General features: G+C 67.2%; 54 protein-coding genes, 2 tRNA genes and 1 rRNA gene (1 of these 57 running past the window's edge). 25 read left to right on the top strand and 32 right to left on the bottom strand.

Annotated elements, in window-relative coordinates; genetic code table 11:
• The 24 genes from ACLJPD_RS18060 to argS all read right to left on the bottom strand — a co-directional run.
• Window positions 1-120: ribosomal RNA gene (locus ACLJPD_RS18060) — 16S ribosomal RNA — on the bottom strand; the annotation flags it as partial.
• A gap of 444 nt (window positions 121-564) precedes the next feature.
• Complete coding sequence (gene murA / locus ACLJPD_RS18065) at window positions 565-1845, bottom strand: UDP-N-acetylglucosamine 1-carboxyvinyltransferase (protein WP_410873443.1); 1281 nt, start codon at window positions 1843-1845, stop codon at window positions 565-567.
• 91 nt (window positions 1846-1936) lie between these two features.
• Window positions 1937-2515, bottom strand: coding sequence for a cob(I)yrinic acid a,c-diamide adenosyltransferase (locus tag ACLJPD_RS18070; protein ID WP_410873444.1), 579 nt, complete (start codon window positions 2513-2515; stop codon window positions 1937-1939).
• A complete protein-coding gene (locus ACLJPD_RS18075) occupies window positions 2512-2940 on the bottom strand; it encodes a DUF2550 domain-containing protein (RefSeq protein ID WP_410873445.1) in 429 nt (142 codons plus the stop codon). The genes ACLJPD_RS18070 and ACLJPD_RS18075 overlap by 4 nt, the downstream gene beginning before the upstream one ends.
• Window positions 2941-3126: 186 nt before the next feature.
• Window positions 3127-3504: a F0F1 ATP synthase subunit epsilon gene (locus ACLJPD_RS18080; RefSeq protein ID WP_410873446.1), complete on the bottom strand. Its 378-nt coding sequence runs from the start codon at window positions 3502-3504 to the stop codon at window positions 3127-3129.
• 6 nt (window positions 3505-3510) lie between these two features.
• Entirely contained in the window at window positions 3511-4959 is a 1449-nt protein-coding gene (gene atpD / locus ACLJPD_RS18085) for a F0F1 ATP synthase subunit beta (protein WP_056817894.1), read from the bottom strand.
• 25 nt (window positions 4960-4984) lie between these two features.
• On the bottom strand, window positions 4985-5956 hold the full coding sequence (locus ACLJPD_RS18090; RefSeq protein WP_410873447.1) for a F0F1 ATP synthase subunit gamma: 972 nt from the start codon (window positions 5954-5956) through the stop codon (window positions 4985-4987).
• Window positions 5957-6014: 58 nt separating this feature from the next.
• Complete coding sequence (gene atpA, locus ACLJPD_RS18095) at window positions 6015-7655, bottom strand: F0F1 ATP synthase subunit alpha (protein ID WP_410873448.1); 1641 nt, start codon at window positions 7653-7655, stop codon at window positions 6015-6017.
• Window positions 7656-7720: 65 nt separating this feature from the next.
• A complete protein-coding gene (locus ACLJPD_RS18100; protein ID WP_410873449.1) occupies window positions 7721-8533 on the bottom strand; it encodes a F0F1 ATP synthase subunit delta in 813 nt (270 codons plus the stop codon).
• Between the two features lie 19 nt (window positions 8534-8552).
• Window positions 8553-9110: a F0F1 ATP synthase subunit B gene (locus tag ACLJPD_RS18105; protein ID WP_410873450.1), complete on the bottom strand. Its 558-nt coding sequence runs from the start codon at window positions 9108-9110 to the stop codon at window positions 8553-8555.
• 5 nt (window positions 9111-9115) lie between these two features.
• The gene (locus ACLJPD_RS18110) at window positions 9116-9364 is read right to left on the bottom strand and encodes an ATP synthase F0 subunit C (RefSeq protein ID WP_056817903.1); all 249 of its coding nucleotides are present in this window, start codon (window positions 9362-9364) and stop codon (window positions 9116-9118) included.
• A gap of 72 nt (window positions 9365-9436) precedes the next feature.
• On the bottom strand, window positions 9437-10291 hold the full coding sequence (gene atpB / locus ACLJPD_RS18115) for a F0F1 ATP synthase subunit A (RefSeq protein ID WP_410873451.1): 855 nt from the start codon (window positions 10289-10291) through the stop codon (window positions 9437-9439).
• Window positions 10292-10578: 287 nt separating this feature from the next.
• Complete coding sequence (locus ACLJPD_RS18120) at window positions 10579-11037, bottom strand: hypothetical protein (RefSeq protein ID WP_410873452.1); 459 nt, start codon at window positions 11035-11037, stop codon at window positions 10579-10581.
• A 28-nt stretch (window positions 11038-11065) separates the two neighbouring features.
• Window positions 11066-12196 (bottom strand): MraY family glycosyltransferase, encoded by a 1131-nt coding sequence (locus tag ACLJPD_RS18125; RefSeq protein WP_410873453.1) that lies wholly within the window; start codon window positions 12194-12196, stop codon window positions 11066-11068.
• Window positions 12197-12209: 13 nt separating this feature from the next.
• The gene (locus ACLJPD_RS18130; protein ID WP_056817909.1) at window positions 12210-12875 is read right to left on the bottom strand and encodes an L-threonylcarbamoyladenylate synthase; all 666 of its coding nucleotides are present in this window, start codon (window positions 12873-12875) and stop codon (window positions 12210-12212) included.
• A gap of 270 nt (window positions 12876-13145) precedes the next feature.
• Window positions 13146-14066 carry a peptide chain release factor N(5)-glutamine methyltransferase gene (gene prmC / locus ACLJPD_RS18135; protein WP_410873454.1) on the bottom strand — a complete coding sequence of 307 codons (921 nt, stop codon included), beginning with the start codon at window positions 14064-14066 and terminating at the stop codon, window positions 13146-13148.
• 4 nt (window positions 14067-14070) lie between these two features.
• A complete protein-coding gene (gene prfA, locus ACLJPD_RS18140) occupies window positions 14071-15141 on the bottom strand; it encodes a peptide chain release factor 1 (protein WP_410873455.1) in 1071 nt (356 codons plus the stop codon).
• Window positions 15142-15237: 96 nt separating this feature from the next.
• Window positions 15238-15474: a 50S ribosomal protein L31 gene (rpmE, locus tag ACLJPD_RS18145; RefSeq protein WP_378909853.1), complete on the bottom strand. Its 237-nt coding sequence runs from the start codon at window positions 15472-15474 to the stop codon at window positions 15238-15240.
• A gap of 222 nt (window positions 15475-15696) precedes the next feature.
• Window positions 15697-17787: a transcription termination factor Rho gene (gene rho, locus ACLJPD_RS18150; RefSeq protein ID WP_410873456.1), complete on the bottom strand. Its 2091-nt coding sequence runs from the start codon at window positions 17785-17787 to the stop codon at window positions 15697-15699.
• A 363-nt stretch (window positions 17788-18150) separates the two neighbouring features.
• Complete coding sequence (gene thrB / locus ACLJPD_RS18155) at window positions 18151-19077, bottom strand: homoserine kinase (RefSeq protein ID WP_410873457.1); 927 nt, start codon at window positions 19075-19077, stop codon at window positions 18151-18153.
• A gap of 25 nt (window positions 19078-19102) precedes the next feature.
• Window positions 19103-20197 (bottom strand): threonine synthase, encoded by a 1095-nt coding sequence (gene thrC / locus ACLJPD_RS18160; protein ID WP_410873458.1) that lies wholly within the window; start codon window positions 20195-20197, stop codon window positions 19103-19105.
• On the bottom strand, window positions 20194-21534 hold the full coding sequence (locus ACLJPD_RS18165; protein ID WP_410873459.1) for a homoserine dehydrogenase: 1341 nt from the start codon (window positions 21532-21534) through the stop codon (window positions 20194-20196). Before ACLJPD_RS18165 ends, thrC begins: the two co-directional genes overlap by 4 nt.
• A complete protein-coding gene (lysA, locus tag ACLJPD_RS18170) occupies window positions 21531-22955 on the bottom strand; it encodes a diaminopimelate decarboxylase (RefSeq protein ID WP_410873460.1) in 1425 nt (474 codons plus the stop codon). Before lysA ends, ACLJPD_RS18165 begins: the two co-directional genes overlap by 4 nt.
• Before the next feature lie 34 nt (window positions 22956-22989).
• The gene (argS, locus tag ACLJPD_RS18175; RefSeq protein WP_410873461.1) at window positions 22990-24651 is read right to left on the bottom strand and encodes an arginine--tRNA ligase; all 1662 of its coding nucleotides are present in this window, start codon (window positions 24649-24651) and stop codon (window positions 22990-22992) included.
• 89 nt (window positions 24652-24740) lie between these two features.
• On the opposite strand from argS, the gene ACLJPD_RS18180 reads away from it, so the two are divergent.
• From ACLJPD_RS18180 to ACLJPD_RS18230, 11 genes are all read left to right on the top strand, one after another.
• Window positions 24741-25628, top strand: coding sequence for a DUF3105 domain-containing protein (locus ACLJPD_RS18180; protein WP_410873462.1), 888 nt, complete (start codon window positions 24741-24743; stop codon window positions 25626-25628).
• Entirely contained in the window at window positions 25628-26338 is a 711-nt protein-coding gene (locus ACLJPD_RS18185; protein WP_410873463.1) for a DUF305 domain-containing protein, read from the top strand. Before ACLJPD_RS18180 ends, ACLJPD_RS18185 begins: the two co-directional genes overlap by 1 nt.
• Window positions 26339-26449: 111 nt before the next feature.
• A tRNA-Arg gene (locus tag ACLJPD_RS18190) sits at window positions 26450-26522 on the top strand.
• Between the two features lie 393 nt (window positions 26523-26915).
• Window positions 26916-27389 carry a hypothetical protein gene (locus tag ACLJPD_RS18195; protein ID WP_410873464.1) on the top strand — a complete coding sequence of 158 codons (474 nt, stop codon included), beginning with the start codon at window positions 26916-26918 and terminating at the stop codon, window positions 27387-27389.
• A gap of 58 nt (window positions 27390-27447) precedes the next feature.
• Window positions 27448-28806: a phosphohydrolase gene (locus ACLJPD_RS18200; protein ID WP_410873465.1), complete on the top strand. Its 1359-nt coding sequence runs from the start codon at window positions 27448-27450 to the stop codon at window positions 28804-28806.
• Between the two features lie 93 nt (window positions 28807-28899).
• On the top strand, window positions 28900-29922 hold the full coding sequence (locus ACLJPD_RS18205) for an iron ABC transporter substrate-binding protein (protein ID WP_410873466.1): 1023 nt from the start codon (window positions 28900-28902) through the stop codon (window positions 29920-29922).
• Between the two features lie 48 nt (window positions 29923-29970).
• Entirely contained in the window at window positions 29971-31476 is a 1506-nt protein-coding gene (locus ACLJPD_RS18210) for an ABC transporter permease (RefSeq protein ID WP_410873467.1), read from the top strand.
• 43 nt (window positions 31477-31519) lie between these two features.
• Window positions 31520-32578, top strand: coding sequence for an ABC transporter ATP-binding protein (locus ACLJPD_RS18215; protein ID WP_410873468.1), 1059 nt, complete (start codon window positions 31520-31522; stop codon window positions 32576-32578).
• 65 nt (window positions 32579-32643) lie between these two features.
• Window positions 32644-32715, top strand: a tRNA-Cys gene (locus tag ACLJPD_RS18220).
• 39 nt (window positions 32716-32754) lie between these two features.
• Entirely contained in the window at window positions 32755-33342 is a 588-nt protein-coding gene (locus ACLJPD_RS18225; protein WP_410873469.1) for a MarR family winged helix-turn-helix transcriptional regulator, read from the top strand.
• A 25-nt stretch (window positions 33343-33367) separates the two neighbouring features.
• A complete protein-coding gene (locus ACLJPD_RS18230) occupies window positions 33368-34420 on the top strand; it encodes a hypothetical protein (protein ID WP_410873470.1) in 1053 nt (350 codons plus the stop codon).
• Window positions 34421-34428: 8 nt separating this feature from the next.
• Here ACLJPD_RS18230 and ACLJPD_RS18235 read toward each other — a convergent pair whose 3' ends face one another.
• Window positions 34429-35223 (bottom strand): enoyl-CoA hydratase, encoded by a 795-nt coding sequence (locus ACLJPD_RS18235; RefSeq protein WP_410873471.1) that lies wholly within the window; start codon window positions 35221-35223, stop codon window positions 34429-34431.
• Between the two features lie 93 nt (window positions 35224-35316).
• Here ACLJPD_RS18235 and ACLJPD_RS18240 point away from each other — a divergent pair, with 93 nt between their 5' ends.
• Complete coding sequence (locus tag ACLJPD_RS18240; RefSeq protein WP_410873472.1) at window positions 35317-35940, top strand: hypothetical protein; 624 nt, start codon at window positions 35317-35319, stop codon at window positions 35938-35940.
• A 12-nt stretch (window positions 35941-35952) separates the two neighbouring features.
• Here the strand turns inward: ACLJPD_RS18240 and ACLJPD_RS18245 are convergent, their stop codons facing one another.
• Window positions 35953-36900, bottom strand: a complete 948-nt coding sequence (locus tag ACLJPD_RS18245) for a hypothetical protein (protein ID WP_410873473.1) — start codon at window positions 36898-36900, stop codon at window positions 35953-35955.
• A 135-nt stretch (window positions 36901-37035) separates the two neighbouring features.
• Between ACLJPD_RS18245 and icmF the strand changes: the two genes are divergently transcribed.
• From icmF to ACLJPD_RS18260, 3 genes are all read left to right on the top strand, one after another.
• Window positions 37036-40245 (top strand): fused isobutyryl-CoA mutase/GTPase IcmF, encoded by a 3210-nt coding sequence (gene icmF, locus ACLJPD_RS18250; RefSeq protein WP_410873474.1) that lies wholly within the window; start codon window positions 37036-37038, stop codon window positions 40243-40245.
• A gap of 81 nt (window positions 40246-40326) precedes the next feature.
• Window positions 40327-41394, top strand: coding sequence for an amidohydrolase family protein (locus tag ACLJPD_RS18255; RefSeq protein ID WP_410873475.1), 1068 nt, complete (start codon window positions 40327-40329; stop codon window positions 41392-41394).
• Window positions 41395-41447: 53 nt separating this feature from the next.
• Entirely contained in the window at window positions 41448-41855 is a 408-nt protein-coding gene (locus ACLJPD_RS18260; RefSeq protein ID WP_410873476.1) for a DUF3224 domain-containing protein, read from the top strand.
• A gap of 35 nt (window positions 41856-41890) precedes the next feature.
• Here the strand turns inward: ACLJPD_RS18260 and ACLJPD_RS18265 are convergent, their stop codons facing one another.
• Together ACLJPD_RS18265 and ACLJPD_RS18270 are read right to left on the bottom strand one after the other, a co-directional pair.
• Window positions 41891-42640, bottom strand: a complete 750-nt coding sequence (locus ACLJPD_RS18265; protein WP_410873477.1) for an SWIM zinc finger family protein — start codon at window positions 42638-42640, stop codon at window positions 41891-41893.
• Window positions 42641-45472 (bottom strand): DEAD/DEAH box helicase, encoded by a 2832-nt coding sequence (locus tag ACLJPD_RS18270; RefSeq protein WP_410874477.1) that lies wholly within the window; start codon window positions 45470-45472, stop codon window positions 42641-42643. It lies immediately after the preceding gene.
• 189 nt (window positions 45473-45661) lie between these two features.
• Here ACLJPD_RS18270 and ACLJPD_RS18275 point away from each other — a divergent pair, with 189 nt between their 5' ends.
• Window positions 45662-46024, top strand: coding sequence for a hypothetical protein (locus tag ACLJPD_RS18275; RefSeq protein ID WP_410873478.1), 363 nt, complete (start codon window positions 45662-45664; stop codon window positions 46022-46024).
• 74 nt (window positions 46025-46098) lie between these two features.
• Window positions 46099-46788, top strand: a complete 690-nt coding sequence (locus ACLJPD_RS18280) for an HNH endonuclease family protein (RefSeq protein ID WP_410873479.1) — start codon at window positions 46099-46101, stop codon at window positions 46786-46788.
• Window positions 46789-46798: 10 nt separating this feature from the next.
• Here the strand turns inward: ACLJPD_RS18280 and ACLJPD_RS18285 are convergent, their stop codons facing one another.
• Window positions 46799-47617 (bottom strand): sulfurtransferase, encoded by an 819-nt coding sequence (locus ACLJPD_RS18285; protein ID WP_410873480.1) that lies wholly within the window; start codon window positions 47615-47617, stop codon window positions 46799-46801.
• Between the two features lie 287 nt (window positions 47618-47904).
• On the opposite strand from ACLJPD_RS18285, the gene ACLJPD_RS18290 reads away from it, so the two are divergent.
• A complete protein-coding gene (locus ACLJPD_RS18290; RefSeq protein WP_410873481.1) occupies window positions 47905-49107 on the top strand; it encodes a benzoate/H(+) symporter BenE family transporter in 1203 nt (400 codons plus the stop codon).
• Window positions 49108-49174: 67 nt separating this feature from the next.
• Here the strand turns inward: ACLJPD_RS18290 and ACLJPD_RS18295 are convergent, their stop codons facing one another.
• Window positions 49175-49669: an Lrp/AsnC family transcriptional regulator gene (locus ACLJPD_RS18295; protein ID WP_410873482.1), complete on the bottom strand. Its 495-nt coding sequence runs from the start codon at window positions 49667-49669 to the stop codon at window positions 49175-49177.
• A 172-nt stretch (window positions 49670-49841) separates the two neighbouring features.
• On the opposite strand from ACLJPD_RS18295, the gene pdhA reads away from it, so the two are divergent.
• From pdhA to ACLJPD_RS18325, 6 genes are all read left to right on the top strand, one after another.
• Window positions 49842-50924, top strand: a complete 1083-nt coding sequence (gene pdhA, locus ACLJPD_RS18300; RefSeq protein WP_410873483.1) for a pyruvate dehydrogenase (acetyl-transferring) E1 component subunit alpha — start codon at window positions 49842-49844, stop codon at window positions 50922-50924.
• Window positions 50921-51895 (top strand): alpha-ketoacid dehydrogenase subunit beta, encoded by a 975-nt coding sequence (locus tag ACLJPD_RS18305; protein WP_410873484.1) that lies wholly within the window; start codon window positions 50921-50923, stop codon window positions 51893-51895. The genes pdhA and ACLJPD_RS18305 overlap by 4 nt, the downstream gene beginning before the upstream one ends.
• Window positions 51895-53229, top strand: a complete 1335-nt coding sequence (locus tag ACLJPD_RS18310) for a dihydrolipoamide acetyltransferase family protein (RefSeq protein ID WP_410874478.1) — start codon at window positions 51895-51897, stop codon at window positions 53227-53229. Before ACLJPD_RS18305 ends, ACLJPD_RS18310 begins: the two co-directional genes overlap by 1 nt.
• Before the next feature lie 111 nt (window positions 53230-53340).
• On the top strand, window positions 53341-54714 hold the full coding sequence (locus ACLJPD_RS18315; protein WP_410873486.1) for a uracil-xanthine permease family protein: 1374 nt from the start codon (window positions 53341-53343) through the stop codon (window positions 54712-54714).
• A gap of 132 nt (window positions 54715-54846) precedes the next feature.
• Window positions 54847-55650 carry an SDR family oxidoreductase gene (locus tag ACLJPD_RS18320; protein WP_410873487.1) on the top strand — a complete coding sequence of 268 codons (804 nt, stop codon included), beginning with the start codon at window positions 54847-54849 and terminating at the stop codon, window positions 55648-55650.
• 126 nt (window positions 55651-55776) lie between these two features.
• Entirely contained in the window at window positions 55777-55995 is a 219-nt protein-coding gene (locus tag ACLJPD_RS18325; RefSeq protein WP_410873489.1) for a hypothetical protein, read from the top strand.
• A gap of 17 nt (window positions 55996-56012) precedes the next feature.
• Here ACLJPD_RS18325 and ACLJPD_RS18330 read toward each other — a convergent pair whose 3' ends face one another.
• Both ACLJPD_RS18330 and ACLJPD_RS18335 read right to left on the bottom strand, forming a co-directional pair.
• Window positions 56013-56429, bottom strand: coding sequence for an acyl-CoA thioesterase (locus ACLJPD_RS18330; RefSeq protein WP_410873490.1), 417 nt, complete (start codon window positions 56427-56429; stop codon window positions 56013-56015).
• A gap of 7 nt (window positions 56430-56436) precedes the next feature.
• On the bottom strand, window positions 56437-57369 hold the full coding sequence (locus ACLJPD_RS18335; RefSeq protein WP_410873492.1) for an AraC family transcriptional regulator: 933 nt from the start codon (window positions 57367-57369) through the stop codon (window positions 56437-56439).
• Window positions 57370-57461: 92 nt separating this feature from the next.
• Between ACLJPD_RS18335 and ACLJPD_RS18340 the strand changes: the two genes are divergently transcribed.
• Window positions 57462-57671 carry the beginning of an NmrA family NAD(P)-binding protein gene (locus tag ACLJPD_RS18340; protein WP_410873494.1) on the top strand. It continues 636 nt past the right edge of the window, so the window shows 210 of its 846 coding nt (coding positions 1-210); the start codon lies at window positions 57462-57464; its stop codon lies off the right edge, out of view.

A 57671-nucleotide genomic window follows, 5' to 3' on the forward strand; every position in this document is an offset into this window, starting at 1 on the left:
CACCCACGTGTTACTCACCCGTTCGCCGCTCGTGTACCCCGAAGGGCCTTACCGCTCGACTTGCATGTGTTAAGCACGCCGCTAGCGTTCGTCCTGAGCCAGAATCAAACTCTCCGTTGAAGACTCTTAACCAACCCTCGAAAGGGTCAATCAGAAATATCTAAACTAGAGTCCGAAAACCTAGCAAAACAAAACACCAGCAAAAAAGATTCGCTGTTGTTCAATGTCCAACCTTCCACGACCGGGGGGTACATGAAAGGCCGGAACCAATAATAATTATTGGCACTGACATTCATCGACACACTATTGAGTTCTCAAAGAACACACGCACACACTTCCACCCACAACTTCTCGTAGGGGTTTCGGTGAGGCAAGGGTTCAAACTTTAGCTCAGGAGGTTCATCGGAAGCAAGTTCCGAAGAGGTAACCCTGAACACATGATCAGTCAGGCGCTCAACGTCCTACCTCGTGCCCCAGCCAGTGGCTGAGTCGGTGTCCGTGTCGCTCTGACTCGAATAAAGTTACGTGCTGACCAACGTGAAGTCAAATCGGCTGGTCAGGAGCCTATTTCGGCGCACTGACCCGTTCGACCTGTCCCCCGAGCGCCTGCATCTGCTCGACGAACCGAGGGTAGCCGCGGTCGATGTGATAGACGTCGTGCACTTCGGTGACGCCATCGGCGACCAGCCCGGCCAGCACCAGGCCGGCGCCCGCGCGAATGTCGGAAGACCAGACCGGCGCACTCGACAACCGCGGAATCCCGCGGACCACCGCATGGTGACCGTCGGTCCGGGCGTCGGAGCCGAGCCGGATCATCTCCTCCACGAATCGGAACCGCGCCTCGAAGACGTTCTCGGTGATCATCGAGGTGCCGTCGGCGATGGCGGCCAGGCCGATGGCCATCGGCTGCAGATCGGTCGGGAACCCGGGGAACGGCAGCGTCGCGAAGTTCACCGCGCGCGGACGCTCGGCCTGCACAACCCGGAACCCGTTGGGCTCGTAGGAGATTCGCGCACCAGCCGAACGTAGCTTGTCCAGCACCAAGGCCAGGTGCTTGGGGTTGACGCCGGTGACCCGGATATCGCCGGTAGTCATCGCCGCGGCGATTCCCCAGGTGGCGGCGACGATGCGGTCGCCGATCACCCGGTGCGTGGTGGGCGAGAGGCTCTTCACGCCCTGCACCGTGAGCACCGAGGAACCGGCACCCTCGATCCGCGCACCCATCTGGATGAGCATGGTGCACAGGTCGACGATGTCGGGCTCGCGTGCCGCGTTGTCGATGACCGTCTCCCCCTCGGCCAGGACCGCGGCCATCAGAATGTTCTCGGTCGCGCCGACCGACGGGAAGTCGAGGCGGATCCGGGCGCCCCTCAGCTCGTCGGCGCGGGCGACGACGCACCCGTGCTCGATCTCGCTGGTCGCGCCGAGCAGGCGAAGGCCCGCCTGGTGCATGTCCAGCGGTCGCGAACCGATCGCGTCACCGCCGGGAAGTGCCACCACGGCACGTTTGCAGCGCGCCATCAGCGGCCCGAGCACACACACCGAGGCGCGGAACTGGGTCACCGCGGGGAAATCCGCGTGGTACTTGGGCTCGGCGGGGGTATCGATCGTCACCACCGAGTTGTCGCCGCTGACGTCGTCGGAGATCGTCACGTCGCAGCCGAGACCGCGCAACACCTCCGCCATCAGCGGGACATCGAGGATGTCAGGGCAGTTGGTGATGGTGGTCGTGCCCTCGGCCAGCAACGAGGCAGCCATCAGCTTCAGCACGCTGTTCTTCGCGCCGCCGACCGCGACCTCGCCGACGAGTCGATTGCCGCCGGAGACCAGAAACCGTTCGCTCACCACGTCAGCTTATCGACCGCCGCGCGACGACACGCCCCCCTGTCACGAAAGAACAAGAAACCGACCGATTTCCCGCCTCGGAGAGTCGCTTTCAGCGCGGCAGGCCGCCGCCGGGCTGCCACAAGACATCGCCGGCGGGATTGGTGGCCCGGCTGAGGATGAACAGCAGGTCCGAGAGCCGATTCAGATATTTCGCGGGCAACACGCTGGTGTCGTCGGGGTGGTTTTCGACGGCCGCCCAGGCAGAACGCTCGGCCCGGCGCACCACGGTGCGGGCTGTGTGCAACAACGCAGCCAACGGCGTGCCGCCGGGCAGGATGAACGAATTCAGCGGCGCCAGACCGTCATTGAACTCGTCGCACCACTTCTCGAGCCGATCGATGTAGGGCTCGGTGATGCGCAGCGGCGGGTACTTCGGTTCGTCGACAACCGGGGTGGACAAATCGGCGCCCGCGTCGAAGAGATCGTTCTGGATCTGGCGCAACACCGTCAGCACAGCGGGGTCGGGCGCGCCGAGGGCGACGGCGACACCGAGAGCCGCGTTCGCCTCGTCGCAGTCGGCGTAGGCGATCAGCCGCGGATCGTTCTTGGCCACACGGGAGAAATCACTGAGGCCGGTCGTACCGTCATCACCCGTGCGGGTATAGATCCGGGTCAGGTGCACACTCACGACGGGCCTCCACGAGTACGGCGGGCGCGATCGGACGGTCGCGACTCCACCCAGGACAAAAAGGCCGCCATCGAACCGCGGTCGAGCGCAAGCTCGAAATTGCTCTGCGGATCGGTGACGGCTACCACCACGATGTCTTCGGTCATGATGTCGAATTCGTCGCCCTGTGGCCCTCGGCGCTCGACTATTTCCAGGCCCTGCCGATGCACCGTGGAGTCGGGCCCGAATTTCAGGCTGGTCAGTTTGAAGAAGACGAGGCGATCCTCGTCGTAGCGAATGAGCCCGTGGCGCCAGCCTTGGCCGCCGCGCGCGGGCAGTGCGCGAAGCAATGCGGCCGTGCCCCCACGGCGCAACATCACCAGGCGATAGGTCGATGCCCCGGCTACGAACACGAGCGTCAGCACCAGAATGATCAGGAGAACCATCCCGGTTTGCAATGCCGCACGCCCTTTCGCTCTTGCCGGTGTCCAAGACACCCCCGCTCCCCCATTCAATCACGCTCGCTCGGACACAAACCGGGCGGACCGCTTTTCCCCCTGAAAAGGCTTGCTAAACAACTCTGCCGACGAGGAACCGAAGTTCCTCGCCGGCAGAGAGCCGTACTACTGCGATCAGTCGGTGACGGTCGCTTCGACCGCACGCACCTGGCCCTTGGCCGCGCGCTGCTCCACCTCGGTGGCGCTCGCGTCGCTCAGCACCTTGCGCGCCGCGTCGACGTCGACCTCGCCCGCGAGATCCGCGGACTCGGCCAGCACCCGCACGGTGTCGGCGGTGACCGAGAAGAAGCCGCCGTGCACCGCAGCGACGATCCGCTCGCCGTCGGTCGACACGATGGAGACCGTGCCGCCCTCGACGAGCTGACCGAGCAGCGGCTCGTGGCCTGCCATGATGCCGATCTGACCTTCGGTGGTCTGCGCGCTGACGAACGAAGCCTGGCCGGACCAGATCTTGCGCTCGACAGCTACGAGATCAACTGTCATCTCCGCCATAGTGGACTACTTCCCGAGGATCTTCTTCGCGGCTGCCTCGACGTCGTCGAGACCACCGCAGGAGTTGAACGCCTGCTCCGGGTAGTGGTCGAACTCGCCCTTGCAGACACGGTCGAAGTCGTCGATGGTCTGTTCCAGCGGAACGACCGAGCCGACCTGACCGGTGAACTTCTCGGCGACGATGAAGTTCTGACCCAGGAACTTCTCCAGGCGACGGGCGCGACCGACGAGGACCTTGTCCTCTTCGGAGAGCTCGTCCATGCCGAGGATGGCGATGATGTCCTGCAGTTCCTTGTACTTCTGCAGGATCCGCTTGACCTCGTTGGCAACCCGGAAGTGGCGCTCGCCGACGATCGAAGCCTCAAGGATACGAGAGGTCGAGGTCAGCGGGTCGACGGCCGGGTAGATGCCCTTCTGCGAGATCGGGCGGGAAAGCTCGGTCGTCGCATCCAGGTGGGCGAAGGTGGTCGCCGGCGCCGGGTCGGTGTAGTCGTCGGCGGGGACGTAGATCGCCTGCAGCGAGGTGATCGAGCGACCCTTGGTCGAGGTGATGCGCTCCTGGAGCTGACCCATCTCGTCCGCCAGCGTCGGCTGGTAACCCACGGCCGAAGGCATGCGACCCAGCAGGGTCGAGACCTCGGAACCGGCCTGGGTGAAACGGAAGATGTTGTCGATGAAGAGCAGCACGTCCTGGTGCTGGACATCGCGGAAGTACTCCGCCATGGTCAGCGCCGACAGGGCAACGCGCATACGCGTGCCCGGCGGCTCGTCCATCTGGCCGAAGACGAGGGCGGTGTCCGGAAGGACGCCCATCTCTTCCATTTCCAGACGGAGGTCGGTGCCCTCACGAGTACGCTCACCGACGCCCGCGAACACCGAGGTGCCCGAGAACTCGCGAGCGATACGGGTGATCATCTCCTGGATCAGCACGGTCTTGCCGACACCGGCACCACCGAACAGACCGATCTTGCCGCCCTTGACATACGGGGTCAGCAGGTCGATGACCTTGACACCGGTCTCGAGGATCTCGGTCTTGCCCTCGAGCTGGTCGAAGCTCGGCGGCTGACGGTGGATGCCCCACTGCTCGCCGTCCCGGCCGAGGCCGGGAGTGTCGAGGCAGTCACCGAGGGCGTTGAACACGTGGCCCTTGACGATGTCGCCGACGGGCACCGAGATCGGCTTGCCGGTGTCGGTGACAGTCGCACCACGGACCAGGCCGTCGGTCGGCTGCATCGAGATGGTGCGCACGATGTTGTCGCCGAGGTGCTGAGCGACCTCGAGGGTGAGGGTCTTGGCTACCGACGGGAGTTCGATGTCGGAGTTCAGAGCATTGAAGAGCTCGGGGATGGCGCCACGCGGGAACTCGACGTCCACGACGGGGCCGATGACACGGACGACGCGTCCAGCGGTTTCGCCCGCCTTCTTCGCGTTGTCCTGAGTGACAGCTGCGGTCATTAGATTGGTTCTCTTCCTGCGCTTCTTAGTCGCGGTCCGAGCTCGACGCCAGCGCATTGACGCCGCCGACGATTTCGCTGATTTCCTGCGTGATCTGGGCCTGACGCACCGAGTTCGCCTCGCGCTGGAGCACATTGGCCAGCTCGTTGGCGTTATCGGTCGCCGCCTTCATTGCGGTGCGCCGAGCCGCGGACTCGGATGCCGCTGCCTCGAGCAACGATGCGTAGATACGCGTGTTGATGTACTTGGGCAGCAGAGCCCCGAGCAGCACATCGGCGTCCGGCTCGAACTCGTACTGTGCCGTGGCCACCACGTTCGGCGAGTCCGACATGATGTCGTCGCCGAGCTCGTAGTTCTCGTCGACGTAGCTGACCTGGATCGGCGCCAAGCGGCGCACCTCCGGGTTCTGGGTCAGCATCGACACGAACTTGGTGTACACGATGTGCAGCTCGTCGACACCTTCGATGGTTCCGGTTTCGTCCAGCGAGGGGACCTCGCCGTCGGAGCCGGCCATGAAGGCCTCGACCAGGTGCTTGCACGCGGCCGACGCGTCGGTGTACTTGGGCTGCTGAGAGAAGCCGAACCACGACGCCTGGTACGGGCGGTTGCGGAACCTGTAATACGTGATGCCCTTACTGCCCATCACGTACAGAACGGGTTCCTTGCCTTCGCCACGCAGCGAGGTCATGAGCTCCTCGGCACGCTTGAGCACGTTCGAGTTGTAGCCACCGCACATACCGCTGTCACTGGTGATCACCAGGACAGCGGCCCGACGAGCGTTGGGACGCTCGGTCAGCAGCGGGTGCGACAGGTTCTTCGACGCGCTCGCCAGTTCGCCGAGGACCTTGGTGATCTCCTCGGCGTACGGCTTGGCAGCCGCAACCCTGGCCTGGGCCTTGGAAATTCGCGAGGTCGCGATCAGTTCCTGAGCCTTGGTGATCTTCTTGATCGAATTCACACCACGAATGCGGGAGCGCAATTCGCGCAAACTTGCCACTAGCGGTTCACACTCCCTTCATTCGCCAGATCGGAAATTGCCGACATCATGACCCGGCTTACTTATCGACGTGCTTGCGGGTGACCGACAGCGACTCGACCTCTTCGTGGTCCAGCTCGCCCGCGCCGGCCTCGTTCACGATGCGATTGCCGTCCGAATCGAGGAAGCCCTGCTTGAACTTGTCGGTTTCGGCCTTGATCGCGTCGGCGGCCTCGCCCGCGAGCGGCTTCTTGCCACCCTCGAGCGCGTCGAACGAGCTCTGGGTGGCACCGTGCAGGTACTCCAGCAGCTCATTGGTGAAGCGACGCACGTCGGCGACGGGCACCGACTCGTAGTAGCCGGCGTCGACCAGGAAGATCGAGACGACCTGATCCTCGACCGAGACCGGGGAGTACTGGTCCTGCTTGAGCAGCTCGACCCAGCGGGCACCGCGCTCGAGCTGCGCCAGCGACGCGGCATCGAGGTCGGAGGCGAAGGCGGAGAACGCCTCCAGCTCGCGGTACTGCGCCATTTCCAGACGCAGCGAACCGGCGACCTTCTTCATGGCCTTGGTCTGCGCGGCGCCACCGACACGGGAGACCGAGGTACCGACGTTGATCGCCGGACGGACGCCCTTGTTGAACAGGTCGGATTCGAGGAAGACCTGGCCGTCGGTGATGGAGATGACGTTGGTCGGGATGAACGCCGAGACGTCGTTGGCCTTGGTCTCGATGATCGGCAGACCGGTCATCGAGCCCGCGCCCATCTCGTCGGACAGCTTCGCGCAACGCTCCAGCAGACGGGAGTGCAGGTAGAAGACGTCACCGGGGTACGCCTCGCGGCCCGGCGGACGACGCAGCAGCAGCGAGATGGCGCGGTACGCCTCGGCCTGCTTGGTCAGGTCGTCGAACACGATGAGGACGTGCTTGCCCTGGTACATCCAGTGCTGGCCGATGGCCGAACCGGTGTACGGAGCCAGCCACTTGAAGCCGGCGGAATCGGAGGCCGGGGCCGCCACGATGGTGGTGTACTCCATCGCGCCGTGCTCCTCGAGCGCGGTCTTGACGCCCGCGATGGTGGAGCCCTTCTGGCCGATCGCCACGTAGATGCAGCGAACCTGCTTGTCGGCGTCGCCGGTCTCCCAGTTCGCCTTCTGGTTCAGGATCGCGTCGATCGCGACGGCGGTCTTGCCCGTCTTGCGGTCGCCGATGATCAGCTGACGCTGGCCGCGGCCGATGGCCGTCAGCGCGTCGATCGCGGTGATACCGGTAGCGAGGGGCTCTTCGACCGGCTGACGCTCCAGCACGGACGCTGCCTGCAGCTCCAGCACGCGGCGCTCGTCGGAGTCGATCTCGCCCAGGCCGTCGATCGGCTGGCCGAGCGGGTTGACGACGCGACCGAGGAACTTGTCACCCACGGGAACGGAGAGCACGTCGCCGGTGCGACGGACCTGCTGGCCCTCTTCCAGCGAGGCGTACTCGCCGAGGATGACGGCACCGATGTTGGTGTCCTCGAGGTTCAGCGCGACGCCGAGCACCCCGCCGGGGAACTCGAGCAGCTCGTTGGCCATCGCCGAAGGCAGACCGCTGACGTGCGCGATACCGTCGCCGGTATCGATCACGACGCCGACTTCTTCGATGGAGGTTTCCGGGGTGTAGCTCTGGGTGTAGCTCTCGATCGCGCTACGGATCTCGTCGGAGGAGATCGTCAGCTCCGCCATGTTGTTCCTGCTCTCGCTGTGGTCTCGAATGTCGGGGGTCGGAAAATACTGCGTTGAGCGCCCTTTCAGGACAGTGCCCGACGCAGCTTCTCCAGTCGGCCGGTGGCGCTGCCGTCGATCACGTCGTCTCCGACGCGGACGACGACGCCGCTCAGCAGCGTCGGGTCGACCTGCACGTGCACGGTGACCGCCTTGCCGTAGATCCGCCGCAGGGAAGCCGACAGCTTCGCCTTCTGCTGATCGTTCAGCTCGACCGCCGAGTTCACGTGGGCGACGATCTGGTCACGACGGGCCGCCGCCAGATCGGACAGGGCGTCGAAGGCGACGCCGATGTTGTTGGTCCGCAGGCGGGTCACCGCCTGCTCGGCCAGCGCCAGCGTGACCGGCTCGACCTTGCCGTTGAGCAGCCGCTCGACCAGTTCTCGCCGCGCCGAGGCGGGCTTTCCGTGGTCGGACAGTGCCTGCTCCAGCTTCGGGTTGTCGGCGACGATGCGTCCGAGCCGGAACAGCTCGTCCTCCACCGCGTCCTGCCGACTGCCGACGGCGGCAGACTCCAGCAGAGCCTCCTGCCCGAGCAGCACCAGGGTGTCGACCAGGTCGCGGGTGCGTGACCAGTCCTGCGCCACCGCGGTGGTCAGCACTGCCTGCGTGGCAGCGCTGACCTTGCCGCCGAAGACCCGCTCACTGAGTTCAGCGCGCGCCGAACCCGGCACCGAGGCGTCCGCGAGCGCCACACGCAGCGAACGCTGGTCGTCCAGCACGGCGACAACGGCGAACAGTTCCGACCCCGTTGTGGCCGCAACGGTTTCGCTTCCGGTCAGAGCGACCCGAAGCGCCTCGCGAGACCGGGTACTGGCCTCGCGGCTCGCTGCGTACATGCTTCTCACTTTCGCGTCGCTACCTTCCGACCCCGATGGCGGCGGTGTCGTCGAGTTCGCTGAGGAACTTGTCGATCGACGCCGCCTGCTTGGCTTCGTCCGAAACAGACTGACCGATGATCTTCTCGGCCAGGTCGACGGCCGTACGGCCGACCTCGGAACGCAGCTCCGTCAGGATCTGCTGGCGCTGGGCTTCCAGCTGGGAGTGACCGGCGGCGACGATGCGGTCGCTTTCGGCCTGGGCATCCGTGCGCATCTGCGCGAGGATCTGCTGACCCTGGGTGCGTGCTTCCTCACGGATGCGCGCGGCCTCGAGCCGGGCGTCGGCCAGCTGCTGCTGATACTGCTGCAGCGTCTGCTGGGCTTCGACCTGGGCTGCTTCGGCCCTGGCGATACCGCCTTCGATCTTGTCCGTGCGCTCTTCGAGTGTCTTGGTCACACGTGGGATCACGTATTTCCAGAAGAGCACGCCGATGATGACGACGCAGACGATCGACCAGACGATGTCGTACGTTGCGGGAACGAGAGGATTCACATCCTCTCCACCCTCAGCTGCGAGCGTGATGAGTTCGCGCATCGGAATCAGAAGATGAAGCCGGCGACGAGGCCGATCAGCGCCAGGGCCTCGGTGAACGCGATACCGAGGAACATGGTGGTACGGATCTGGCCGGACAGCTCGGGCTGACGAGCGATGCCCTCGATGGCCTTACCGACGACGATACCCACGCCGATGCCGGGGCCGATCGCGGCCAGACCGTAGCCGATGGCGCCGAAGCCCTTGAAGGTGCTCTCGGTGGTCGCGGCTTCCTGGGCCAGGTAAGCGAGGCTCATGAATCTTTCCCTTTCTGTTGCTCACCCGCCGGTCGGCGTGTGTAGCAGGTTTCCGATCGTTGGTCAGTCAGGTCAGTGGTCGGCAGCGTGCTGCGACTGGCCGATGTACACGGCGGTCAGCAGCGCGAAAACGTAGGCCTGCAGGAAGATCACCAGCAGCTCGAAGAGCGTGAAGCCGATGCCGGCCAGCAGCGAGAACGGCGAGAAGATCTTCATCCACGCGGCGGCGTCGAACAGGAAGAACCAGGTCGCGCTGAAGAACAGCACCAGCATGATGTGGCCGGCCAGCATGTTGGCCAACAGACGCACGGTGAGCGTGAACGGCCGCAGGATGAAGGTCGAGATGAACTCGATCGGGATCAGCAGCAGGTGCAGCGCGACCGGCACGTCGGGTACGACGATGCTGTGGCGGATGTAGGAGAAGAACCCGTACTTCCTGATGCCGACGTAGTTGTAGGCGATGTAGACGATCGCGGCCAGGACCAGCGGCATGCCGATGCGCGCATTGGACGAGATGTTCAACCCGGGAATCACACCGGAGAAGTTCAGGAACAGAACCGTGAAGAAGATCGTCGCGATCAGCGGAAGGAACTTCTTGCCGGTTTCCTTACCGAGCACCTCGTCGGCGATCTGCTCCTTGACGAAAACCACAGCGGCTTCCATCACGTTCTGCAGACCGCGGGGCACGATCTTCGGCGACCGGAAAGCCAGCACGAAGACGGCCACCAGAACGGCGGTCATCAATAGGCGGACCAGCATCAGGCGATCGAGTTCGAACGGCGTCCCCGCGAACAGCACTGCTGGTGGGTAGAAGTCGGACAGCGATGGCGCGTGAAACTCGCCCGCCGCCAAAGTGATGACGCTCAGCGTTCTCTCCCGTGTTCGGGCCGCGGGTACGACGGTCATTCCCGCGGTTCGATCGGACATTGACGATCAATTGGGGGTCGACTCTGGTCGGCTCGAAATTCGACAGCCGCTCGTACGGTGTAACCCGTACAGCTACTGATCGGGCGTCGGCGACATCGTCGACATGCTTCAACCGGATACATTCCACCCGGATCGGCAGTAAGCATAGCGGCACCGGGTGGGATCTCGATGATCCCCCCTGGTAACTCGAGGCAATGCCCCGAGTTTGTCGGGCCTAGCCTCTAGCTTGGGTGCTTGCTTACCAACACTTTACCAAGCTATCTACGACAGTGTGTAGCTGGGTGGGATTATTCCTGCTCGGAGGCCGTTTCGTCGTCTCCCGCGCGTGTCGTGACGTACGGAACCTTCTGGCTCACAACGCCGTACGTCTCGGCACCGAGAACGATCAGCAGGGCTCCTACCACCGTAAAGAACAGCGCGGGCCTGCTGTAGAAGTCGAACTGGTTCAACACGAGGATCACCAGCAGCACCACCAGCATCTTGCCGACCCAACTGACCAGCATCACCGCGCCCGCCATCGTCGGCGGCAGCTTGGCACCGAGCAGTACCGCGACGACCGTGGTGAGGATGAACCCCCCACCGATCGCGGCGCCGAGCAGCGCGCCCCACAGCCCGGGCATCCCGGCCACCGCGGTGGCGATCGCCACCGAGACGACGACGAGCACGCCGAGGCCGATCAGGCCGTAGCGCAGCGCGGCGCGCAGAGGGGCGTCGGGGCCTGGCACGGTTTCGGGTGTAAAGCTCACGGCCCGGACTTTACCTTGCGCGCCGAACTCAGTGCTGCGTCGACTCCGACCTGCGCACAGACGGGATCGCGGTCACTACCAGCGCGAACACCAATCCGCCTGCCACCAGCAGGACAACAAGGCGTCTATCCATCAGGGAAGTTCCCACCGCGCCGAACGCGAGTACACCGACCCATAAATAGATCAGCAGGACCACGCGTCGGTGCGAATGTCCGATCTGGAGCAATCGGTGGTGCAGATGCATTTTGTCCGGTGTGGAAAAACTCACGCCGGCGCGCACCCGGCGCACGATCGCCAGCAACAGATCGAGCACCGGAATGAACATCACCGCGCCGACCAGCAACAACGGCGACAGCAAACCGACAATGTCGCGCGGGCCGTAACCCTGGAGCGGAATTCGGCCGGAGGCGCCCGTTGATACCGCGGCCAGGATCAAACCGATCATCATCGAGCCGGTATCGCCCATGAATATTCGGGCGGGCGAGAAATTGTGCGGCAGAAATCCGAGGCAGGCGCCTGCCAGCGCCGCCGCCAGCAACGCGGGCGGATAGGTGTCGACCGAACCGCCCTGGTCGTAGAGCAAACCGATGGAGAACACGAAAACAGCGGTCGCGCAGATCAATCCGAGACCGGCGGCCAGGCCGTCCAATCCGTCGACGAAGTTCATCGCGTTCACCAGGGTGACGGTGATGCCGACGGTGACCAGACCGCCCTGCAACGCGTCGAGCACCACGGTGGTGTCGTTGAACGGGTTGTAGATCACGTACCAGCTCAGGCCCATCACGGCCATGACGCCCGCCGCGGTGATCTGGCCGACGAACTTGGTGAGCGCGTCCAGTCCCCACCGGTCGTCGACGATGCCGACCAGCACGATGATCGTCGCGGCGACCAGCACCGCCGGGATATCCGGGGCGTAATCGAAACCTCTTCGCAGCGCGGGCAATTGGTGCGCGAACAAAACCGCGGCGACGACGCCGACATACATGCCGACACCGCCCATCCGCGGCACCGGCTTCACGTGCACGTCGCGCTCACGTGGCACCGCCACCGCGCCGAACGCGATGGCGAGCACCCGCACACCACCGGTGGCCAGGAACGTCACCGTGGCCGAGACGAGCAGCACGAGCAGTAGCTCGCGCAGGGGAACGACTGAGCTCATCAGCGGCGTGCGATCACCGCTGCGCGGAGCTGATCAGGGCTTCCGGCACCATCCCGAGCACCTCCGCGATATCGGCCACCGACACAGCACCCTCCCGCAACACCCGCGGCTGATCCGCGGTGAGATCGACGATCGTCGAGGCCACGGCGTGCTCGGCCGGACCACCGTCGAGATACACACTCGCCAGCGACCCCAGCTGCTCACGCGCCTGCGCGGCGGTGGTCGCGGGCGGCTGCCCCGACACATTGGCGCTGGACACCGCCAGCGGGCCGACCTCACGCAACAATTCGAGTGCCACCGGATGCAACGGCATCCGCAACATCACCGTGCCACGGGTGTCACCGAGATCCCACGCGAGCGAAGGCGCCGCCTGCACAACCAGACTCAGCGCGCCGGGCCAGAACGCGCGAATCAAATCCCGCGCCTGCGGCCGCACCGAGAAAACCAGCCCATCGATGGTGTGCCACGACCCGACGAGCACCGGGACCGGCATATCGCGCCCACGCCGCTTGGCGGCCAGCAGATCGCTCACCGCGGCGGAATCGAACGCGTCGGCGGCGAGGCCGTAGAGCGTGTCTGTCGGCATGACGACCAATCGCCCGGACTTCAACGCGCTCGTCGCGGCGGTGATGCCCGCCGCCCGCGAATCAGCTTCAGCACAGTCATAGACGGTACTCACCCTGTTCCGCCTCTCTGGTCCGCCTCCCCGCGACTCCTAGCCGGTCTTGGGTGCGGCAAGAGTCTAGTCCCCGGGCCTGCGGTCAGGTGACGGGGGACTTTGGACGTCCCCGGCGAGTTACCCATGTGCGTGCGAGCTCAGCTGATGCGTCAGATGCTCGGAGTGTGCTGGACCGCACGAGTGCTCGCTCGACCATGCAATTCGCCTAGGACGAGTGTTTGCCGGGTACATGCCGGCCGCAACGAACTCGGCCGACCGATTCGTTCCCGGTCACGACGGGAGCAGTCGGCCGTCGTCGCCGCAGGGCTCGGTCGCAGTCAGCGGGCGGCGCGCGACGACGAAGCGGGGCTTGTCGGTGAGATCGGTGTGTTCGACGATCTCGATGAAATCGGCAGCCGCCAACAGAGTTGCTACTCCCCCGCCGTTGGTGTCGTCGTGTTCGATAGCGGCGGCACCGCCGAGGCGCAGGAGACGGCCGATGGTGGGGATCATCGCTCGAATGACATCGAGGCCGTCTGGTCCGCCGAAGAGGGCGCGATGGGGGTCGTGGTCGGCCACCTCGGGATCGAGGATCGCGGCTTCGGGGATGTAGGGCGGGTTGGTGACGACCAGGTCGACGCGACCCGTCAGCGGGGTGAGCAGGGTCGGGTCGGTGGCGTCGTCGGCGTACAGGGTGATCGGGGTGTCGCCCTCGGCTGCGCGGGTCTCGGCGTTGCGGCGGGCCCAGGTGAGGGCATCGGGGTCGAGTTCGACGGCGTGGACCTCGGCGTCGGGGCGGGCGTGGGCGATGGCCAGCGCCAGTGCGCCCGAGCCCGTGCACAGGTCGACGACGATCGGCGCGTGGTCGTGCGGGAGGGTCGCGAGGTAGGCCAGCGCCCACGCGAACAGCAGTTCGGTCTCCGGGCGCGGGACGAAGACACCCGGGCCGACGGCGAGGTCGATCTCGCCCATCGCGGCCGTTCCGGTCAAGTGCTGCAAGGGAATTCGCGTAGCCCGCTGTTCGATCAGCGCGCGGTACCGGTCGGCGATCTCGGGCTCGACCATCGGGATCAGCGCCAGCCGCATGCGCTCGGTGCCAAGCACATGGGCGGCCAGGTTCTCCGCGTCGGGCATCGGCGAACCGACACCCGCCTCGGCCAGCCGCGCGGCGGCTTCGACGATCAGCGGACGCAACCGGAGCCGTTCGGTCACCGAATTACTCGGCGGCCATGCGCGCGTCGCGGTCTGCCTTGCCGAGCGCGTCGAGCAGCGGGTCGAGATCGCCATCGAGGACGGCGTCGAGGTTGTGCGATTTGAAGCCGATGCGGTGGTCGGCGATCCGGTTCTCCGGGAAGTTGTAGGTGCGGATCCGCTCGGAACGGTCGACCGTGCGGATCTGGCTGGCGCGACCGGCGGAGGCTTCCTGGTCGGCCTGCTCCTCGGCGAGTGCTTGCAGCCGGGCGGCGAGCACCTGCATGGCGCGCGCCTTGTTCTGCAGCTGGGAGCGTTCGTTCTGGCAGGTCACCACGATGCCAGAGGGCAGGTGGGTGATGCGAACCGCGGAGTCGGTGGTGTTCACGCCCTGGCCGCCCTTGCCGGAGGACCGGTAGACGTCGATGCGCAGGTCGGTCTCGTCGATCTGCACCTGCTCGACCTCGTCGGGCTCGGGATAGATGAGCACGCCCGCGGCGGAAGTATGGATGCGGCCCTGCGATTCGGTCACCGGCACGCGCTGCACCCGGTGCACCCCGCCCTCGAACTTGAATCGCGACCACACGCCGTCGCGCGCGGCGTCCTTGCTCTTGATCGACAGCGTCGCGTCCTTGTATCCGCCCAGGTCGGAGTAGGTGACGTCGAGCGTCTCCACCTTCCACCCGTGCCGCTCCGCGTAGCGGATGTACATGCGCGCCAGATCCGCCGCGAACAGCGCGGATTCCTCGCCGCCTTCGCCGGACTTCACCTCGAGCACCACGTCGTCGCCGTCGTGCGGGTCGCGCGGGGCGAGCAGGTCGGCGAGCGCCTGCTCGAGTTCCACGAGCTGCGTCTGCAGCCCTGGCACCTCCGCGGCGAACGACGCGTCGTCGGAGGCCAGCTCACGGGCGGCCTCGAGGTCGTCGCGCACGGTCTCCAGCTTGCGATAGGTGTTCATCACCGGCGCCAACTCGGCGAACCGCTTCCCCACTCGTCGCGCCGCACCCGTGTCGTTGTGCAACGCCGGATCGGCGAGCTGCATCTCCAAGCCCGCGTACTCGGCCAAGATGTCGTCGATAGCGGACGGCTGCGTCACAGAAGGTTCCTTATGGTGTGGAAAAGCGATTACCTCGGGCAGAGAAACCACCGACGCCCGGCCTGCTGATGCAGTACCGGGCGTCGGATGAGGTAACTAGGAGGCGTCTTCGGCCTGCTTGGCACCTGCGCGCTTGCCGTAGCGAGCCTCGAAGCGAGCCACGCGGCCGCCGGTGTCGAGGATCTTCTGCTTGCCCGTGTAGAACGGGTGGCACTGCGAGCAGACCTCGACCGAGATCTGGCCGGACTCCTTGGTGGAGCGAGTCTGGAAGGTGTTGCCGCAACCACACACAACGGTGGTGTCGACATACGTGGGGTGGATTCCTGCCTTCATGGGCGTCCTCTCGATAATGGTCGCCGGGTCGTAGCTCCATGGAGTGGAGTACGTGAACCGGAACCGACTAGGCGGGATGTCTGCGAACTCGCAAGACACACAGTTGTCCAGTATGCCAGAGCAGACCGCACCACTACAGAACACCCCCCACCACGAGTTTGTTCCCCCGGAAAACAGCAAAGGCCCCGCCGAAGCAGGGCCCTTGTCCGTAGTTCTAGACGATCACTCGTCGAGAGCGCTCGGTGCGGTCTTGGAGACCGTCATCAAGAACTCGAGGTTGTTCTTGGACTTGCGCAGACGATCCATCAGCAGATCGATCGCCTGGTGCGAGTCCAGACCCGACAGCACGCGCCGCAGCTTGTGCACGACCGCCATCTCGTCGGGCGAGAGCAGCAGCTCGTCGTGCCTGGTGCTCGACGGGTTGATGTCCACCGCGGGGAACACACGCCGCTCGGCGATCTTGCGGTCGAGCTTGAGCTCGGCGTTACCGGTGCCCTTGAACTCTTCGAAGATCACCGTGTCGCCGGTGGAACCGGTCTCCACCATCGCCGTGGCGATGATGGTGAGCGAGCCACCGTTCTCGATGTTGCGTGCCGCGCCGAGGAAACGCTTCGGCGGGTACAGCGCGGTCGAGTCGACACCACCGGAGAGGATGCGGCCGGAGGCGGGCGAGGAGTTGTTGTACGCACGGCCCAATCGGGTGATCGAATCGAGCAGCACCACAACGTCTTTGCCCATTTCCACCAGACGCTTGGCACGCTCGATGGCGAGCTCGGCGACGGAGGTGTGGTCACCCGGCGGGCGGTCGAAGGTGGAGGCGATGACCTCACCCTTCACCGAACGCTGCATGTCGGTGACCTCTTCGGGACGTTCGTCGACCAGGACAACCATGAGGTAGCACTCGGGGTTGTTGATCGAGATCGCGTTGGCGATGTCCTGCATGATCGTGGTCTTACCCGCCTTGGGCGGGGATACGATCAGCGCACGCTGGCCCTTACCGATCGGCATGATCAAGTCGATCACGCGCGTGGTGAGCTTGTTCTGCGCGGTTTCCAGGCGCAGGCGCTCGTTCGGGTACAGCGGGGTGAGCTTCTGGAACTCCGGCCGACGACGCGCTGCTTCCAGCTCGCCACCGTTGATGGTGTCCAGACGGACCAGCGGGTCGAACTTCTGTCGCTGGTTGTTCTGCTCGCCGTCGCGCGGGGCGCGCACCGCACCGGTGATCGCGTCACCGCGGCGCAGGCCGTTCTTGCGCACCAGGTTCATCGACACGTACACGTCGTTGGGGCCTGCGAGGTAGCCGGAGGTCCGCACGAACGCGTAGTTGTCGAGGACATCGAGGATGCCCGCGACCGGCTGGAGGACGTCATCTTCGCGAATGTCGTAATCGCGAGCCTCGGACTGGCCACCGCTGACGGGACCACCATCGCGGTCGCGACCACGACGACGCTCGCGGAATCGACGACCCCGGCGACCGCGGCCGCCTTCCTCGTCGTCACCACCGCGGTCGTCGCGGGGACCGCGATTGCCGCCGCTGTTGCCGTTCTGGCTCTGATTCTGATTGCGCTCGTTCTGATTACGATCGCCACCGGTGCGCTCGCCACGGTCGTTGCCGTTGCGGTCGTTGCCGCCACGGTCGTTGCCGGTGCGCTCGCCACGCTCGGCGCCGTTGCGGTCGCCTCGATCGCGTCGGCGTTCGCCCTGGTCGCCGCCCTCGGCCTTGTCGGCCTGCTTGGTCTCCTCGGCGCGGTTCTCGGCGGGGGCGCGGTTCTCGGCGGGGGCATTGTCGCCACCACCGGAACGGGCCTGGTCACGCCCACGGCGCTGCCTACCACGACCACGCTGACCGCCGTCACGACCGGAATCCTCGCCTGCGTCGGCGGGGGCATCGGTCTTGACCTGCTCGGTCGCGGCCGGTGCGGCCTGCGCCTCGACGGTCTTGGCCTCGGAGGTCTTGACCTCGGCCTTGACCTCGGGAGCCGTGACCTCGGCGGGCGCCTGCTTCTCGGCGGGCGCGGCCTGCTTCTCGGCCTTGGCGGACTTGTCCACCTTCGCGGGCGCGTCGTCCTTGGCCTGCGCCGCGTTCTTCGCGGGCGCTTCGTTCGCGACAGGCGCGGCAGCGGGCTTGTCGCCCTTGGCAGGCGCGTCGTTCTTGGCGGGCGCCCCGGATTGATTTTCCTTGATAGCGGCGATGAGATCGCCCTTACGCATTCCGGAGGTACCTCGGATACCGAGCTCCCCCGCCAGTGCGCGCAACTGCGGCAACAGCATTCCAGTCAGCCCCGATCGTGCGACGTCGGTTTGTTCGCTCATTTTCGAAATCTGTCCGGATTCACTTTCGCGGCTGCCCGAGTTCGTAGGGTTGGAATCCACCCCGGGTGTCGCGAGCAGGTCCGTTTCTGTCACGGAAGTCCTTTCCTTCCCTCGAATGCCGTGTGCTGATTCGAGGGTTCCGTTCCGTAGACCCGGCACCATATGCCGAGCTCGGATTATGCGTCCATGTTCGACGCCTGTGCCGTACTACCCGCCGCGGGAGGACCGGAGGCCTTCGCCACCAGAAGACAGTGGTGAGGGGAGCGATTGCCCTGATGATGCACCGGCGTCTGATGCGCGCACGATGTACGGACCTGCCCAGAATAGCTGCCTATTGCGAACAACGGCAAGGCAGGCACGCCGTCAGTTGATCGATACCCCGTCCGCAATCCCCGGTTCGACCACACGCAGACCGTCCGATTCGGCCTGTTTGCGCAGGTCATCGGGGAATTCTTCGGTGGTCAGGGCGAGAATTGTCGGGCCGGCGCCCGAGACCGTCGCCGCGATACCCGCGTCACGCAGTCGCGCGATCCACTGGGTTGTCAGCGGTAGCGCGGGTGCACGCTGGGTCTGGTGCAACCGGTCGGCGGTGGCCGACATCAGCAGATCGGGGCGCTCGGTGAGCGCGACGACGGCCAGCGCCGCCCTGCTCACGTTGAACGCCGCGTCGCCGTGGGGCACCTGCTCGGGCAGCAGCCCGCGGGTGTGCGCGGTGGAGGAGCGCTCCTGCGGGATCAGCACCACGGGACGCAGCGCGGGCGCCGGGTTGAGCCGCACCGCCCGGTAGTCGCGGGCCTGCGCGGCATCGGTTTCGGTCCACGACACCACGATTGCGCCGAGCACGCTGGCGGCGGCGTTGTCGGGGTGGCCTTCGAACTCCGAGGCGAGCTGCACCAGCCGGTCGGCGTCCATGCGCAGCGCGGGGTCGAACTTCGCGGCCAGCCCCGCTCCCGCGGCCAGGCCGCCGACCACGGCCGACGCGCTGGAACCCAGCCCGCGCGAGTGCGGGATCACGTTGCGGCACACCACGTCGAGTCCGTCGGCCCACACACCCAGCGATTCCAGTCCGCGCTCGATCGCGCGAACCACCAGATGCGTTGGGCCCCATGGCACGTCGTCGGCGCCTTCGCCCTCGACCCGAATGTCGAGTCCCGATTCGGTGGTGCGCACCACGATTTCGTCGTAGATGCCCAATGCCATTCCCAGACAATCGAACCCGGGACCGAGATTGGCCGTCGAGGCGGGAACACGCACGGTCACTTCGAGACCGGCGGGCAGAGTCGCTGTCATCAGCGTGGGCTCTGGTGCGGCCAACTCAGGCCAGCTCGAGTTCACGGGCGACGGCGATCGGGTCGACGGCGATCGGCTTGACCTCGGGCATTCCGGCCAGCGCGTTGTCGGGGTCCTTGAGACCGTTGCCGGTGACAGTGCACACAACGGTCAGGCCCGAATCCAGCCAGCCCTCCTTGCGCGCGGCCAGCAGACCGGCGACGCTCGCGGCCGACGCGGGCTCGACGAACACGCCCTCTTTCGCGGCGACGAGGCGGTAGGCGTCCAGGATCTCGTCGTCGGTGGCCGCGCGGAACGCACCACCGGACTGCTCCTTGGCTTCCATCGCACCGTTCCACGACGCCGGGGCACCGATCCGGATGGCGGTCGCGATGGTCTCCGGGTCCTTCACCGGCGCACCGTTGACCAGCGGCGCGGCACCGGCGGCCTGCACACCGAGCATGCGCGGCAGCACCGAGGTGATGCCGTCGGCGTGGTATTCGCGGTATCCGCGCCAGTAGGCGGTGATATTGCCCGCGTTACCGACCGGCAGCACGTGCACATCCGGCGCCTTGCCGAGCACATCGCAGATCTCGAACGAGGCGGTCTTCTGGCCTTCGATACGCGCCGGGTTCACCGAGTTCACGAGGCCGACCTGCGGGAACTCCGCGGTCACCTTGCGCGCCAGCTCGAGACAGTCGTCGAAGTTGCCCTCGACCTGGATGATCTTGGCGCCGAGCATCACGGCCTGGGCCAGCTTGCCCATCGCGATCTTGCCCTGCGGGATCAGCACCGCGCATTCCATGCCGGCGCGGGTGGCGTACGCCGCGGCCGAGGCCGAGGTGTTACCGGTCGACGCGCACAGCACGGCCTGCTGGCCGCGGTACTTGGCGTCGGTCATCGCCATGGTCATGCCGCGGTCCTTGAACGAACCCGTTGGGTTGGCACCCTCGACCTTGAGGTACACCTCGCACCCGGTGAGCTCGGACAGGTACGGCGCGGGGACCAGCGGGGTACCGCCCTCGAACAGGGTCACCGGCTCCCAGTCGGCCGCACCGGCCAGGCGGTCGCGGTAGGCAGCGATCAGACCGGGCCAGCGCGAGTGCACGCCGGTCTGGGGGGCGATGCCGGTGGAGCTCATTCTTCTGTGCCTTCCAGTCTGAGAACGCTGGTCACAGCGGTGACGGATTCCATGTCCGCCAGTACCGCGACAGTATCTGCCAGCGACGACTCCACCGCATGGTGGGTGACGACCACGAGCCGGGCGCCGTCGCCGTGGCCCTGCTGACGCACCGTCGAGATGCTCACCCCGTGCTGGGCGAAGGTGTCGGCGACCGCGGCGAGCACGCCGGGACGGTCCTCCACCTGCAGGTTCACGTGGTAGCGGGTGGGGGTGTCACCGATCGGTGCGATCGGCAGCTCGGCATAAACCGATTCGCCGGGCGCGCGACCACCGTAGAACTTGTTGCGCGCGGCCATCACCAGGTCACCGAGCACCGCCGACGCGGTGGGGGCGCCACCGGCACCCTGCCCGTAGAACATCAGGCGACCGGCGTTGTCGGCTTCGACGACGACGGCGTTGAACGCGCCGTTGACCGAGGCCAGGGGGTGCTTGCGCGGGATGAGCGCCGGATAGACGCGCACCGAGACGCGATCCTTGCCGCCCTGCTCCAGCGTCGGCTCGCCCGGACCGGCCGAGACGCGCTCACAGATGGCGAGCAGCTTCACCGTGCAGCCGACGGCCGATGCGGTCTCCAGGTCTTCGGCGGTGATCTTGGAGATGCCCTCGCGGTAGACATCCGCCGCGGTCACGCGGGTGTGGAAGGCCAGCGAAGCCAGGATCGCGGCCTTGGCGGCGGCGTCGTAGCCCTCCACATCGGCGGTGGGGTCGGCTTCGGCGTAGCCGAGCGCGGTGGCCTCGGCGAGCACGTCATCGTAGGCGGCGCCGGTCTCGTCCATCGCGGAGAGGATGAAGTTGGTGGTGCCGTTGACGATGCCGACGACCTTGTTCACCCGGTCACCCGAGAGCGACTGGATCAGCGGCCGGACCACCGGGATGGCACCGGCGACGGCGGCCTCGAAGTACAGGTCGGCGCGGCTGCCTTCGGCGGCGGCGGCGAGTTCACCGGTGTAGTCGGCCAGCAGCGCCTTGTTGGCGGTGACAACGGACTTGCCCGCGTTGAGGGCGTCGCCGATCAGCTTGCGGGCGGGGTCGATGCCGCCCATGACCTCGACGACCAGGTCCACATCGTCGCGGGCGACGAGCGCGGCGGCATCGGTGGTGAGCAACTCAGCGGGCAGACCGCGGTCCTTGCTGATGTCGCGCACCGCGACACCGCGCAGCACGAGCGGCGCACCGATCCGCGAACGCAGGTCATCGGCGTGATCGCGCAGCACGCGAACCACCTCGGTACCGACAGTGCCCATCCCGAGCACGGCTACGCCGAGCGGGCGCCCCGCATCTTTGGTGCCGTTCATTCTTCCACCTCCAGGCTGAGCAGGTCCGCCACCGTTTCCCGGCGCAGAATCAGTCGCGCCGCACCGTCACGCACCGCGACCACGGCGGGCCGGGTGAGCAGGTTGTAGCGGCTCGACATCGAATAGCAGTACGCACCGGTCGCCGCGACGGCCACCAGGTCACCGGGGGCCGCGTCGGCGGGAATCCAGGTGTCACGAATGACGATATCGCCACTCTCGCAATGCTTTCCGACCACGCGCGCGACGACCGCATGAGCGTCCGACGAACGCGAGACCAGACGACAATCGTAGTCGGCCTGGTACAGCGCGGGGCGGATATTGTCGCTCATCCCACCGTCCACGCTGACGTAGCGACGGCGCGCGCCACCGTCGAGTTCGACATCCTTGATGGTGCCGACCTCGTACAGGGTGACGGTGCCCGGGCCCGCGATGGCGCGACCCGGTTCCACGGCGATGGTCGGCTCGGGCAGCCCGGCACGGGCGGCTTCGGCGGCGACCAGGGCGCGCAGGTTGGTGGCGAACTCGCCAAGCGGCGGCGGATTGTCGCTCGGCAGGTACGAAATACCGAGGCCGCCACCGAGATCCAGCGTCGAGATCTGTGCGGTGCGGTCGATGCCGAACTTGTCGATGGCCTCGCGCAGCAGGCCGAGCATGCGGCGCGCGGCGATCTCGAAGCCGTCGAGTTCGAAGATCTGCGAGCCGATGTGGCTGTGCAGACCGACCAGGCGCAGGTTGTCGGCCTCGAAGACGCGGGCGAGGGCTTGCATGGCGTCGCCACCGGCGATCGAGAAACCGAACTTCTGGTCCTCGTGCGCGGTGGAGATGTACTCGTGGGTGTGCGCTTCGACGCCGACGGTCACGCGGACCAGCACGTCCTGCACCACACCCGCCGCGCCGGCGACCGCCTCGAGCCGCTCGATCTCGTAGAGCGAGTCGACAACCACGTGCCCGACCCCGGCCGCGACAGCCGCTTCGAGCTCGACGACGGCTTTGTTGTTGCCGTGCAACGCGATTCGCTCCGCCGGGAAACCCGCGTGCAAAGCCACCGCCAGCTCGCCACCGGAGCACACGTCGAGGGAAAGGCCCTCGTCACGGATCCAACGCGCTATCTCACCGCACAGGAACGCCTTCGACGCGTAGTGCACGCGGGCGTTCGACCCGAACGCGGCGACCATGTCGCGGCAGCGCGAGCGGAAGTCGTCCTCGTCGATCACGAACAGCGGCGTGCCGTACTGCTCGGCGAGTTCGGTGACGGGCACGCCCGCCAGCCGGACCACACCGTCGTCACCGCGCGAGGCATTGCGCGGCCATACGTTCGCGGGAAGGTCGATCATCTCCCGCGGATCGGTCGGGCGCTCGGCCAGACTCGGGGCGTGCGGGATCTCTGCGTGCCGGGGACCGGCCGGGTGTGCACCACTCATCGTTGTGCGTCCTTCCTGGAAAGTCTGTGGGAGCTCACATGCGCTCCGGTGCGCTCACGCCGAGCAGGGCGAGGCCGTTGGCCAGTACCTGGCGGGTCGCCTTGACCAGTTCGAGGCGGGCCGCGTTGAGCCCGGTGACGGCGTCGTCACCCTTGGGGAGCACGCGCATGTCGTCGTCGGACTGGAACGGGTGGTAGACCCCGGCCAGTTCTTCGAGGTAACGGGCGACGCGGTGCGGTTCGCGGGTGTCGGCGGCGGTGGCGACCACGCGCGGGAAGTCACCGAGGGTGCGGATCAGATCACCTTCGCGCGCGGAGGTCATCAACGCGAAATCCGGTGCTACCGAAGCGAATTCGGCGAACTTCGCGGCATTGCCGATGATGTTGTTGGTCCGCGCGTGCGCGTACTGGACGTAGTAGACCGGGTTCTCGCTGCTCGCCTTGGTCCACAGATCGAGGTCGATGTCGATGCTCGAGTTGACCGAGGAACGCACCAGCGAGTACCGGGCCGCGTCGACGCCGATCTGCTCGACCAGGTCGTTGAGCGTGACCACGGTGCCCGCGCGCTTGCTCATCTTCACGGCGACGCCGTCCTTGAGGAGGTTCACCATCTGCCCGATCAGCACCTCGACGGTGTCGGGGTTGTCACCGAACGCGGCCGCGGCGGCCTTCAACCGGCCGATGTAGCCGTGGTGGTCGGCGCCGAGCATGTAGATGGCCAGGTCGAAGCCGCGGCCGCGCTTGTTCTGGAAGTAGGCGATGTCACCGGCGATGTAGGCGGCATTGCCGTCGCTCTTGAGGACCACGCGGTCCTTGTCGTCGCCGTATTCGGTGCTGGCGATCCACCACGCACCGTCCTTCTCGTACAGGTTGCCCGAGTTCTTGAGCTGCTCGACGGCCTGTTCCACGGCACCGGAGGCGAACAGTTCGCTCTCGTTGAAGTACACGTCGAAGTCGGTGCCGAACTCGTGCAGGTCCGCGCGGATCTGGGCGAACATCTGCTGCACGCCCTCGCTGCGGAACACCTCGTGCCGCTCGTCGGCGGGCAGGGTGAGCACCTCGGGATGCGCGGCCACGATGCCCGCGCTGATCTCGGAGATGTACTCGCCCGCGTACCCGTCCTCGGGGGTCGGCTCACCGAGCGCGGCCGCGACCAGCGACTTCGCGAAGCGGTCGATCTGCGCGCCGTGGTCGTTGAAGTAGTACTCCCGCGTCACGTCGGCGCCCTGAGCGGCCAGGATGCGACCCAGCGCGTCACCGACGGCGGCCCAGCGGGTGCCACCGAGGTGCACCGGACCGGTCGGGTTCGCCGAGACGAATTCGAGGTTGATCTTCGTGCCCGCCAGCGCGAAGCCGGTGCCGTAGATCTCCCCCGCGGCCAGGATCTGGCTCACGATCGCGCCCTGCGCCGAGGCGGCGAGACGGATGTTCAGGAAGCCCGGCCCAGCGATCTCGGCCACATCGATGCCCTCGGCGGCAGACAGCGCCTCGGCCAGCCAACCGGCCAGTTCGCGCGGGTTGGTTCCGACCCGCTTGGCCACCTGCATGGCCACATTCGTGGCATAGTCGCCGTGTTCGGGGTTGCGCGGACGCTCCACTGTGACCTGCTCGGGCAGGACCGACGAGTCCAGTCCGCGTTCGACAAGCACCTTCGCCGCGGTGGTACGAAGGAGATCTGCAAGGTCAGCTGGAGTCACGAGTCTCTATCCTATTGGCTGGGCCCCTTGCAACCACGACCGCCCGCCACGAACCCACCGATCCACACGTCGAGAGAGCACAAGCAGCGATGCCGAGTAGGACCAGCGCCACATCAGCCAAGGCCGTGCGGGCCGCGGGGAAGTCGTCTCCGTCCCGCAAGACCCGCAAGGGCAACCTTCCGGGTAGGAAGCGCGACACCCCATGGGCCCTGATCGGTGCCGGCGTTGCCATCGTCGCGCTGGTCGGTCTGCTCGCCTACAGCCTGGTGCCCAAGTACATGGACCAGGCCGCCATCCGCGAGGCCCAGACCGATCTCAAGGAATGGGTGCCGTCCAAGGAGAACCAGGACCCGTCCGCGAAGATCGCGGGCGTCGTGAAGGCGGAGTACCCCGCCGGTCTGCACGTGACCCCTGAGCAGCGCGTGGCCTACGACAAGACACCCGCCTTCGGTGGTCCGCACGACGGCGCGTGGGCCAACTGCACGGGCACCGTGTACGCCAAGCCGATCCGCATGGAGAACGCGGTGCACTCGCTCGAGCACGGCGCGGTCTGGATCGCCTACAACCCGGACAAGGTCGACTCGGCCGGTGTCGAGAAGCTGTCGAACTTCGTCAAGGGCCGTCAGTACTCGCTGATGTCGCCGTACCCGGGTCTGGACTCGGCGATCTCGCTGCAGTCGTGGGGCCACCAGCTCAAGCTGGACAACGCCGACGACGCGCGGATCAAGCAGTTCATCTCCGCCCTGCGCGAGAACCCCTACGCCTACCCCGAGGTCGGCGCGAGCTGCTCGAACCCGATCTTCGACGCGAACAACCCGCCGCCGTTCGACTCCTCGCCCTACGGTCCCGAAGCGGTTCCGATGGACGGTAAGGGCCTGACCCCGGACGCGACCGAACTCGGCGGCGGCGGCACCGGCTCGGGCATCCCCGGCCTGCCGAACATCCCGATGCCGGGCGGCCTGCCCTCGGGCCAGTAGTGAGCACGGTCGAACCCGACGACACCGCATCCGAGTCGAGCGCGCGGCGCCCGACCGGGGCGGTGCTCGTGCTCGGCGCGATCGGTCTGCTGCTGCTCGGCGCGGTGGCGGGCGTGCTGTTGCGGATGCCGTTGGAGAAGAACTCCGAACCCGAGCCCAGCGCCGTCGACATCGGCTTCAGCCAGGACATGACGGCGCATCACGCCCAAGCCGTCGACATGGCAGGCGTAGCGCTGATCGCCTCGACCGACAACGACGTGCGTCGCCTCGCCTACGACATCCTGACCACCCAGCAGAACCAGATCGGCCGCATGCAGGCCTGGTTGCAGCTGTGGGGCGAGTCCAACCAGAACATCGACGGCTACATGGGCTGGATGACCGACGCCCACGGCAGCGCGGGCCATCACGGTGGCACGACGGCCGAACCGGCGATGTCGGGTCCGATGCAGTCGATGCCCGGCATGGCGAGCCAGGAGGAAATGACGGCGCTGCGCCAGTCCACCGGCCCCGCCCTTGACACGATGTTCCTGCAACTGATGCTGCGCCATCACCAGGGCGGTGTCCCGATGCTCGACTACGCCGCCGAGCACGCCGACACCACCGCGGTCCGCACCTTGGCGACCATGATGGCCAAAACCCAAGCGAGCGAGTCCCAGCTGATGACCAGCATGCTCGCCACCCGCGGAGCCACCCCCCTCCCCCTCACCTGACCCCTGTGTCGGACCGGCCCAACCCCCGGTCCGACACAGTTTTTGGCGCACCGCACTCCATGCGATACGCTGTCGCTGCCCGATCGCCTCACCGCGACCGGCACCTATCCCGCCCTCGTAGCTCAGGGGATAGAGCGTCTGCCTCCGGAGCAGAAGGCCGCAGGTTCGATTCCTGCCGAGGGCACAGCAGCGAGACCCCCGACCACAAGTTGGTCGGGGGTCTTTCTCGTTCCGCGGACGGATGACAAGCCGTCACTCCGCGACGTCATAACTCCATCTTCCCTCGAAGAAGCCAGTCAACCCCGGATGCGGCCGGACTGAACCCGGAGGTTATGGTTCGCCTCGTTTGCTCGATGTTCAGGTTTGATCTCGCACGGTTCCATAGGTTTTGGGGGTCGACGCCCCCGATGACATCAGGAGCGTTGCCATGACGAATCCGCCAGAGGGACAGCCGCCCTTCAATCAACAGCCACCGGGCGAGCCGGGGATGCCATCCGGGCCGCCGGGGTATCCGCATGCGGGGTTCGGGGCTGGGGGGCCGCAGGGGCCCGAGTATCCGGATGGGCCCGATGTTTTTGTGCCGCCGCCCGCGCCGAAGAAGAAGCGGACCGGGTTGTTCGTCGGGCTCGGGATCGCGGCGTTGGTGGTGGTCGGGGTGCTGATCGCGGGGGTCGTGCTGACCTTGCAGGGGCGCACACCGCTGTCGTCGGACGAGAAGAAGATCGATGTGGCTGTGCGCGATTTCTACGACACTCTCGATGCCGACGGGTTCATCGCCGCCGCCGGTTTGGCGTGCCAGGCCGACCGGACCGAGATCGACAATCTCACCACCGAGCAGCGTGAGCAGTTCGACAAGGCGACGGTGCAGGTGAGCATCGATGAGGTGAAGGACATCGTCATCACCGGTGACGATGCGAAGGCGACGGTGGTCGGTCAGCTGACGTTGTCGGTGGAGGGCGAGGAGCCCGATACCGAGTCCAGCACCGAGGAGCATCTCACCAAGGAAGACGGCACCTGGAAGATCTGCTCGGCACCGGCCAACAAACACTGATCGAACACCCGGTGACGCCTGCCGGTTTCGCCTCGAACCGGTATTAGCCTCGACAGACATGGGCTGCTGTGGAGCGTCACGCCGAACGGTACTCGCCGCCTCCGCGGGAGCGGCGTTGGTCGCGGCGCTCCCGATTCCGGTAGCAGCACAACCGAATCCACTGATAGCGCTCGATCTGGAAATCGTCACCGTGACCGAACGTGGCGTGGTGCTGACCTGGACCACGTTCGGTCTCGACGCCGCTGGTCGGCCGATTCCGGTTCCCGCGAACTCCGAAGTTCGCCTGGCCCCGGCTGATTCACCCCGCGAGCCGATCACCGTGTACCTCGACGACACCCGGACCCCGTACCACTACGCCGAGATCGATGACCTCGAACCCGGCCGCCCGTACCGGTTCCTCGCCCAGTCCGATGGAATTCGCGCCCTACCCGCTCCTACGCTGACCACCGCATCACCCGGTGCGCCCGAGTCACGGGGTGAATTCACCACTCTCCCGGCGCCTCCCGGTCGCTTACTGCACACCATCGCCCTGGCCAACGACGTGCACTACGGCGAAACGGTGAGCGGCATCGTGATCGCCGGTTTCCCGCCCGGGTTCCAGAGCGACCCACCGTATCCGCGGTTCATGCTCGACGCCCTCCTCGATGACGCCCGCGCCCGCGACGCCTCGCTCCTGCTGGTGGCAGGCGACTTGACCAGCGAGGCCACCGCCGACGAATCACGCGCCGTCCGAGCACATCTCGACACCTGGGGCGTCCTCGGCACCGACTACCTGGTGGCCCGCGGCAACCACGACCGCCCCCACCAGGGTTACCCTGAATGCACCGACTGCTGGGGCGAGCACTTCCTCCCTCGCCAGCACATGACCGAACATCACCTCGGTGACCTGCGCATTCTCGGCCTCGACACCAGTGCCCCCGCGGCGTCGGGAGGTGTCATCGACCGCCCCCAGCTCGACACCCTCGCCCACACGCTGCGTGCCGACCCGGACCGACCCACTCTCGTCTTCGGCCACCACCCCGTCACCGCGGAGTCCGGCCGCACCAATATCGGCGGTCCCGGCTTCATCCTCGACCGCGCGACCGCCATCGAACTACAAACGCTCTACCAGCAGGCGCCTGGCGTCTTCCTGCACCACAGCGGCCATACCCACCGAACCCGACGCACCCGACCGGACCTGCCGTGCGACGTGGAATTCCTGGAAGTCGGTGCGGTGAAGGAATATCCGGGCGGCTACTGCCTCCTGCGCATCTACGAGGGTGGCTATCGGGTCAACTTCTACAAGACCCGCACCGAGGAAGCCCGTCGCTGGAGCAGCCTGACCCGCGGCCAGTATTTCGGCACCGCGCCGGACTATCTCCTCGGCACGATCGAGGACCGCAATCACGCCGTCACCCGGGATCTCTCCGGCCTCTGATTCGCCCGTCGCGTGCATCCGCGCACGTCACGCGAGGTACCTTCCGTAGGTAAGCCTCATCATAGGATGGGGATCCTTACTGGAAGGACACCGATGACCTCGCGCAGTTGGCAACCTCTGGCAGGACTGATGGCGGTCGCCGTGGCGGCGCTCGGTGTCAGCGCCTGCTCTTCCTCCTCGGGCAGCGCCGACGAGATCACCGTCTACAACGCCCAGCACGAGTCGCTCACCAAGGAGTGGGCAGCGGCGTTCACCGAGGAGACCGGCATCAAGGTCACCCTGCGCCAGGGTGGTGACACCGCGCTGGGCAATCAGCTCGTCGCTGAGGGCGCCAACTCCCCCGCCGCCGCCTTCCTCACCGAGAACTCCCCCGCCATGGCGCTGGTGGAGAACGCCGGCCTGTTCGCCGACGTCGACAAGGCGACCCTCGACCAGGTGCCCAGCCAGTACCGACCGTCCACTGGCAAGTGGACCGGGGTCGCCGCTCGCGCAACGGTTTTCGTCTACAACAAGGACAAGCTCCAGACCGCCGGGTTGCCGGCTTCGCTGTTGGACCTCGCGCAGCCGCAGTGGCGGGGTCGCTGGGCGGCGGGGACTTCCGGCGCCGATTTCCAGGCGATCGTGGCAGGTCTGCTCGCGCTGAAGGGCGAGGACGTCACCCGCTCCTGGCTGCAGGGCATGAAGGCCAACGCGACCAGCCTGCAGAACAACGTCGCGACCATGAAGGCGGTCAACGCGGGCAACCCCGACGGCGGCGTGATCTACCACTACTACTGGTACCGCGACCAGGCCAAGACCAAGGAGGGCAGCGCCGACACCGCGCTGCACTACTTCAAGAACCAGGACCCCGGCGCCTTCGTGAGCGTGTCGGGCGGCGGTGTGCTGAAGTCGAGCAAGAAGCAGGAATCGGCGCAGAAGTTCCTGGCCTTCATCACGGGCAAGAAGGGCCAGGAAGTGCTGCGCGACGGCGATTCGATGGAATACCCCGTCGCCAGTGACGTGGCCGCGAACCCCGCGCTGCCACCACTGGCCGATCTGCAGGCGCCCGCGATCGATCCGAGCAAGCTCGACGCGAAGAAGGTCACCCAACTGATGACCGAGGCCGGGCTGCTGTAGGTGCGCGCCGCCCACACGAGGAGAACACCCCGGGTCGGTCGCCCCGGGGTGTTCGTCACGCTCGTCGCGCTGGCGCTGACAGCGGCGACGTTCGTGCCGCTGGGTTACATCGTCTCGGTGCTGTTCGACACCGGGTTGAGTGAGGCTGCCGCGCTGGTTTTCCGGCCGCGCGTGGGTGAGCTGCTGAAGAACACCGCGCTGCTGGTGGTGTGGACGGTGCCGGTGTGTGTGGTGCTCGGGATCGGGCTCGCGTGGCTGGTGGAACGCACCGATGTGCCGGGGCGGGGGTTGTGGGGGCCGGTGTTGGTCGCGCCGCTGGCGGTGCCCGCGTTCGTCAACAGTTATGGGTGGGTGAGCGTTTTCCCGTCGATGCACGGGCTGTCGGCGGCCGTCATCGTCGCGACCATGTCGTATTTTCCGCTGGTGTACCTGCCGGTCGCGGCCACGCTGCGCAGGCTCGATCCGGCGATCGAGGAATCGGCGCGCGCCCTCGGCTCGGGCCCGGTCGAGGTGTTCTGGCGAATCACATTGCCGCAGTTGCGATTAGCGGTGCTCGGTGGCGGACTGCTGATCGGGCTGCATCTGCTCGCCGAATACGGCGCGTTCGTGATGCTGCGTTTCGACACGTTCACCACAGCGATCTTCGAGCAGTACCAGAGCAGTTTCGCCGGACCGGCGGGCAGCATGCTGGCGGGGGTGCTCGTGCTGTGCTGCCTGGCGTTACTCGGTGGCGAGTCGCTGCTGCGCGGCAACGCTCGCTACGCCCGACTGGGCGGTGGTGCGGCACGCGCCGGGCAGCCGATCGCGTTGGGTGGGCTGCGGATGCCGCTGTTGGGGGTGCTCGCGGTGGTGGTGGTCGGCGCGCTGGGTGTGCCGCTGTGGACGATCGGGCGCTGGCTGTGGCTCGGCGGTTCGGCGGTGTGGGATTCCGTGGAAATCGGTGCCGCACTGGGTCAAACGATCGGACTGGCTGCCGCGGCCGCCTTGGTCACCACGCTGTGCGCGTTCCCGGTCGCCTGGATCGCGGTGCGCTCGACGAGTTCCTTCGCCCGCCCGATCGAGGGCGCGAACTACATCACCAGTTCACTGCCCGGCATCGTGATCGCCCTGGCCCTGGTCACGGTCACCATCCGTTGGACACCGCCGCTGTACCAAACGGTGTCGCTGGTCGTGATCGCCTACGTGCTGATGTTCTTGCCGCGTGCGCTGGTGAGCGTGCGAGCAGGTCTCGCGCAGGTGCCGGTCGGCCTCGAGGAGGTGTCGCGTTCGCTGGGCGAATCAGCATCGACCACCTTCTTCCGGGTGACAGTACGTATGACAGCACCCGCCGCCGCGTCGGCTGCCGCGCTCGTCTTCGTGGCGGTATCAACTGAACTCACCGCCACGCTGCTCCTCGCACCGACCGGCACGCGCACCTTGGCCATGCAGTTCTGGGCGAAGTCGGGCGAACTCGACTACGCGGCCGCCGCACCTTATGCGTTGATCATGATCATCGCCGCCATCCCGGTCACCTACCTGCTGTTCACGCAGTCACGAAAGGCAGCGGGAGTATGAACGACCAGTACGAAGGATCTCGTGTATTCCGGGAGGACGCGGTATGAGTCGCCTTGTCGTCGAGCGGGTTTCGAAGAGCTTCGGTGCCACCAAGGTTCTCGACAACATCGATCTCGATGTACCCGACGGCACGGCAGCGGCAGTGGTCGGCGCGTCCGGCTGCGGCAAGACAACACTGCTGCGGGTGATCGCCGGATTCGAGGGCCCTGATTCGGGTTCGGTGCAGCTCGGATCGGAAACTGTTGTGCGTCAGGGTCTTTGCGTTCCACCGCAGCGCAGGCGAATCGGTTACGTCGCGCAGGACGGCGCCCTGTTCCCGCATATGAGCGTCGCCGACAATATCGCCTATGGCCTGCACACCGGCCTGCGCGGCGTCCTCGATCGCCTGCGCCCGGGCGACGACCACCCCCGCATCACCGAATTACTCGCCATGGTCTCGCTCACCCCCGACTACGCCGCCCGCTTGCCCCACCAACTCTCCGGTGGCCAGCAACAGCGCGTGGCGCTGGCGCGCGCACTCGCCCGCGAACCCGACCTCATGCTCCTCGACGAACCGTTCAGCGCCCTCGACACCGGCCTACGCGCCACTACCCGCCAAGCCGTCGCCGACACCCTGCGCGCCGCGGGCATGACCAGCATCCTGGTCACCCACGATCAGGAGGAAGCGCTCAGCTTCGCCGAACAGGTCGCCGTCATGCGCGCGGGCCGATTCACCCAGGTCGGCCCGCCCCAGCAGGTCTATCACCAGCCCGCCGACCTGTTCACCGCCCGGTTCCTCGGCGACTGCGTCCTGCTCGATGCCCTCTGCGAAGCCGACACCGCCAAGTCCGCTCTCGGCCCCGTCCCGGTCCAACGCGACGCCCCCACCGGCCAAGTGACCCTGATGATCCGTCCCGAACAACTCGCCGCCCAGGTGATCGCCGACGACGAACCGCACTCCGGCCTCGTCACCGCCATCGACTTCCGCGGCCCCGACGTCATCGTGACCATCGAGCTAGCCGAGGGCGCGGGCACCGTCCGCGTCCGCCGCACCGGCATCGACGCCCCCACCCCCGGAGACCGCGTCCGCCTCACCGTCCACGGCCCCGCCGTCGCCTACTGACATTGCGATCACCCTGATCGCAACCCTCGCCGTAACCACCCCCGCACGGCACTATCAATGCCGAGGCGGGCGTGGCTGAGTGGTTGAGGCAACGGTCTGCAAAGCCGTTTACGCGGGTTCAATTCCCGCCGCTCGCTCTGTGGGGAAAGCGGCTGGGTCGTGGAATGATCGGTTTCATGTCACGGCCCAGACCGCTCTCCCAAGATCCCATCGCCGAGGCCTACCGGCAGTGGGTCGCCCACGGTTGGGAGTCGGTCGCCGATGGGATGGCGCTGGTGACCTCGCTGGTTCGGGCGCAGCAGATCGTGATGGCGCGGGTGGACGAGGCGCTCAAACCGTCCGGGTTGACGTTCTCGCGCTACGAACTGCTGCAGTTGCTCAGTTTCAGCAAGACCGGCGCCCTGCCGATGGCCAAGGCGAGCGCGCGGCTGCAGGTGCATCCGACGAGCGTGACCAATACCGTCGATCGACTTGAAGCGGCCGGGCTTGCGGTTCGTGTACCGCACCCCAGCGATCGTCGGGCAACTCTCATCGAAATCACCAGTGCGGGCAGGAAATCTGTCGCCGAGGCGACGGCAGCATTGAACGCCGAGGTGTTCGCCGAGCCGGGCCTACCCGCCGACCAGGGCCGCAACCTGTTACGACTGCTGGCACAGTTCCGTCACGACGCCGGCGATTTCGAGGCCGACGACCCCGAAAACCTCGCATTCCACGCGACCTGGCAATCGACGGGAGAATCTTCGGCCGATCCCCTTGGCAGCTAGCGCGAAAGGGTCCACGATGTAGCCCATGGTGCTGATCCTCGGGGTTTCGGCGGGCGCGGGTGGAGCCCGTGCCGTGCTGACCCATTCCGATCAGCCACACATGCCGCCCATCGACCGGATCCACGTGCCGCGCCGGGCAGGCGGCTCCATCGAGGAACCGGTCCTCACCGCGATCCATCGCATGCGCGCGGCGGCGGCCGAACGCGACGAGTACATCTCCGGCACCGCCGTCACCTGCCGCAGCGAGCTCCAGGCCGACGCGATCAGGGCCGCCGCGGGCCGAGCCGACTTCGCGATCGTCGACGAACCACTGGCCCAGTTGCGCTACCTGCGCTTCACCGGCCTGCTGCCCGCCACCGACTCGGTGCTGCTCTACGACCTCGGCAGTTCCGGCCTGACCATCACCCATGCCGATTGCCGCACCGAAACGATCCTCGCGGGCAAGCGCAGCACCGTCCTCAGCGGCAACGGCTATGACGCACTCCTGCGCTGGCAACTCGCACGCAGCGGCATCTCCACCGATGCGCACGCCAGCCGCGAACACCGAGAATCGTTGAGCCGCACCAGAGTTGTCACCGCGGCCGATGCCGACACCGGCGGCCGCACGGTACTCACGCGCAGCGATCTGGCCGCGTTGTGCGAAGCGGGACTGCATCATTCGGCCTCGTTCGTGCGCCTGCTGATCGAGGAGACCGGTGTGCAGCCGGGAGCGCTGGCGCTGCTCGGTGGCTGCAGCCGCAACCCGAGTCTGCGCGCCGATCTGGCCCAGCTGATCGGGCTGCCGATCGTGTACGACCCTGAGCCCGAATATGTTTCGGCGCGCGGCGCGGTGCTGCTGTGCGCGCGTCGACCCTCGGCACGGTTACGTATGCCGCGACGGGGCGCGAGCGTCATCGCAGCGCCGCCGGGCGTCGGCCACCGAAAACTTCTCGCCGCGGTCGCGGTGACGGCCACCCTCGGTGGCGCCGTCGCCGGACTGCTCAGCAACGACAACTCCTCGGCGCGGTCCCCAGAGCAGGGCACCGCGCCGAGTACCGCGCACTTCATCGACGGCGCGCCGAGCTGGAAACCGAACTAGCGCGACGATCAGCGGTTGCGGAAGTTCGGCGGACGCTTCTCGACGAAGGCCGCCATGCCTTCCTTCTGATCCTCGGTGGCGAACAGCGAATGGAACACCCGGCGTTCGAACAGCAGCCCCTCGGCGAGGGTGGTCTCGAACGAGCGGTTCACCGCCTCCTTGGCGATCATCGCGACCGGCAGCGACATCGACGCGATGGTCTGCGCCGCCGCCAACGCGGTGTCGAGCAGCTCGTCGGCGGGCACGACCCGCGACACCAGCCCGGAGCGCTCGGCCTCCTCGGCACCGATCATGCGGCCGGTCAGGATGAGATCCATGGCCTTGGCCTTGCCGATCGCGCGGGTGAGGCGCTGTGAGCCGCCGATGCTGGGGATCACGCCGAGGGTGATCTCGGGCTGCCCGAACTTGGCGTTGTCGGCGGCGATCAGGATGTCGCACAGCATCGCCAGCTCGCAGCCGCCGCCGAGTGCGTAGCCTGCGACGGCGGCGATGGTGGGCTTACGGAAGTTGGCCAGGCGGTCCCAGCGGGCGAAGAAGTCGGCCAGGAACATGTCCATGTAGGACTTGGGCGCCATCTCCTTGATGTCGGCGCCCGCGGCGAAGGCCTTCGCGGAGCCGGTGATCACCACGGCGCCGATGGAGTCGTCGCGGTCGAGTTCGTCCAGCGCGGCGATGACGTCATCGAGGACCTGGGCATTGAGGGCGTTGAGGGCCTTGGGCCGGTTCAGGGTGATCCAGCCGACCCCGCCTTTACCGTCGGTGCCGCCTTTGCGCTCCAGCAGAATCGTCTCGAATTCGGTCACGGCCACCCTTTTGTCGATCTTCGGTTACGGATGGTGCTGACGATACCGAGCCGCACAACCCCGCGGTGACGCCTGTCCGCTGCCGAGCGGGCGATGCAGGCGTCCACCGGCGGCGCGCCGGATGTGACGCATACCACCGCGCCCGATGTGCGGCACAATCAGGGCATGGGCAGTGACCACTTCGCACGGATCACCCGCCTGCGCGCGCTGATCGACCACGAGAACACCGGCGCGGGCGAGCGCGCCACGGCCGAGCGAATGCTGGAACGGCTGCTGCGAAAATCATTGGACCACAACCCTTCCGGTGCCGCGGCGGACCGCGTCTACGGCTCGCGCCACCACCGGGCGGGCAGGCACGCGAGCACTGCGTCGATCGTCGAATTCGTCCGCGAGGACATCGCCTTCGCCCGCACTTTCATCGCCAAGGGCGCCCCCGGCGAAGTCACGATCCACAGCCCCCTCGCCGCCGCTCCCGCCGAACTCACCGTCGCCGTCACGACGCCGTTCGCCGACCAGATCGTCGTCACCATCACCGATATCCCCCCATCCTGGGGCTGGGAACCCGACGAAATCGACCGCATCATCGCCACCGAGGACCTGCGCCGACTCGCCGACGAACTCGCCGAGATCATCGACAGCTACAACCACGACGGCGCCGACGTGGGCCCCCGCTTCTTCCGCACGATCCGCGCCCAGGAAACCACCCTGATCCGCTGATCTGCCCCGAGGTCATCGCTCGCTGCCGACCACGACGACCACCGCCCCGACAGTGAGCACCATCGCCCCCGTCGCCAACACCACACTCGCGACGACCGGCCCACCACCGGTGTGATCGGCCACCACCTGCACCACCGCGACCGCGATCCCCGCCGCCCCACCGAGCACCAGCACGGCATCGCGTCGGATCGCGTACAGCACGAAGCAGAGCATCCCGATCAGCGCGGTAAGCCCGGGCCGCCACAGCGATTCGCCGAACGTCACCGATTGCGCGCCGAGCACCGCGATCACCCCGCCGAGGACATATCCGGCCCATTCGGCCACCACCAAGCGAGCCACCGCGAGCCAGAACCACAGCGCGCCGAACAGCATCAGCGCGATCCCCTGCCACGGCGATCGGATATCGAGGGACGCCGAGGTCACGGCCAGAATGCTCGCCACCCCGAACCCGGCAACGGCGACCATCCCGAGCACGCTCGGGACCAGCAGGTACCCGAGCACCGCGACGACCAGCCCGGCGACCGCCGCTTCGTATCCACGCGCGCCGAAGGCTGTCGCCACCGCTCCGGTCGCCGCGACCGCCGCCAGCACCGTGAGCAGGGCGGCCAACCTCACCCGCCCCGCCGAGGCGATCGGCACCCGCCGGAACACCCCAGCACACCCGTCGGCCAACACCACCGCACCCCACATCGCGCACCCGGCCACCACCACCAGCAACACCACCCGCCCCGACTGCGCCACCTGTGCCCACGCCTTGTCGATGAAAAGCCCGAGACCCGCGGCCACCAGCCCGACGCCCACATACGCCACGATCTCGGCGGCCACCCGTCCCCCGCTCGCGCGTGCGGCCCGCTCCTGCTCGTCGACCGCCCGCAGTACCGCTCCCCGCTGCTTCCCGCTGAGCACCCCGGACGCCACCAGCCGCTCCAACGCCACATCCACCCGATGCTCGCGAACCATCCGTCGAGTATGTCGACCTGCGGCGACGATTCCGCTGAAACCCGATGAGGCGTTTCGCGGCGTGGTGACCGCATTCACACTAGAATTACTTTGATGTCCTAGTATCGGGCGATCTAACAAATGGCGGAGGCAGTCATGAGCCTGCATGTTCCTACGAATCCGGTGCGGTTCGTGACCTCGGCGGCCCTGTTCGACGGGCACGACGCGGCGATCAACATCATGCGGCGGATTCTGCAGGCCCAGGGCGCCGAGGTGATCCACCTCGGGCACAACCGGTCGGTGCGCGAGATCGTCGACGCGGTGATCGAGGAGGACGTGCAGGGCGTCGCGGTGAGCTCGTATCAGGGCGGCCACATCGAGTTCTTCGAATACCTGGCCACTGCCCTGCGCGAGGCGGGCGCGGGTGATGTGCGGATCTTCGGCGGGGGCGGCGGGGTGATCGTCGCCGAGGAGATCGCGCGGCTCGCGGCCAGTGGCGTGCGGATCTTCTCGCCCGAGGACGGTCAGCGCCTGGGTCTGCCCGGGATGATCAACGAACTGATCGCGCTGTGCGACGTCGACCCCACGCGCAACCCGCCCGATCTCGATGCTCTCTACACCGGCGATCGACATGCCCTGGCGCGCACCATCACCTGCCTGCAGCAGGGGGCACTGCCGGAAGCCGAGCGTGCCGCGATCGTGGCGGCGGCGAACAACCGACGCGTCCCCGTTCTCGGCATCACCGGCACCGGAGGCTCCGGAAAGTCCTCCCTCACCGATGAATTGGTGCGCCGCCTGCGCACCGACCAGCAGGACAAACTGCGCATCGCCGTCCTCGCGGTGGATCCGACCCGCAGGCGCGCGGGCGGCGCCCTGCTCGGTGACCGCATCCGGATGAACGCCCTCGACGGCGACCACGTGTACTTCCGTTCACTGGCCACCCGTGGCAATCACGAACTGCCCGACGATATCGACACCATGATCGCCGCCTGCCGCGCCGCCGGTCACGACCTGGTCATTCTCGAAACCCCCGGTATCGGCCAGGGCGACGCCGGCATCGTCGACCACGTGGATGTGGCGCTGTACGTGATGACCCCGGAGTTCGGGGCCGCCTCCCAGCTCGAGAAGATCGACATGCTCGACTACGCCGACGTCGTCGCGATCAACAAGTACGAGCGCCGTGGGGCGGCCGACGCGGTCCGCGACGTGGCGCGCCAATTGATCCGCAACCGTTCGGAATTCGGCGCGAGCCCGTCGGACATGCCGGTCTTCGGCACCAGCGCGGCGACGTTCGACGACGACGGCGTCACCGCGCTGTACCAGCACCTCACCGGTCTGCTCACCGAGCACGGCCTGATCCTGGAAACCGGCGCGCTCCCCCGCGTCGACACCAAGGTCTCCACCCGCTTCGCCCAACTCGTCCCCCCGTCGCGGGTCCGCTACCTGGCCGACATCGCCGACACGGTCCGCGGCTACCACGCCGATACCCAGCGCGAAGCCGCTGCCGCCCAACGTATTCAGCGGCTCACGCTGGTCCACGAAGAGCTCCCCGACGACGCGGCGGTCACCGATCTGCTCGATCGGGCCCGCCCCACACTCTCCGCGGCCTCTACGGCGGCGCTGGCCGAATGGCCGACGGTCGCCGAGAGCTACCGGGGCGAGGAACAAGTGGTCCGTATCCGCGACCGCGAACTGCGCACGCCACTGCGCCGCGAATCCCTTTCCGGCACAAGCATTCCCCGCGTCGCCCTGCCCCGATTCACCGACGACGGCGAACTCCTGCGCTTCCTGCGCGCCGAGAACCTCCCCGGCCGATTCCCTTTCACCGCGGGCGTTTTCCCCTTCAAACGGGAGAACGAGGACCCGGCCAGGATGTTCGCGGGCGAGGGTGACCCGGCCCGCACCAATCGCCGCTTCAAGGTCCTCAGCGCGCACGCCGAAGCCACCCGCCTGTCCACCGCGTTCGACTCGGTCACCCTCTACGGCCACGACCCGGCCGAGCGACCCGACATCTACGGCAAGGTCGGCACCTCCGGTGTCTCGGTGGCCACCGTCGAGGACATGCGCACCCTGTTCGACGGTTTCGATCTCGGCGCCCCAACCACCTCGGTCTCGATGACCATCAACGGCCCCGCCCCGACCATCCTCGCCTTCTTCCTCAACACCGCGATCGACCAGGCGCTGCAACGCTTCTCCGATGCCGAGGGTCGCGAACCGACCGCCGGGGAAGCCGCCGAGATCCGGGCACACACGCTGTCGACCGTGCGTGGCACCGTCCAAGCCGACATCCTCAAGGAGGATCAGGGCCAGAACACCTGCCTGTTCTCCACCGAATTCAGTCTGCGGATGATGGCCGATGTGCAGGAATGGTTCGTGCGCAACGATGTCCGCAATTTCTATTCGGTCTCGATTTCGGGATATCACATCGCCGAGGCCGGCGCGAACCCCATCAGCCAGCTCGCCTTCACCCTCGCCAACGGATTCACCTATGTGGAGACCTATCTCGCGCGCGGGCTGGCGATCGACGAGTTCGCCCCGAATCTGTCGTTCTTCTTCTCCAACGGCATGGACCCCGAATACACGGTGATCGGCCGGGTGGCCCGTCGCATCTGGGCGATCGCGATGCGCGACCGCTACGGCGCGGGCGAGCGGGCACAGAAACTCAAGTACCACGTGCAGACCTCGGGCCGTTCGCTGCACGCGCAGGAAATGCAGTTCAACGACATTCGCACCACCCTGCAGGCGCTGATCGCCGTCTACGACAATTGCAACAGCCTGCACACCAATGCTTTCGACGAGGCCGTGACCACGCCCACCGAGGATTCGGTGCGCCGCGCACTGGCGATTCAGCTCATCATCGCCAAAGAATGGGGGCTGGCCGTCAACGAGAATCCGCTGCAGGGCAGTTTCATCGTCGACGAACTCACCGACCTCGTTGAGGAGGCCGTGCTGCTGGAATTCGAGCGCATCAGCGAGCGCGGCGGTGTGCTCGGCGCGATGGAGACCGGCTACCAGCGTGGTCGCATCCAGGACGAGTCCATGCGCTATGAGCAGCGCAAACACGACGGAACACTGCCGATCGTCGGGGTGAACACCTTCCGTGGCCGCGAGGACGGCACCGAGCACGCGCCGCTGGAATTGGCCCGTGGCACCGAAACCGAACGCCGCTCCCAACTGGACCGGTTGCACGGTTTCCAGACCGAGCACGCCGAACAATCCCATCGCGCGCTGGCCCGGCTGACCGAGGTGGCCCATACCGATGGCAATATTTTCGATGTACTCATGGATGCGGCGCGGGTGTGCACATTGCAGCAGGTCACCGATGCCTTCTTCGCGGTGGGAGGGCAGTATCGGCGCACTGTGTGAGCATCGTAATCCGTCGCTGTCCGCCGCGGGCATGTGACAATCGCCGTGAGCTCTGCCAGCGGCGGCGATGGGACGCACAGCATGGATCTGACCGATTTCGACATCATCGATGCCCATATTCACCAGTGGGACCCGCAGGCCACACCACGCGAGTTCAGCAGGCTGGCGACACTGATGCGCTATCTGCCGTTACCGGTCGATATCGCGGCGAAGCTGGCACCACGCGGGGACCGTGAATTCGTCGGCACCCCCAGCGCCTATCTGCGGCCCTATCTGCCCGCCGACTATCGCGGCGACCTGGGAAATGCGCGGGTGGAATCGGTGGTGGAAATCGAGGTGCAGTGGAAGGGCTGGAAGCCCGACGAGACGCGGTGGGTGGCCAGCCTGCCGTTCGGCGTCGACACACCCGCCCTGGCCGGGATCGTCGGCGCGGCCGACCCCGCCGCCGAAGATTTCGGCGCGGTGCTCGACGCGCATCAATCCGCGTCGCCACTGTTCCGCGGCATCCGGACGACAGTCGCCTACCACCCCGACCGGGCAGTGAAATCCTTCGCGACCCACGACGGCGCACTCACCGCGCCGGCGTTCCTCAACGGCATCGGGCAACTCGCCGAACGGGGGCTCTCGCTCGACGCGTGGGTGTACTCGGGCCAGCTCCCCGAGGTGAACGCGCTGGCCGAACGTTTCCCCGAGGTGCCGATCGTGCTCGATCACCTCGGTACGCCCGCGGGCATCTTCGGGCCGGTCGGCAAGGACACCGGACACACCGCCCGGCAGCGGGCGGCGCTGTTGCATCGGTGGCGCGACGATCTCACCGACCTGGCCGCGCAGCCGAACGTGATGGCCAAGGTGAGTGGTCTGATGATGCCGGTACTCGGGCATCCGGTCCCGCCACGCGGCACCCCGACGCCCGTGCCGACGCTGCTCGGACGGGTGGGGCCGCTGCTGGCGCACGCGCTGGCGGTGTTCGGTGCCGACCGGCTGATCTGGGGCTCGAACTTCCCGGTCGACAAGCCGATCACCAGCATCAGCGGGGCGGTCGAGGCGGTGGCCACCGGTCTGAGCGACGCGGGTGCGAGCACCGACGACCTGCGGAAGGTGTTCGGCGGCAATGCCGTCCGGTTCTACCGGATCGAGCCGACCGCGTGAATCTCCGGGCAGACTCGCGGAATTTTGTCGGTCGGCGGGTTTAGCATCGGCGCATGAAAGCTATCGGCACCTTCGAGGTCACCGCGTTCGATCCCACCGAGCTGACGCCACAGCCGCCCATCGTCACCGGGATGCCGGTCGGCATCTCCACCATGACGAAAACCTACGCGGGTGAGGTCGAAGGGCTCTCGGCCACGCTGTTCACCGCCGCCTTCGACATGAACACCGGCGCGGGCACCTACCTCGCGATGGAGTCGTTCGAGGGTGCGCTCAACGGCAAGGCCGGTGCGTTCAACTTCGTCCACTCCGCCACCACCAGCGGGACCGATCGCAGCGACGAGTTCTTCCACATCGTCCCCGCCAGCGGCACCGGCGAATTGACCGGCATCACGGGGACCGGCGCGCTGTACGTGGATGCCGAAGGGGAACACAACATCTGGTTCGAGTACGAGTTGAGCTGAACCACGGTGCATGCCTGCTGCGACGCCTGGCGGACTCAGTTGTCGAACTCGGCGTAGAGCGAGCGCAATTCGCGTAGTCCGGTCGCCGCGGTCGGCTCGTCTTCGGCGGACATCCGCAACGCGCGGCGCAGCGGAATCGCGTCGAGGTCGTCGATGACGGCGTGGAATTCGATGCGGGGTAGCTCGGGCAGGGCCAGTTCGTCGCCGTAGAGATCATCGGAATCGGCTGTGCGCGTGGACTTCTCGACGCCGCCGATGAGCGTGTCGAGGTCGAGGCCGCGCAGGGTGAGGATTTCGCTCGGCTGTTCGTCGAGGCGCTCGGCGAGCAGGTAACAGACCGCGGCGACGTGCTTGCACGGCCAGCCCATGTCCGGGCAGCTGCAGGTGAAGTCCAGTTCGGCGGCCGTGGTCGGCAGCAGGTGCGGGCCGAGCGCGGGCGGGAGCGCGCCCGAGGCGATCTCGGCGAGCATGCCGGGCGCCTCTCTGATCTCGGCGAGCAACAGCTCGACCTCCTCGTCGCGCAGTGGCCGGATCGACAGCACCGAAATGAACGGGCTGGGCTGGCTGCCCTGCACCTCCGCGGTCACCGCGCCGCGTTCGATCCGGTAGTTCACCACCTGCCCGACCCTGGCGTAGGTGCGTCCGCGCGAGAGCCTGCCCGCGTCCGCCACCTTCTCCACCGCGTCGAGCAACGACTTGCCCCACCAGGTCCGCCCGAAACCGCCGCGGGCCTGAGCGCCGCCGCGCACCGGTTTGCGCGGACCGAACTGGCTGAAGTCGGTCATCTACTCACCCACCGCCTCGGCGCCGAGGGTGAACAGCTCACGCAGTTCGTCGGTGCTCATCTCGGTGATCCAGTTCTCCCCCGCACCAACGGCCAGATCGGCCAATTGCTTCTTCCCGTTGATCATTTCGTCGATCCGCTCCTCGATGGTGTCGACGCACACCAGCTTGCGGACCTGCACCGCGCGCTGCTGGCCGATCCGGAACGCGCGGTCGGTGGCCTGGTTCTCGACCGCCGGATTCCACCAACGATCCAGGTGGATCACGTGATTGGCGGCGGTGAGGTTGAGGCCGGTGCCACCCGCCTTCAACGAGAGCAGCATCAGCGGTGGGCCGTTCTCGCTCTGGAAGCCGGTCACCATGTCGTCGCGACGCTGCTTGGCCACGCCGCCGTGCAGGAACGGGACCGGGGTGCCGAAACGTTCGGTGAGGTAGGGCAGGATCAGGTCGCCGAATTCGCGGAACTGAGTGAACAGCAGGGCCTTCTCGCCGTCGGCGAGTACCGCGTCGAGCACGTCCTCGACCAGCGCCAGCTTGCCGGAGCGGTGACCGCCGCGGCGCAGGATCGGCGAGCCGTCGCCCAGGTAGTGCGCGGGGTGGTTGCAGACCTGCTTGAGCCTGGTCAGCGCGCCGAGCACAGCGCCCTTGCGTGCCATGCCTTTCGCGTCTTTGAGCTTCTCCAGCATGTCGTCGACAACGGCCTGGTAGAGCGCTGCCTGCTCGACGGTGAGGTTGGCTCGCACCGTCATTTCCAGCTTCTCCGGCAGGTCGCTGATCACCGTCGGATCGGTTTTGAGCCTGCGCAGCACGAACGGATCGGTGATCAGGCGCAGCCGGTCGATGGCTTGCTGGTCGCGTTCGCGTTCGATCGGCACCGCGAACCTTGCGCGGAACGACTGCGGGCTGCCGAGCAGTTTCGGCATGGCGAAGTCGAACAGGGCGCGCAGTTCTTCCAGGCGGTTCTCCACCGGAGTTCCGGTGAGCGCCAGGCGATGTCGGGCCTTCAGCGCCCTGGCCGCACGCGCCTGTCTGGTCACCGCGTTCTTGATGTGCTGGGCTTCGTCGAGCACGATCCGCTCCCACTGCTGTTCGTTCAGCAGGGTGATGTCACGGGCCAGCAGGGCGTAGGTCGTGACGACCAAGTCGCAATCCCGCACCGCGGCAGCGAATTCCGTGCCGGACAGTCGGTTCGGACCATGGTGGACCAGCACCCGCAGATCTGGCGTGAACCGCTGCGCTTCCCGCTGCCAGTTGCCCACCACCGACATCGGACACACCAGCAATGTCGGCCCGACACCGGCCGTCGACGCACGACCTGCCCCGGCGTCGGCGGCCTCGCGTTCGTGAGCCAACAGCGCCAGCACCTGCACGGTCTTGCCCAAGCCCATGTCGTCGGCGAGGATCGCGCCGCAGTTCAGTCTGCTCATGGTGGCCAGCCAGCTCAGGCCGCGCTCCTGGTAGGGGCGCAGTTGGGCTTTCAGGCCGACCGGCACCGCGACCGGCTCGGGTTCGCCTTCCCTGGCGAACAGTTCGGCCGCCCACCCGTCGGCGGTGACCTCGGTGACCGGAACATTGTCGACCCGCTCGGCGGCGAGTTCACCGATCATGTCGGCCAGGGTGATCGGGCTGTCGTCGGCGTGCTGCGCGACATAGCGGGCGGCGGCGGCCAGTGCGCGGTGGTCGGCCTGCACCCACTCGCCACGCAACTGGACCAGGTCCGACTTGCTGCTGATCAGCCGTGCCATCTCCGCCGGGGTGAGCACCAGGTCACCGAGTGCCAATTCCCAACGGTAGGAGAGCAATCCGCTCAGGCCGACGGTGGATTCCGCGGCGGCCGGGCTGCTCACCCGCAACCGCATGCTCGGCTCGGCAATGTTCCAGGCGCGCGGCAGGAGCAGTCGAATTCCAGCTTCCTGCAGGGCATGTGCGCCGTGCGCCACGAGGTCGGCGACCACCTCCGTTGGCAGGAGCAGGTCGAGACCGCGCGGATCGGTGGGCAGGTCGCGCAGGCGCGGGTAAGCCTTCCGCGCTTGCCCGAGTTTTTCCGCCGCCGTCCGCACGAGCACCGGATCATCATCGAAGACAACGGGTTTCGGTGCGTCGTCGACCGGACGCAGACACACCTGTAGCCGCCACAGCGCCACCGATTCGTCGGCGGTGCCGAATTCGCCGTCGGGTTCGCACAGGCGAAGCACGAGTTCAGGTTCATCGGCGGCATAGCCTTCTCGCCACTGTGTCAGCGTTTCGGACAGCCGGTAGGAGCCGACGTCCAACGGGGTATCGGCGAGCAACGCCGCCAACAGCGGGTGCGTCATGGCGCGATGCGCGAGGTATTCGCGGGCGATCGGGTCGGTGAGGTGGGTACACAGGTCGTCGAGCACCGCGGCGGGCGGACCGGCGACGCGCAGCGCCGGTGGCATCGCGGTGGCCAACTCGGCCAGCCAGGCCCGTTGACGTTGGCCGCCGACCAACCGCCAGCGCACCCACCACTGGCCGTCGGCCCGCTCGATCTGCGGGACTACCCGCCCTGCCCGCACCCACCGTTCGATGCCGCGCGCGACATGGGCCAGGAACCGCAGGTCGCCGGAGATGTTCTCGCGCGGGAGCCGGCTGCGCAGCACAACGGCCGCCGTCGGTGGCGCGAGCGCGTGCGCGCGCACCTCGGCAGTTCCGGACTCTCCCGCGGCATCGACGACGAGCACCTGGGCGCGGTGGCGGAACCTGGCGCGGTCCAAGATGTCGCCGAGCACCGACCCCACGGCGACCGGGTCCGCGTCGTGCCACAGCAGCAGGCCCGATTCGGGGGACCACAGACCGTGCAGCATGGGCTCCATCCAAGCAGGCGGCACCGACACCGATCACGGCCGCCTTGGGTCTGGATTTCTCGCCGCAACGAGCACATACTTAAATAACCCCTGGTCACGGGCCGGAACACCCACCGGCGACAACTCAATACACCCAGGCGGACCGGCCTCGATCCGGTTCGGCCGATGACCCCCTTGTAATTCGTGCGGAGGGAAACGATGACGATTCTGCTCCAGGTACTCGAGCAGAGCTTCACCCCCAACACCCCGTGGGAACGGCGCAAATTCACCTTCATCGACACCACGAAGATCCTCGGCATGCGCCTGGACGGCCAAGCGGGCGTCTGGCTCGATCTGTCGCGGCCGGGTGAATCCCAGCGCCTGGCCCACACCATCGACCCGCGGGAATCCATCACCTTCCTGCTCACCGTCTTCGCCAAGATCGCCGAATGCGAAGACCGCGGCGGCTCCTGGCTGGTCGGCCACGACGGCACGCACGTGTCCTCGATCGCCGCGACGCGATTCCCGCCCAACCCGGCCGAACAGGCCGCCGACGACCTGTTGGCCCGAGCCTGGTTGTAGGCAGTAGCGCCGGCTGACGCAGCCCTGCGCCGAACAGCCGTTGTTGTCGGTGCCATCGGCTACAACATGCGGGTATGGGGAAATCGGCGTGGTTGTTCGTCATTGTGCTGCTAGCGGTTGCCGGGTGCGGGGTGATCGGGCTGGATGCGCCGGTCACTCCCGCACCGGGCAGTCCGACGCGCGCCGAGGTCACCACCCTGCTCGACAAGGTGCGCGTCATCGCCGCGCGCCCGCGCCCCGGCGGCTACGAGCGTGGCTGCAAAGCGGGCCAGGCCTGTGTGTTCGGCCCGGCCTGGACCGACGATTCCGACGCCCCCGGCAGCCACGACGGCTGCGACACCCGCAACAACGTCCTGGCGATGCAGCTGCGTGCGGTCGTGCATCGCGGCCGCTGCGTGGTCGTCGAAGGAATCCTCACCGACCCCTACACCGGCGCCGACATCACCTTCATAAAGTCCGACGGCGGCCGTATCCAGATCGACCACGTCTACCCATTGGCCGCCGCATGGGACATGGGCGCGGCCACCTGGACCCCCGACAAACGCCGCCGCTTCGCCAACGACCTCGCGGTGAACCTACTCGCGACCGGCGCCGCCACCAACCAGTCCAAGGGCGACGACACCCCCGCCGAATGGTTACCGCCCGCGCGCCCCAACCACTGCTTCTACGCGGCGAAATACCTCACGGTGGCAGTCGACTACGACCTCCCCGTCACCGCCGCGGACAACGCGACTCTGCACGACATCGCCCGCGGCTGCCCGTGAGACCAGCCGATCACTCGCCGGTCGCCACGGCCCGCTTCGGGTCGTTCGACCACTGTGAATACGAGCCCGGATAGAGGGCGGCGGTGATCCCCACGACGGCGAGGGCAGCGATCTGGTGGGCGGCGGTGACGCCTGATCCGCAGTACACCGCGACCGGGCCTTCGCCGAATCCCGCGAATCGGGCGCGCAGATCTTCGGTGCTGCGGAAATGCCCTGTGCCATCAAGGTTTTCGGCCGTCGGTGCGCTGACCGCGCCGGGGATGTGTCCGGGACGCGGGTCGATCGGTTCCACCTCGCCGCGGTACCGCTCGCCCGCGCGCGCATCGAGCAGCACGCCCGACCATTTGGCGGCGGCGTCGGCGTCGATCACCGGCAGCCCGCCGGGACGCACCACCAGGTCACCGCCGACCGGGTCCGGTTCGGCGCCGGTCGCGATATCCGAACCGGCCGCGATCCAGGCGGGCAACCCGCCATCGAGGATGCGCACGGTGTCCACCCCCGCCCACCGCAACAGCCACCACGCCCTCGCGGCTGCCGTTCCACCGGTCGCGTCGTACACCACCACCGGCTCGCCCTCGCCCAAACCCCAACTGCGCGCGCATTTCTCGAAGGTGCCGGGGTCGGGCAGCGGATGCCGACCGCGAGCGGGCGATGGCGCGGCGGCCAACTCGGTCTCCAGGTCGACGAACACCGCACCCGGAATATGCCCGTCGAGATAGTGCTGCGGGCCGTCCGGATCACCCAGCGCCCAGCGCACATCCAGCAGATGGATCACCTTGTCCGCCAGCTCTTCCCGAAGCTCAGCCGCAGAGATCAACACCGCACCCACTACCACTCCTCCCAGCCGCCCCCGACCTGCCGAACCGTTCCCGACACCCTACGCACCCGCGCCGAATCCGGGCGCCCAACGGCCCGCATGCCTCGGACCCGGCATCACTCGACAATGCACAGCCTTGCCCGCGCGGTGCGGGTAGGGCGAGCCGACCTCAGCACAGCCGAGTCGGGACACACCCATGCCGATCACGGAACTGGACCGCTTTTCTGCCTGTACGAATCAGTCCACTTTCGGGGGACTGGCAGGCGACGACCGCGGATTCGTCGGGCAATATCGGCACAATGTCGCAGGTCTCCACCACTCCCACTGATGTAGCCGACAAACCGGCAGGCATCGCCCAACCGCTCGGCGCCGGTGCGATCACCGCGCTGGTCGGCTTCACGAGTTCGTTCGCGGTGGTGCTGAGCGGGTTGCGCGCGGTGGGGGCGAGCCCGGCGCAGGCCGCGTCGGGGTTGCTGATCCTGTGCTTCACGCAGGGCATCGGCATTCTGCTGCTGAGTTTCCGATACCGGATCCCGATCACGCTGGCCTGGTCGACACCCGGCGCCGCCCTGCTCGCGAGCACCGGGTTGGTCGCGGGTGGCTGGCCGGGCGCGATCGCGGCCTTCGCGGTGACCGGCGTGCTGATCGTGATCACCGGGCTGTGGCAACGGCTCGGCTCGCTGGTCGCCGCGATCCCCGTGCCGATCGCGCAGGCGATGCTGGCCGGTGTCCTCGTGCCGCTGTGCTTGGCCCCGGTGCAGGCGCTGCGCACCTCGCCCGCCGTGGTCGTCCCGGTGATCGTGGTGTGGCTGGTGCTGCAACGGTTCGCACCGAAGTGGGCCGTGCTCGCCGCTTTCGCGACGGCGGCCGTCGGCACCGGCATCGACATAGTCGTCAACGATCGGCCCCTGGCACTGTCCGCCATGGTTCCGACGGTGGAATGGACTGTCCCCCAGTGGCATTGGCAGGCCGTCATCGGCATCGCGATCCCGCTCTACATCGTCACGATGGCGTCCCAGAACATCCCAGGGGTCGCGGTGATGCGCTCGTTCGACTACCAGGTGCCCTGGCGCCCCGCCATGCTCGTCACCGGCATCGGCACCATTCTCGGCGCGCCGGCGGGTGGCCACGCGATCAACCTCGCCGCGATCAGCGCCGCCCTCGCCGCCGCCCCGTCGGCGAGCCCCGATCCCAAACGCCGCTGGATCGCCGCGGCCACCGCGGGAGCCAGTTACCTCGTCCTCGGCCTGGCCTCCGCCGCCCTGGTCACCCTCATCGCCGCCGCTCCCGCGGGCACCATCGAAACCGTCGCTGGCCTGGCCCTGCTCGCCACCCTCGCCGCCGCCCTGAGCGGCGCCCTCAGCGACCCGACCCACCGGATGGCGGCCCTGGTCACCTTCCTGGTGGCAGCCTCCGGCACCGCCCTGTTCGGCATCGGCGGCGCCTTCTGGGCTCTCGTCGCCGGGCTGGTCGTCCGCCGTTTCCTCCCCACCGGCAGCTGACCGTCCCCGGTGGTCGACAGCGACCCGACACACCGCCTACTGCTTTACCAGCGTCGGCGGAGCGACTTCAGCTCGGGCCCGCCAGTCGTTCGAGGAGAGGGCCTGTGCGGGGGCCGACGAGTTCGCGCATGACCAGGGCCATATTGGTGCGTTCGACGCCGGGGATCTTCAGGATCGCGCCTGCGATGCGGTAGAGGTCGTCGGCGTCGCGGGCGACGATGCGGACGGTGAGGTCGGTGGCGCCGGTCATCCCGCAGACCTCGGTGACCTCGGCGACCTCGGCCAATTCGTCGACCACGGCGTCGAGTCGGTGCTGGTCGACCACCACCGCGACGAACGCCGCAAGGGGGTAGCCGAGGGCGCGGGGCTCCACTCGGCGTTCGAAGCTGCCGAGCACGCCGCCGCTGTCCCAGCGAGCCAGGCGCGCCTGCACCGTGTTGCGCGACAGGCCGAGGCGCGCCGCGAGTTCCACGCCGGTGGCGCGCGGGTTGGCGATCAACTCGCGTAGTAGCCGCGCGTCGGTGGCATCGAGTGTCACGGCGTCGGGTTCGCGACTGGTCATACAGGGCAGTATGGCAGCGCACAACCCCTGCGGACCATGCATTCTGCGCATTTGCGCGTGTATCACTTGCGCACACCGCAGTATCGTGGATGCTGAGTGATACACATCGCACTCAGCGAAAGTGGCGTACCTGCATCGGCCCACAAGGCACGGTGGCGAGGAGGCGATCACGATGTCGCAGAAGCAGACCTACCCGGTCCAGCTGATTCAGCCCGACGGCCGTCGGGTATTCGATCCCGAGCACAGCGCGCTGGTCGCCGATATCGACGCGCGGCGATTGCGGCAGCTGTATCGGGACATGGTGCTCACCCGCCGGATCGACGTCGAAGCCACCGCGTTGCAACGCCAGGGCCAGCTCGGATTGTGGCCGCCGCTGCTGGGGCAGGAAGCCGCGCAGGTCGGCTCGGCGCACGCGCTGCACCCCGACGACTACGTCTTCTGCTCCTACCGCGAAACCGCCGTCGCCTACTGCCGCGGCGTCCCGCCCGAGCAACTCACCGCCCTGTGGCGCGGGGTCTCCCACCACTGCTGGGACCCCGACGAGATCAATATGACCAATGCCAATATCGTCGTCGGCTCCCAGGGCCTGCACGCCACCGGCTACGCATACGCCGCCCATCTCGAGGGCGCCGACATCGCCACCATCGCCTACTTCGGCGACGGCGCCAGCAGCCAGGGCGATATCGCCGAGGCGCTCGGATTCGCCGCGGCGTGGAGTGCGCCGGTGGTGTTCTTCTGCCAGAACAACCAGTGGGCGATCAGCGAACCGGTCTCCGTGCAGAGCCATATCCCGCTGGTGCGCCGCGCCGACGGCTACGGGATTCCGGGCGTGCAGGTCGACGGCAACGATGTGCTCGCCGTCCTGGCCGTCACCCGCCAGGCCGTCGAACGTGCCCGCACCGGCGGCGGACCCACCTTCATCGAGGCGATGACCTACCGGATGGGCCCGCACACCACCGCCGACGACCCGACCCGCTACCGCACCGCCGCCGACACCGAGTACTGGGGACAACGCGACCCCATCGAGCGCGTGCGTCTACTCCTCGACCATGAAGGCAACCTCTCCCCCGAGTTCAGCCAACTGATCACCGCCGAGGCCGACGACGTCGCCCGCCGCCTGCGCACCGCGACGATCGAGATGCCCGACCCCGACCCGGAGCGGATGTTCGACAACGTCTACGCGACCGAGCACCCGCTGATGACCGAAGAGCGCCAACAGCTCTCGGCTTACCTCGCCGAAGGAGCGCAGTCATGATCACCACCTTCGCCGCCGCCCTCAACACCGGCCTGCGCCGCGCGATGGAAGACGACACCAAGGTCGTCCTGCTCGGCGAGGACATCGGCAAGCTCGGTGGCGTGTTCCGGGTGACCGACACCTTGCAGAAGGATTTCGGCGACAACCGGGTCATCGACACACCGCTGGCCGAATCCGGCATCGTCGGAACAGCTTTCGGGATGGCGTTGCGTGGATACCGGCCGGTGGTGGAGATCCAGTTCGACGGTTTCGTCTATCCGGCCTTCGACCAGATCGTTTCCCAGGTCGCCAAGATCCACAACCGCACCGGCGGAAAGGTGAAGGCCCCGTTGACGATCCGCATTCCGTTCGGCGGCGGCATCGGCGCGGTCGAGCACCATTCGGAATCACCGGAGGTGTATTTCGCGCACACCGCGGGGCTTCGCGTTGTATCACCGAGCACGCCCGCTGACGCGTATTCGATGATTCGCCAGGCCATCTCACTGGACGACCCGGTGATCTTCTTCGAACCGAAACGTCGCTATTGGGACAAGGCCGACGTAGATTTCGAAGGCGAACCGGATCTGCCACTGCACAAGGCCAGGGTCTGCACCCGTGGCGCCGACGCCACCGTCGTCGCCTACGGCGGCACTGTCGCCACCGCGCTGACCGCATCGAAAATCGCTGCCGAGGAAGGACATTCACTCGAAGTGATCGACCTGCGCAGCCTCTCGCCGATCGATGTCGACACGATCGCCGAATCGGTGGACAAGACCGGCAGGCTGGTCATCGTGCACGAGGCGCCCGTGTTCGCCGGGCTCGGCGCCGAGATCGCCGCCCGCGTCACCGAACGCTGCTTCTATCACCTCGAGGCGCCGGTGCTGCGCGTCGGCGGCTACGACATCCCCTACCCCCCGGCTAAGCTCGAAAAGCACCATCTGCCCGACCCCGACCGCATTCTAGCGGCGGTCGATCGCTGTCTAGCCGCGTGATGAAAGGTGCCACCGTGCCGGAACCAGCCGCCGACGACGACGGTCATGTTCTCGAGTTCCGTCTCCCTGACCTGGGTGAAGGCCTGGCCGACGGCGACCTGGTGTCCTGGGCCGTCGCGGTCGGCGACACGGTGGAACTGAACCAGACCATCGCCGAGGTGGAGACCGCGAAGGCGGTGGTGGCACTGCCGTCGCCGTTCTCCGGGGTGGTGGTCGAACTGCTGGCTCAGCCCGGCGACACCGTGCCGGTCGGCGCGCCGCTGATCCGGGTACGCAACGACCTCGAGGTGAGCGCCCCGCCTACCGCCGAGCCACGCACGAATGTGCTGGTCGGGTACGGACCGGAGGCCGAATCCACTTCGCGGAGAAGGAAATCCACGCCGTCGATGGCCGCCAACACGCCGAGCACCCATCGCGCCGCCGCGACTCCGGCGGCAAGAAAGTTGGCCAAGGAACTCGGTATCGACCTGTGGTTCGTCGCCGGTTCGGGGCCGGAGGGCGCGGTCACCGTCGACGATGTGCGCTCGGCCGTGCCGGTGACCCAACCGCGCACCCCCGCCCGCCTCGGTGGCATCGCGCCGACGCCGTCGAACGGACATGTCACCGACGCCGACGGTCTCATCGAGCCGACCGCCCGTGAGGAACGCACCCCCATCGCGGGAATTCGTAAACGCACCGCCGCCGCGATGCAGGCAAGTTCGCGCACGATTCCGCAGGCCAGCACCTTCGTGACCGTCGACTGCACCGCCTCGATGGAATTGCTCGACCACCTGCGCACCACCAAGTCTTTCGAGGGGCTCACCCTCACCCCGCTGGCCTTAGTCGCCAAAGCGACGCTGGCGGCGATCGCGGAGTACCCGGGAATCAACACCTCCTGGGACGAACAGAACCAGGAGATCGTCACCAAGCACTATGTGAATCTGGGGATCGCGGTCGCCTCGGAGCGCGGGCTGATGGTGCCCAATCTCAAGGAGGCGCAGACGCTGAGCCTGCGCGAACTGTGCCGCGAGATCAGCTGGGCGGCCGAAACGGCTCGCTCCGGCAACGCCACTCCCCAGGACCTGCGCGGCGGCACCTTCACCCTCACCAATGTCGGCGTCTTCGGCGTCGACACCGGTGTCCCCCTGGTGAATCCGGGCGAGGCCGCGATCCTGTGCATCGGCTCGATCCGCAAGCGCCCCTGGGTGTTCCGCGACGAACTGGCGGTCCGCTGGGTCACCACCCTCGGCCTCAGCTTCGACCATCGCATGGTCGACGGCGAACTCGGCGCGCGCTTCCTCGCCACCACCGCCGGTTTCCTCGAGGACCCGTTGACGCTGCTCAGCCGCATCTGAGCGGGTGTCTCAGCGGGCGGTATCGAGCCTCGCGAGTGATATATCCGACCCGCAATGCCGACGAAACACAACGCTCACTCGCGGTAAAGAACGGGGACTACAACCTGTCATATGAGTGAGGCACATCCCGTCGACACCCGACTGCCGTTCGCGCGGCAACTGGCGTTCGGCATCCAGCACGTCCTGATCATGTACACCGGCTGCATCACCGTGCCGCTGGTCTTCGGCGCGGCCGCGGGCCTGGACCGGTCGACGATCGGGCTGTTGATCAGTGCTGATCTGCTGGTCGCGGGCATCATCACGCTGGTGCAGAGCCTCGGTGTCGGCAAGCTGGCCGGTGCGCGGCTGCCGATCGTGTGTGGTGCCACGTTCGTCGGGCTCAACCCGATGATCCTGATCGCCAAGGAATACGGACTGGAGGCCGTGTACGGGTCGATGCTGATCGGTGGTGTGGTCGGTGTCGCGCTGGCGTGGCCGTTCGCGCGGGTGGTGCGGTTCTTCCCGCCGCTGGTCACCGGAACCGTGCTGACCGTGGTCGGGGTGTCGCTGATCGGGGTCGCCGGCGGCCTGATCATCGGGACCGATCCGAAGTCTGCGAGTTTCGCCTCGCCGTCGAATATCGGACTGGCCGCGGTGGTGGTGCTGATCGCCGTCGGGTTCATCTGCATCGGGCGCGGCGTGTGGTCGCAGCTCGGCGTGTTGATCGCGCTGATCGCGGGCATCGTGATCGCGCTGCCGATGGGCCTGATCACGACGTCAGGCGTCGGTACCGCCGACTGGATCGGCATTCCGCAGCCGTTCCACTTCGGGTCGCCGCAGTTCCCGGTGACCGCGGTGGTGGCGATGAGCATCGTGATGGCCGTGGTGTTCGCCGAGTCGACCGCGAGCATGCTGGCGATCAGCGAGATCACCGGAAAACCGCTCGGCAAGGGCGATCTCGCGCGCGGCCTGGTCGGCGACGGCCTCTCGGGTGTGCTCGGCGGCATCTTCACCGCCTTCGTGGACACGATCTTCAATCAGAATGTCGGCGCGGTCTCCACGACCAGGGTCTACAGCCGGTACGTGACCGCGGTGAGCGGCGCGATCCTGGTGGTGCTCGGGCTGGTGCCACGCATCGGCGAGGTGGTGGCGGTGATTCCGAAGCCGGTGGTCGGCGGGGTGGGACTGGTGCTGTTCGCGACGGTCGCGGTCGTCGGCGTCACCACGCTGCTCAAAGCCGATCTGACGGATCGGGTGAACGCCACCGTCGCCGCCACCGCCATCGGCATCGGGCTGCTGCCGGTCTTCACCAAGGACATGTTCGACAAGTTCCCCACCTCCGCCCAGATCCTGCTCGACAGCGGCGTCACCCTCGGCGCGGCCACCGCGTTCCTGCTGAACCTGGTCTTCAACCACACCAACCTGGGCACCCTCGCCCGCGCCTCGACCACACCGCCGCCGCCAGCTCCCCTGCCCACCACCTCGAAACCCGCCGCCGCCATCTGATCGACCGCGGCCTCCGCACTTCCAGCCACACCGTCAAACCCGCGAATCCGCCATGGCCGCACCCCCGCCCCGCACCCCCCGACCCCTGGGGCGCGACCTCGAGCGCGCCAGCGCTCCAAATACACTGCGGGGATGGAGATAGCAGGCAAGGTCGCGATCGTCACCGGCGCTGGTGCGGGAATCGGTGCCGCACTCGCCTATCGGCTCGTCGCCGGTGACGCACGGGTTGTCGTGGCCGATCTCGATGCGGACAGCGCGGCGAAGGTGGCTGCCGACCTCGGCGACAAGGCGGTCGCGGTCGGTGGCGATGTGGCCGACGAGCAGGTCGTCGCGGCCTTGATCGCCACCGCCGAACGCGAATTCGGCCCGGTGGACCTGTATTTCGCGAACGCGGGCATCGGCGGCGGACCCGGCCTCGACAGCACCGAGGCGCAGTGGGCTGCCGCCATCGACGTGAACGTGATGGCCCACGTGCGGGCCGCGAAACTGCTCGTCCCCGGCTGGCTCGAGCGCGGCAGCGGCTACTTCGTCTCCACCGCATCCGCGGCGGGCCTGCTCACCCAGATCGGTTCCGCCCCGTACTCGGTGACCAAACACGCGGCGGTCGGCTTCGCCGAGTGGCTCTCGGTCACCTACGGCGACAAGGGAATTCGCGTGAGCTGCCTGTGCCCCATGGGTGTGGACACCCAACTGCTCACCGGTGCGCTCATCCCCGACGACCCGGAGGCGGGCGCGCTGGCGATCAAAGCCGTGAAGACGGCGGGTGCGGTGCTCTCCCCCGAAGAAGTCGCCGACACCGTGGTCGAGGCGATGGCCGCCGAACACTTCCTGATCCTGCCGCACCCCGAGGTACTGCAGATGTACCGCAACAAGGGAGCGGACTACGACCGGTGGATTTCCGGCATGCGCCGGTTCCAGGCCATGCTTCGCGCGTGAACGTTGACCGCCCGCGCCCGAAATTTTCGGCGAGGTAGCGGCGAGATCGCTCGATTCCTGCCACGATGGTCGGTAGCCGCCGGTCACGATCCGCTGACCGGTGGAGGTCTACGCGGAGATCCGGCGATGGCACAGCTGATGTATTTCAAGAAGGTTCGCGATGAACTCACCGAGGTCGAGTACCACTGGGGGCCGAGCCGGGAACAACTCGACTCGTCGCTGGTGATCGACAAGACCACCTTCGCCGCGCTACCCGGACCACCGGGATACTCCCCAGCGGGCCAGATCATCCTGCGCGCCCGCCGCGGCAGCGAATGGCCCGAGGTAGGCGTGATCGCTTCCTGAATCCGCCTCCTGAAGCGCTACTCGGTGACGAGTTCCGCGGCGGCCTTGCGCACCACCTCGGGGATCGCCACCGGTTTGCGGGTTTCGGTGTCGACATAGACGTGGACGAATTCGCCGGTCGCGGCGAGCTCGAGACCGGCCTCGCCCTCGCGGAAGATCGCCAGGTCGTAGGTGATGCTCGAGGTGCCGAGGCGGGCGATCCGCAGCCCCACCTGCAGCTGATCTGGGAAGCTGACCGACCCGTGGAATCGGCACGAGGTCGTCGCGACGACGCCGAGCGCGGGCAGCGCGGTGATGTCGGTGCCGGTGGCGCGCATCAGCCAGGCGTTCACGGCGGTGTCGAAGTAGGAGTAGTAGGTCACGTTGTTCACGTGGCCGTACTGGTCGTTGTCGGCCCATCGGGTCGGCATCGGCCACAGGACGGGATAGCTCATCGGGCCATCATGCCGCGCTCCCCTGGCGGTGATCGCGCGGGCTCACCCCGAAGTGCCGTTTGAAGGCGGTACTGAGGGCGAAGGCGCTGCCGTATCCCACCTGATGGGCAATGGATTCCACGGTCGCATCGGATTCGGCGAGCAGATCGGCCGCGAGCGAGAGCCGCCATTCGGTCAGAAAGCTCATCGGCGGTTCGCCGACCAGCTCGGTGAACCGGCGGGCCAGCGCGGCACGCGACATGCCGACCGCCTCGGCCAAGGCGACCACCGTCCACGGATGCGCCGGATTGTGCTGGAGCAGACGCAGCGCCTTGCCGACCAGCGGGTCGCTGTAGGCGTGGTACCAGGCTGGGGCGTCGTCGCGAGCGAACCAGGCGCGCAGCGAGGCGATGAGCAGCAGATCGAGCAGGCGGTCCAGGACGGCGGTCTGCGCGGGTAGGTCCTTGGTCGCCTCGTCGACGAGCAGGTCGAGCAGTCGAGTATCGAGCTCCCCGCGCGGCAGCACCGCCACCTGCGGCAGCGCGCGCAGCAATCGCCTACTCACCGCGCCCGCCGATTCGTAGGTGCCGGTGACCATCAGCGTCTCCCCGTCGGGATCGGTGCCCCACTGACGGACGCCGAGACTCAGTGTCTCGCACAGGATTTCACCATCGGGTGTGGTGGTGACCTGACTCGGCTGGATCACGATCTGAGGTTCGGTCGCCGGATCGTCGGCCACCGTATACGGCTGCGGCCCACGGAAAACCGCGACATCGCCCGCGCCGAGTTGCCGCGGCGGCATCGAATCCGTACTGACCCAAGCCTTTCCGCGGATCATCGCGAGCACCGTGAGGGGTGCCTCATCCTGCACGCGCAGCGACCACGGGGGGTTCAGCAGCGAACACATGAGGAACGCGCCACGCGCGCGTGGACCTTCGAGTAGACCGGCTAACGCATCCATCACCTCCACAGTAGACGACACGTAGACGACAGCGCATGTTCATGAGCGGCACGACGATGTTGTCGAACGCCGCGCGGCGGTGTACTTATCTCATGACAAACACCGCTTCTCACCAGCACCTTTCCCTCATCACCGGCGCCACGGGCAAGACCGGAAGCCGGGTCGCTGCACTGCTAGAGGCCGCCGGCCGTCCGGTCCGGCTCGGCTCACGCACCGCGCCGATCCCCTTCGACTGGACCGACCGCGACACCTGGGCGCCCGCCCTGGCCGACGTCGATTCCGTCTACCTCGCCTTCCAGCCC

Source organism: Nocardia sp. A7, assembly GCF_046549215.1.
Classification (GTDB): Bacteria; Actinomycetota; Actinomycetes; order Mycobacteriales; family Mycobacteriaceae; genus Nocardia.

What these genes read in the sequence shown, in the direction of transcription:
- thrB (WP_410873457.1), bottom strand. Translation starts at nt 19,077, where the DNA reads ATGACAGCGACTCTGCCCGCCGGTCTCGAAGTGACCGTGCGTGTTCCC.
- ACLJPD_RS18325 (WP_410873489.1), top strand. Translation starts at nt 55,777, where the DNA reads ATGGCACAGCTGATGTATTTCAAGAAGGTTCGCGATGAACTCACCGAG.
- ACLJPD_RS18100 (WP_410873449.1), bottom strand. Translation starts at nt 8,533, where the DNA reads ATGTACGCAGCGAGCCGCGAGGCCAGTACCCGGTCTCGCGAGGCGCTT.
- ACLJPD_RS18295 (WP_410873482.1), bottom strand. Translation starts at nt 49,669, where the DNA reads ATGACCAGTCGCGAACCCGACGCCGTGACACTCGATGCCACCGACGCG.
- ACLJPD_RS18260 (WP_410873476.1), top strand. Translation starts at nt 41,448, where the DNA reads ATGAAAGCTATCGGCACCTTCGAGGTCACCGCGTTCGATCCCACCGAG.
- ACLJPD_RS18265 (WP_410873477.1), bottom strand. Translation starts at nt 42,640, where the DNA reads ATGACCGACTTCAGCCAGTTCGGTCCGCGCAAACCGGTGCGCGGCGGC.
- ACLJPD_RS18230 (WP_410873470.1), top strand. Translation starts at nt 33,368, where the DNA reads ATGGTGCTGATCCTCGGGGTTTCGGCGGGCGCGGGTGGAGCCCGTGCC.
- thrC (WP_410873458.1), bottom strand. Translation starts at nt 20,197, where the DNA reads ATGAGCTCCACCGGCATCGCCCCCCAGACCGGCGTGCACTCGCGCTGG.
- ACLJPD_RS18180 (WP_410873462.1), top strand. Translation starts at nt 24,741, where the DNA reads ATGCCGAGTAGGACCAGCGCCACATCAGCCAAGGCCGTGCGGGCCGCG.
- icmF (WP_410873474.1), top strand. Translation starts at nt 37,036, where the DNA reads ATGAGCCTGCATGTTCCTACGAATCCGGTGCGGTTCGTGACCTCGGCG.
- ACLJPD_RS18125 (WP_410873453.1), bottom strand. Translation starts at nt 12,196, where the DNA reads ATGAGCTCAGTCGTTCCCCTGCGCGAGCTACTGCTCGTGCTGCTCGTC.
- rpmE (WP_378909853.1), bottom strand. Translation starts at nt 15,474, where the DNA reads ATGAAGGCAGGAATCCACCCCACGTATGTCGACACCACCGTTGTGTGT.
- ACLJPD_RS18165 (WP_410873459.1), bottom strand. Translation starts at nt 21,534, where the DNA reads ATGAACGGCACCAAAGATGCGGGGCGCCCGCTCGGCGTAGCCGTGCTC.
- ACLJPD_RS18305 (WP_410873484.1), top strand. Translation starts at nt 50,921, where the DNA reads ATGATCACCACCTTCGCCGCCGCCCTCAACACCGGCCTGCGCCGCGCG.
- rho (WP_410873456.1), bottom strand. Translation starts at nt 17,787, where the DNA reads ATGAGCGAACAAACCGACGTCGCACGATCGGGGCTGACTGGAATGCTG.
- ACLJPD_RS18105 (WP_410873450.1), bottom strand. Translation starts at nt 9,110, where the DNA reads ATGCGCGAACTCATCACGCTCGCAGCTGAGGGTGGAGAGGATGTGAAT.
- ACLJPD_RS18240 (WP_410873472.1), top strand. Translation starts at nt 35,317, where the DNA reads ATGCAGGCGTCCACCGGCGGCGCGCCGGATGTGACGCATACCACCGCG.
- ACLJPD_RS18275 (WP_410873478.1), top strand. Translation starts at nt 45,662, where the DNA reads ATGACGATTCTGCTCCAGGTACTCGAGCAGAGCTTCACCCCCAACACC.
- atpD (WP_056817894.1), bottom strand. Translation starts at nt 4,959, where the DNA reads ATGACCGCAGCTGTCACTCAGGACAACGCGAAGAAGGCGGGCGAAACC.
- ACLJPD_RS18215 (WP_410873468.1), top strand. Translation starts at nt 31,520, where the DNA reads ATGAGTCGCCTTGTCGTCGAGCGGGTTTCGAAGAGCTTCGGTGCCACC.
- ACLJPD_RS18255 (WP_410873475.1), top strand. Translation starts at nt 40,327, where the DNA reads ATGGATCTGACCGATTTCGACATCATCGATGCCCATATTCACCAGTGG.
- ACLJPD_RS18080 (WP_410873446.1), bottom strand. Translation starts at nt 3,504, where the DNA reads ATGGCGGAGATGACAGTTGATCTCGTAGCTGTCGAGCGCAAGATCTGG.
- ACLJPD_RS18225 (WP_410873469.1), top strand. Translation starts at nt 32,755, where the DNA reads ATGTCACGGCCCAGACCGCTCTCCCAAGATCCCATCGCCGAGGCCTAC.
- ACLJPD_RS18280 (WP_410873479.1), top strand. Translation starts at nt 46,099, where the DNA reads ATGGGGAAATCGGCGTGGTTGTTCGTCATTGTGCTGCTAGCGGTTGCC.
- ACLJPD_RS18320 (WP_410873487.1), top strand. Translation starts at nt 54,847, where the DNA reads ATGGAGATAGCAGGCAAGGTCGCGATCGTCACCGGCGCTGGTGCGGGA.
- pdhA (WP_410873483.1), top strand. Translation starts at nt 49,842, where the DNA reads ATGTCGCAGAAGCAGACCTACCCGGTCCAGCTGATTCAGCCCGACGGC.
- ACLJPD_RS18200 (WP_410873465.1), top strand. Translation starts at nt 27,448, where the DNA reads ATGGGCTGCTGTGGAGCGTCACGCCGAACGGTACTCGCCGCCTCCGCG.
- ACLJPD_RS18075 (WP_410873445.1), bottom strand. Translation starts at nt 2,940, where the DNA reads ATGGTTCTCCTGATCATTCTGGTGCTGACGCTCGTGTTCGTAGCCGGG.
- atpA (WP_410873448.1), bottom strand. Translation starts at nt 7,655, where the DNA reads ATGGCGGAGCTGACGATCTCCTCCGACGAGATCCGTAGCGCGATCGAG.
- ACLJPD_RS18330 (WP_410873490.1), bottom strand. Translation starts at nt 56,429, where the DNA reads ATGAGCTATCCCGTCCTGTGGCCGATGCCGACCCGATGGGCCGACAAC.
- ACLJPD_RS18290 (WP_410873481.1), top strand. Translation starts at nt 47,905, where the DNA reads ATGTCGCAGGTCTCCACCACTCCCACTGATGTAGCCGACAAACCGGCA.
- ACLJPD_RS18315 (WP_410873486.1), top strand. Translation starts at nt 53,341, where the DNA reads ATGAGTGAGGCACATCCCGTCGACACCCGACTGCCGTTCGCGCGGCAA.
- atpB (WP_410873451.1), bottom strand. Translation starts at nt 10,291, where the DNA reads ATGTCCGATCGAACCGCGGGAATGACCGTCGTACCCGCGGCCCGAACA.
- ACLJPD_RS18335 (WP_410873492.1), bottom strand. Translation starts at nt 57,369, where the DNA reads ATGGATGCGTTAGCCGGTCTACTCGAAGGTCCACGCGCGCGTGGCGCG.
- ACLJPD_RS18110 (WP_056817903.1), bottom strand. Translation starts at nt 9,364, where the DNA reads ATGAGCCTCGCTTACCTGGCCCAGGAAGCCGCGACCACCGAGAGCACC.
- lysA (WP_410873460.1), bottom strand. Translation starts at nt 22,955, where the DNA reads ATGAGTGGTGCACACCCGGCCGGTCCCCGGCACGCAGAGATCCCGCAC.
- ACLJPD_RS18245 (WP_410873473.1), bottom strand. Translation starts at nt 36,900, where the DNA reads ATGGTTCGCGAGCATCGGGTGGATGTGGCGTTGGAGCGGCTGGTGGCG.
- ACLJPD_RS18205 (WP_410873466.1), top strand. Translation starts at nt 28,900, where the DNA reads ATGACCTCGCGCAGTTGGCAACCTCTGGCAGGACTGATGGCGGTCGCC.
- ACLJPD_RS18310 (WP_410874478.1), top strand. Translation starts at nt 51,895, where the DNA reads ATGAAAGGTGCCACCGTGCCGGAACCAGCCGCCGACGACGACGGTCAT.
- ACLJPD_RS18270 (WP_410874477.1), bottom strand. Translation starts at nt 45,472, where the DNA reads ATGGAGCCCATGCTGCACGGTCTGTGGTCCCCCGAATCGGGCCTGCTG.